At 41.9% G+C, this 57,671-nt stretch carries 52 protein-coding genes, 1 other RNA gene, 1 pseudogene and 1 other annotated feature (2 of these 55 running past the window's edge); of the genes and pseudogenes, 52 read left to right on the plus strand and 2 right to left on the minus strand.

Annotated elements, in window-relative coordinates; translation table 11 throughout:
- The 9 genes and pseudogenes from NQ508_RS03700 to NQ508_RS14225 form a co-directional block, all read left to right on the plus strand.
- Positions 1–283, plus strand: the end of a protein-coding gene (locus NQ508_RS03700) for a sensor histidine kinase (RefSeq protein ID WP_006426336.1). It extends 983 nt beyond the left edge of the window; only the last 283 of its 1,266 coding nucleotides appear in the window; its start codon lies off the left edge, out of view; its stop codon occupies positions 281–283.
- Positions 284–419: 136 nt separating this feature from the next.
- Entirely contained in the window at positions 420–1,094 is a 675-nt protein-coding gene (locus NQ508_RS03705) for an ABC transporter ATP-binding protein (RefSeq protein WP_006426335.1), read from the plus strand.
- Complete coding sequence (locus tag NQ508_RS03710; RefSeq protein ID WP_006426334.1) at positions 1,091–3,535, plus strand: ABC transporter permease; 2,445 nt, start codon at positions 1,091–1,093, stop codon at positions 3,533–3,535. Before NQ508_RS03705 ends, NQ508_RS03710 begins: the two co-directional genes overlap by 4 nt.
- Positions 3,536–3,836: 301 nt before the next feature.
- On the plus strand, positions 3,837–4,262 hold the full coding sequence (locus tag NQ508_RS03715; RefSeq protein WP_006426333.1) for a GNAT family N-acetyltransferase: 426 nt from the start codon (positions 3,837–3,839) through the stop codon (positions 4,260–4,262).
- A gap of 112 nt (positions 4,263–4,374) precedes the next feature.
- Positions 4,375–6,627, plus strand: a complete 2,253-nt coding sequence (locus NQ508_RS03720) for an ATP-binding cassette domain-containing protein (RefSeq protein ID WP_022416195.1) — start codon at positions 4,375–4,377, stop codon at positions 6,625–6,627.
- Positions 6,628–6,638: 11 nt separating this feature from the next.
- The gene (locus tag NQ508_RS03725) at positions 6,639–6,818 is read left to right on the plus strand and encodes a GNAT family protein (RefSeq protein ID WP_006426331.1); all 180 of its coding nucleotides are present in this window, start codon (positions 6,639–6,641) and stop codon (positions 6,816–6,818) included.
- Between the two features lie 92 nt (positions 6,819–6,910).
- Positions 6,911–7,276 (plus strand): DUF4186 domain-containing protein, encoded by a 366-nt coding sequence (locus NQ508_RS03730; protein ID WP_044919428.1) that lies wholly within the window; start codon positions 6,911–6,913, stop codon positions 7,274–7,276.
- Positions 7,273–7,962 carry a Uma2 family endonuclease gene (locus NQ508_RS03735; RefSeq protein ID WP_006426329.1) on the plus strand — a complete coding sequence of 230 codons (690 nt, stop codon included), beginning with the start codon at positions 7,273–7,275 and terminating at the stop codon, positions 7,960–7,962. Before NQ508_RS03730 ends, NQ508_RS03735 begins: the two co-directional genes overlap by 4 nt.
- Before the next feature lie 78 nt (positions 7,963–8,040).
- A pseudogene (locus NQ508_RS14225) lies at positions 8,041–8,154 on the plus strand (LysR family transcriptional regulator); the annotation flags it as partial.
- Between the two features lie 222 nt (positions 8,155–8,376).
- Here the strand turns inward: NQ508_RS14225 and NQ508_RS03745 are convergent.
- Positions 8,377–8,610 (minus strand): aldo/keto reductase, encoded by a 234-nt coding sequence (locus tag NQ508_RS03745; protein WP_055213719.1) that lies wholly within the window; start codon positions 8,608–8,610, stop codon positions 8,377–8,379.
- Positions 8,611–8,828: 218 nt separating this feature from the next.
- On the opposite strand from NQ508_RS03745, the gene NQ508_RS03750 reads away from it, so the two are divergent.
- From NQ508_RS03750 to NQ508_RS03810, 14 genes are all read left to right on the plus strand, one after another.
- Positions 8,829–9,701, plus strand: a complete 873-nt coding sequence (locus NQ508_RS03750; RefSeq protein WP_006426325.1) for a DMT family transporter — start codon at positions 8,829–8,831, stop codon at positions 9,699–9,701.
- Positions 9,702–9,794: 93 nt separating this feature from the next.
- Positions 9,795–10,517, plus strand: coding sequence for a response regulator transcription factor (locus tag NQ508_RS03755; protein ID WP_006426324.1), 723 nt, complete (start codon positions 9,795–9,797; stop codon positions 10,515–10,517).
- A complete protein-coding gene (locus NQ508_RS03760; protein WP_044919422.1) occupies positions 10,480–11,760 on the plus strand; it encodes a sensor histidine kinase in 1,281 nt (426 codons plus the stop codon). The genes NQ508_RS03755 and NQ508_RS03760 overlap by 38 nt, the downstream gene beginning before the upstream one ends.
- 235 nt (positions 11,761–11,995) lie before the next feature.
- Positions 11,996–12,694, plus strand: coding sequence for an ABC transporter ATP-binding protein (locus NQ508_RS03765; protein ID WP_006426322.1), 699 nt, complete (start codon positions 11,996–11,998; stop codon positions 12,692–12,694).
- Positions 12,695–12,708: 14 nt separating this feature from the next.
- Positions 12,709–15,021 (plus strand): ABC transporter permease, encoded by a 2,313-nt coding sequence (locus tag NQ508_RS03770; protein ID WP_006426321.1) that lies wholly within the window; start codon positions 12,709–12,711, stop codon positions 15,019–15,021.
- Between the two features lie 412 nt (positions 15,022–15,433).
- Complete coding sequence (locus NQ508_RS03775) at positions 15,434–16,279, plus strand: PRD domain-containing protein (RefSeq protein WP_022416203.1); 846 nt, start codon at positions 15,434–15,436, stop codon at positions 16,277–16,279.
- A 137-nt stretch (positions 16,280–16,416) separates the two neighbouring features.
- Positions 16,417–18,312: a beta-glucoside-specific PTS transporter subunit IIABC gene (locus tag NQ508_RS03780; protein WP_044919419.1), complete on the plus strand. Its 1,896-nt coding sequence runs from the start codon at positions 16,417–16,419 to the stop codon at positions 18,310–18,312.
- Positions 18,313–18,329: 17 nt separating this feature from the next.
- Positions 18,330–19,784, plus strand: a complete 1,455-nt coding sequence (locus NQ508_RS03785; RefSeq protein WP_044919496.1) for a glycoside hydrolase family 1 protein — start codon at positions 18,330–18,332, stop codon at positions 19,782–19,784.
- A gap of 101 nt (positions 19,785–19,885) precedes the next feature.
- Entirely contained in the window at positions 19,886–20,068 is a 183-nt protein-coding gene (locus tag NQ508_RS14370) for a hypothetical protein (protein WP_167528840.1), read from the plus strand.
- A 60-nt stretch (positions 20,069–20,128) separates the two neighbouring features.
- Positions 20,129–20,326, plus strand: a complete 198-nt coding sequence (locus tag NQ508_RS14375) for a hypothetical protein (protein WP_044919413.1) — start codon at positions 20,129–20,131, stop codon at positions 20,324–20,326.
- Between the two features lie 96 nt (positions 20,327–20,422).
- Complete coding sequence (locus tag NQ508_RS03795) at positions 20,423–21,616, plus strand: L-aspartate oxidase (RefSeq protein WP_006426315.1); 1,194 nt, start codon at positions 20,423–20,425, stop codon at positions 21,614–21,616.
- Between the two features lie 106 nt (positions 21,617–21,722).
- A complete protein-coding gene (nadC, locus tag NQ508_RS03800; protein WP_044919410.1) occupies positions 21,723–22,574 on the plus strand; it encodes a carboxylating nicotinate-nucleotide diphosphorylase in 852 nt (283 codons plus the stop codon).
- A gap of 82 nt (positions 22,575–22,656) precedes the next feature.
- Entirely contained in the window at positions 22,657–23,181 is a 525-nt protein-coding gene (locus NQ508_RS03805; protein ID WP_006426313.1) for a transcription repressor NadR, read from the plus strand.
- A 103-nt stretch (positions 23,182–23,284) separates the two neighbouring features.
- The gene (locus tag NQ508_RS03810) at positions 23,285–23,902 is read left to right on the plus strand and encodes a cytidylate kinase-like family protein (protein WP_022416209.1); all 618 of its coding nucleotides are present in this window, start codon (positions 23,285–23,287) and stop codon (positions 23,900–23,902) included.
- A gap of 85 nt (positions 23,903–23,987) precedes the next feature.
- On the opposite strand, the gene NQ508_RS03815 is transcribed toward NQ508_RS03810, so the two are convergent.
- Positions 23,988–26,567 carry a PEP/pyruvate-binding domain-containing protein gene (locus tag NQ508_RS03815; protein ID WP_006426311.1) on the minus strand — a complete coding sequence of 860 codons (2,580 nt, stop codon included), beginning with the start codon at positions 26,565–26,567 and terminating at the stop codon, positions 23,988–23,990.
- Between the two features lie 184 nt (positions 26,568–26,751).
- Between NQ508_RS03815 and NQ508_RS03820 the strand changes: the two genes are divergently transcribed.
- The 29 genes from NQ508_RS03820 to cbiB all read left to right on the plus strand — a co-directional run.
- Positions 26,752–27,603: a putative manganese transporter gene (locus NQ508_RS03820; RefSeq protein WP_006426310.1), complete on the plus strand. Its 852-nt coding sequence runs from the start codon at positions 26,752–26,754 to the stop codon at positions 27,601–27,603.
- Between the two features lie 98 nt (positions 27,604–27,701).
- Positions 27,702–28,301, plus strand: a complete 600-nt coding sequence (locus tag NQ508_RS03825; protein WP_006426309.1) for a DUF6465 family protein — start codon at positions 27,702–27,704, stop codon at positions 28,299–28,301.
- Positions 28,302–28,422: 121 nt separating this feature from the next.
- Entirely contained in the window at positions 28,423–29,376 is a 954-nt protein-coding gene (locus NQ508_RS03830) for an ABC-2 transporter permease (protein ID WP_155115952.1), read from the plus strand.
- Positions 29,377–29,645: 269 nt separating this feature from the next.
- Entirely contained in the window at positions 29,646–30,479 is an 834-nt protein-coding gene (locus NQ508_RS03835; protein WP_006426307.1) for a PHP domain-containing protein, read from the plus strand.
- A 99-nt stretch (positions 30,480–30,578) separates the two neighbouring features.
- Positions 30,579–31,853, plus strand: a complete 1,275-nt coding sequence (gene leuC / locus NQ508_RS03840) for a 3-isopropylmalate dehydratase large subunit (protein WP_006426306.1) — start codon at positions 30,579–30,581, stop codon at positions 31,851–31,853.
- A complete protein-coding gene (locus NQ508_RS03845; protein ID WP_006426302.1) occupies positions 31,853–32,344 on the plus strand; it encodes a 3-isopropylmalate dehydratase small subunit in 492 nt (163 codons plus the stop codon). Before leuC ends, NQ508_RS03845 begins: the two co-directional genes overlap by 1 nt.
- Positions 32,345–32,365: 21 nt before the next feature.
- Entirely contained in the window at positions 32,366–33,853 is a 1,488-nt protein-coding gene (thrC, locus tag NQ508_RS03850; protein WP_006426301.1) for a threonine synthase, read from the plus strand.
- 284 nt (positions 33,854–34,137) lie between these two features.
- Positions 34,138–35,742 carry a phosphoenolpyruvate carboxykinase (ATP) gene (pckA, locus tag NQ508_RS03855; protein WP_022416218.1) on the plus strand — a complete coding sequence of 535 codons (1,605 nt, stop codon included), beginning with the start codon at positions 34,138–34,140 and terminating at the stop codon, positions 35,740–35,742.
- Positions 35,743–35,823: 81 nt separating this feature from the next.
- Positions 35,824–36,005, plus strand: a non-coding RNA gene (gene ssrS, locus NQ508_RS03860) — 6S RNA.
- Between the two features lie 74 nt (positions 36,006–36,079).
- A complete protein-coding gene (locus NQ508_RS03865; RefSeq protein WP_049940494.1) occupies positions 36,080–37,453 on the plus strand; it encodes a SpoIID/LytB domain-containing protein in 1,374 nt (457 codons plus the stop codon).
- Positions 37,454–37,568: 115 nt separating this feature from the next.
- Entirely contained in the window at positions 37,569–38,393 is an 825-nt protein-coding gene (locus tag NQ508_RS03870; RefSeq protein ID WP_006426298.1) for a YihY/virulence factor BrkB family protein, read from the plus strand.
- A gap of 54 nt (positions 38,394–38,447) precedes the next feature.
- Positions 38,448–38,676: a binding site (T-box leader), on the plus strand.
- A gap of 115 nt (positions 38,677–38,791) precedes the next feature.
- Positions 38,792–39,811: a phenylalanine--tRNA ligase subunit alpha gene (gene pheS / locus NQ508_RS03875; protein WP_044919403.1), complete on the plus strand. Its 1,020-nt coding sequence runs from the start codon at positions 38,792–38,794 to the stop codon at positions 39,809–39,811.
- Positions 39,812–39,847: 36 nt separating this feature from the next.
- Positions 39,848–42,268: a phenylalanine--tRNA ligase subunit beta gene (pheT, locus tag NQ508_RS03880; RefSeq protein WP_006426296.1), complete on the plus strand. Its 2,421-nt coding sequence runs from the start codon at positions 39,848–39,850 to the stop codon at positions 42,266–42,268.
- Positions 42,269–42,323: 55 nt separating this feature from the next.
- Positions 42,324–43,307: a signal peptide peptidase SppA gene (sppA, locus tag NQ508_RS03885; RefSeq protein WP_006426295.1), complete on the plus strand. Its 984-nt coding sequence runs from the start codon at positions 42,324–42,326 to the stop codon at positions 43,305–43,307.
- Positions 43,288–44,082 (plus strand): RDD family protein, encoded by a 795-nt coding sequence (locus tag NQ508_RS03890; protein ID WP_006426294.1) that lies wholly within the window; start codon positions 43,288–43,290, stop codon positions 44,080–44,082. Before sppA ends, NQ508_RS03890 begins: the two co-directional genes overlap by 20 nt.
- Positions 44,083–44,110: 28 nt before the next feature.
- Positions 44,111–45,136 carry a tRNA preQ1(34) S-adenosylmethionine ribosyltransferase-isomerase QueA gene (queA, locus tag NQ508_RS03895; protein ID WP_055303723.1) on the plus strand — a complete coding sequence of 342 codons (1,026 nt, stop codon included), beginning with the start codon at positions 44,111–44,113 and terminating at the stop codon, positions 45,134–45,136.
- A 138-nt stretch (positions 45,137–45,274) separates the two neighbouring features.
- Complete coding sequence (locus NQ508_RS03900; RefSeq protein WP_006426291.1) at positions 45,275–45,778, plus strand: superoxide dismutase family protein; 504 nt, start codon at positions 45,275–45,277, stop codon at positions 45,776–45,778.
- Between the two features lie 147 nt (positions 45,779–45,925).
- The gene (cbiD, locus tag NQ508_RS03905; RefSeq protein ID WP_006426290.1) at positions 45,926–47,065 is read left to right on the plus strand and encodes a cobalt-precorrin-5B (C(1))-methyltransferase CbiD; all 1,140 of its coding nucleotides are present in this window, start codon (positions 45,926–45,928) and stop codon (positions 47,063–47,065) included.
- A gap of 65 nt (positions 47,066–47,130) precedes the next feature.
- Positions 47,131–47,889, plus strand: a complete 759-nt coding sequence (cobM, locus tag NQ508_RS03910; protein ID WP_006426289.1) for a precorrin-4 C(11)-methyltransferase — start codon at positions 47,131–47,133, stop codon at positions 47,887–47,889.
- A gap of 1 nt (position 47,890) precedes the next feature.
- Positions 47,891–48,934: a cobalt-precorrin 5A hydrolase gene (locus tag NQ508_RS03915; RefSeq protein WP_006426287.1), complete on the plus strand. Its 1,044-nt coding sequence runs from the start codon at positions 47,891–47,893 to the stop codon at positions 48,932–48,934.
- A complete protein-coding gene (cobJ, locus tag NQ508_RS03920) occupies positions 48,927–49,655 on the plus strand; it encodes a precorrin-3B C(17)-methyltransferase (RefSeq protein WP_044919399.1) in 729 nt (242 codons plus the stop codon). The genes NQ508_RS03915 and cobJ overlap by 8 nt, the downstream gene beginning before the upstream one ends.
- Entirely contained in the window at positions 49,652–51,805 is a 2,154-nt protein-coding gene (cobK, locus tag NQ508_RS03925) for a precorrin-6A reductase (protein WP_006426285.1), read from the plus strand. The genes cobJ and cobK overlap by 4 nt, the downstream gene beginning before the upstream one ends.
- A complete protein-coding gene (locus NQ508_RS03930) occupies positions 51,805–53,247 on the plus strand; it encodes a cobyrinate a,c-diamide synthase (protein WP_006426284.1) in 1,443 nt (480 codons plus the stop codon). Before cobK ends, NQ508_RS03930 begins: the two co-directional genes overlap by 1 nt.
- Positions 53,248–53,267: 20 nt before the next feature.
- The gene (gene cobT, locus NQ508_RS03935; protein ID WP_006426283.1) at positions 53,268–54,356 is read left to right on the plus strand and encodes a nicotinate-nucleotide--dimethylbenzimidazole phosphoribosyltransferase; all 1,089 of its coding nucleotides are present in this window, start codon (positions 53,268–53,270) and stop codon (positions 54,354–54,356) included.
- A complete protein-coding gene (locus NQ508_RS03940; protein ID WP_006426282.1) occupies positions 54,353–54,922 on the plus strand; it encodes a bifunctional adenosylcobinamide kinase/adenosylcobinamide-phosphate guanylyltransferase in 570 nt (189 codons plus the stop codon). Before cobT ends, NQ508_RS03940 begins: the two co-directional genes overlap by 4 nt.
- Positions 54,894–55,700: an adenosylcobinamide-GDP ribazoletransferase gene (locus NQ508_RS03945; RefSeq protein ID WP_006426281.1), complete on the plus strand. Its 807-nt coding sequence runs from the start codon at positions 54,894–54,896 to the stop codon at positions 55,698–55,700. The genes NQ508_RS03940 and NQ508_RS03945 overlap by 29 nt, the downstream gene beginning before the upstream one ends.
- A 123-nt stretch (positions 55,701–55,823) precedes the next feature.
- Positions 55,824–56,204, plus strand: a complete 381-nt coding sequence (locus NQ508_RS03950) for a bifunctional adenosylcobinamide kinase/adenosylcobinamide-phosphate guanylyltransferase (RefSeq protein WP_006426280.1) — start codon at positions 55,824–55,826, stop codon at positions 56,202–56,204.
- Entirely contained in the window at positions 56,201–56,920 is a 720-nt protein-coding gene (locus NQ508_RS03955) for a histidine phosphatase family protein (protein ID WP_006426279.1), read from the plus strand. The genes NQ508_RS03950 and NQ508_RS03955 overlap by 4 nt, the downstream gene beginning before the upstream one ends.
- A protein-coding gene (cbiB, locus tag NQ508_RS03960; RefSeq protein ID WP_259829098.1) for an adenosylcobinamide-phosphate synthase CbiB crosses the window boundary here: on the plus strand, positions 56,820–57,671 show its 5' portion. It continues 60 nt past the right edge of the window; the window shows 852 of its 912 coding nt (coding positions 1–852); the start codon lies at positions 56,820–56,822; its stop codon lies beyond the right edge, outside the window. Before NQ508_RS03955 ends, cbiB begins: the two co-directional genes overlap by 101 nt.

A 57,671-nucleotide genomic window follows, 5' to 3' on the forward strand; every position in this document is an offset into this window, starting at 1 on the left:
CCCGGATGGTTCAAAAATATTTATCCGGTTACAAAAAAGAAACGATCTTGTAAGAATGGAAATTGAGGATCAGGGAATTGGTATTCCGCAGAATGAGTATCACAAAATTTTTCAACGATTTTACAGAGGAAGTTCTAGGAAGGTCATGGAAAAGAGTGGTACAGGAATCGGACTTTTTCTATCGAGAGAAATTATCGAAAAACACGGAGGTACAATCATGGTAACCTCCGGCAAAAAGAAAAAAGGAAGCACGTTTGTGATTCAATTACCATATGTTGGTTAAATTTTAAGTGGGCAGAAATCTTACAATTCTGTAAGACTTCTGCTCGTTTTTTGAAAGTGAAATGAAAGATTATCCTGATACAATTTGGATGTAGGGTGAAAAGGTACACTTTACAGAATTAAAAAGGAGGCAACACATGAGTGTGATATTAGAAACCAAGCAGCTTTGTAAGTTTTATGGCGCGGGTGAGAATCAGGTCAAAGCGGTCAATCAGGTGGACATTCAGATTGAGCAGGGAGAATTTGTCGCAATTGTTGGAAAGTCAGGTTCCGGTAAAAGTACATTACTTCATATGCTTGGAGGGCTAGATACCCCGACAAAAGGCAGTGTTACTTTAGCAGGGAAAGATTTATACAGGATGAAGGAAGATGCCCTTGCTGTTTTCCGCAGAAGAAAAATCGGATTTGTTTTTCAGGCATTTAATCTGGTTTCATCTGTTAATGTCTGGGAAAATATTGTACTGCCACTGGGGCTGGATGGAAGAAAAGTGGATGAAGCGTATGTAAATGATATCATTGCAACTCTGGGGATTGAAAACCGGATTTATAATCTGCCAAATCAGTTATCCGGAGGACAGCAGCAGAGAGTAGCAATTGCAAGAGCACTGGTGAATCGTCCGGAAATTATATTTGCAGATGAGCCGACAGGAAATCTTGATTCTAAGACCAGTGATGAGGTAATCGCTCTGCTTAAGATGACAGCAAAAAAATATGGACAGACAATTGTAATGATTACCCATGATGACGAAATTGCACAGGTCGCTGACCGTATTCTGGTGATTGAGGACGGACAGGTGGTGGATTTCAGATGAAGACAATAAGCAGGATTGCATATAGCAATGACAAAAGGAACAGGACAAGAAGTATACTGATCATGATGGCAATCTGTCTGACCACGATGCTGCTTGTTATCATCAGTACTGTGGGAAATGGGGCAATTCATTTACAGAAAGGTCAGGCGGCAGGATCATATGGAAGCAATTATGGTCTGTTTGTTTCCGCAGACGGATCGCAGTTAAAAGAAGTAAACCGCCGTGCGGAAATAGATGCTACAGGCACTATGCGCACCGAAGGTATCATAAAAGGCAATGAAAAAGGCGGGTTTGTCTGCATGGATGAGACTGCAAGAAAAATGCTTCCTTATAATAAAGAATATGAGTTGAAGGAAGGAAAGTATCCGGAAAAAATGCAGGAAATTGCCGCAGGAAGAGCATTTTTTCGTGCAATGGGGTATGGTGATGTAAAGATCGGAGATACGGTTACACTGGATTACCGCGCAGGGATGCAGTCAGAATATAAGCCGGAAGAATTTGTTGTCAGCGGAATCCTATATGATCGGGATGAATATACCATCGAGGCATCTTATGTTGCTTTTGGGTCACAGGAGTTTTATGATGAGCACGTCGCAGAGAATGACAGACAGTATAATATTTATTTTACTTTAAATGATTCTGCAAATGTATCTATGAATAATATTGATTCGGTTATAAAGCAGATTGCAGCAGCTTGTGGGATCGAAGAAAAAAACGTTATAGTCAATGATCTCTATTTGCAATGGGTCTTGCAGCCGAGTTATGAAACGATTGCGGTAGGCGGGGTTTTGATTCTTGCAATTGTACTTTTCTCTGTTGTGGTCATTTATAATATTTTTCAGGTCGGTATTGCCAACAAGATACAGGAGTATGGAAAAATCAAGGCTCTGGGAGCAACAAAAAAGCAGATGAAACAACTGATCTTCAGAGAGGGTATGTTTTTGACATTTTTTTCAATACCAGTTGGATTGCTTTTTGGCTTTCTGATTGCAAAATGCGGTTTTAACTGGCTGGTAGAACAGGGGAATCTTGTATCAACCGGAACTGACTCTATGGGAGTCCAAAATCAGCAGGTGTCACTGTTTTCCCTGCCTGTTATGCTTCTATGTATTTTCGTATCATTTCTTACCGTTGCTTTGGCACTGCGTAAACCAATGAAAATTGTTTCACGGATTTCACCTATCGAAGCAACACGGTATTTAGAAAATGCAGAAACACAAAAAAAAGGAAAACGAAATGGCAGAAAAAATGTCACCGTGTTTTCTATGGCAATGGCAAATATAACGGGTAATCCAAAAAGAACCATTGGTACCATCCTCACACTGGGGCTTTCCTGCGCATTGTTTGTGATTATCTCTAATTATGTGGGAAATATTGACACGGAGCATGAAGCACGTCTTTCCGTTAATCATGGACAATTTGAACTGCAGCTTGACTATTCTTCTGAGTATGATGAAAGATATCCGGAGAATAATCTGGATACGATTCTGACGGATAATCCATTGAATGATTCGCTGATTGAAGAAATCAAAAGCATTCCGGGAGTGACAGATGTCATGACGAGAGAGATTGTCTCTGTAAATCTGAACGGAACAAGATTTCCGGCTGCTGTTGTGAGTAAAAAGGATTTTGATTTTATGCGCCAAGATGGGGATATTGGTTCTATGGACTATGATCAGGCGGTAAAGAATGGTGATATTTTCTTTGGCTGGTCGGCGTGGATGGAACAAGATGGATATACTCCGGGTGAATCTATTGTATTTGACTTTGAGAATGGAAGTGGAACCTATACCTATCAGGGAAAGATTGCAGGATCTTTTGTAAGTGCGGACACTTATCTTGTCATTCCAGAAGATGTATACCGTTCCATGAATCCGAGAGGAACAGCCTATGGATATCTGTGGGTGGACTGTGATAAAAAAGATGTGGCATCTGTGGAACAGAGTCTGAATACTTTGATTTCTAATACTTCGCATATAAAAATGAATACCTATCATGCACAGTTAGAATCTGCAGAATCAGTAACCCGCATGATGAAGCTTGGCTGTTATCTGTTTATGGCGGTTGTAGGACTCATCGGTTTTATGAATATGGCAAACACCATGATCATGAATATTACGACAAAAAAGCAGGAATATGGTGTATTACAGGCTGTGGGCATGACAAATAAACAATTAAATTTATGCCTGCAGTTACAGGGACTGATTTTTACGGTTGGCACCATATGCGTAGCTTTGATTATTGGTTTGCCGCTCGGTTATGCACTTTTTTCCTATGCAAAGCATAATGGAATATTTGGAATGAATATTTATCATGTTCCAATCGTACCAATTTTTATTATGATTTTTTTTGTCGGTCTGTTGCAGATTGTACTTTCCTGCGTTTTAAGCAGTAATCTGAAAAAGGAAACGCTGGTAGAAAGAATAAGGTATCAGGGATAGCAAGTAACCAAGCTGTCACTCGGGCAATGAGTGGCAGCTTGGTTTGCGAGTATACGTCAAAAGATTCTGTGCCCCTTTGACATTATCATAATTCAAAAAACTCTTCTGCATCTCCCCGCCGCTTTCAAAAATACACATTTTTTTATTTCTTGAAAGTGGAAACTATGTAAAGGCAATCCGATTCTTTACTTAATTTCAGGAAAAAGAAAAAATATCAAAAAATTGATGATTAATGGTGAGCTTGTGATAGAATGAAAAAAAGAGAAAAGCATAAAGGATGTAGTTGGGGAGAATATTTGTTATGATTAGAAAGTTGCTGAACGGAGATGTAGATAGAGTTGCTGATATATGGTTAAAGACAAATCTGAAAGCACACTATTTTATTTCCAATCGATACTGGACAAGTAATTATGAATTAGTGAAAGAAATGGTGTCACAATCCGAAGTCTATGTGTTTGAAGCGGATAAAATGATACAAGGATTTGTAGGACTAAATGATGAATATATCGAAGGTATTTTTGTCGCTGAAGAAATGCAGTCATGTGGCATAGGTAAGCTTTTATTGGATTATATTGAGGATAAAAAAGTTAGATTACAATTAAATGTATACCAGAAGAATACCAGAGCAATTTCTTTTTACCAAAGAGAAGGGTTCATTATTCAATGCGAAGGTTTGGATGAAGCTACTGGTGAAAAAGAGTACACTATGCTATGGAAACAAAAATAAAAATCGAAATTTAACTATATAAAAAAGATGAAACGAAGGAGGCGGATTACTTAGAAAAGGCATGGACAGTACACGAATCCAAATGCCTTTTATGAGCGAAAGAAACAGAAAAATGGAAAATAACGAACAGGATTTTATAAATATTATCAATGCGACAGAAAATAATTTAAAACACGTTTCTTTAAAAATTCCCAAGAAACAAATCACAGTTTTTACCGGAGTATCCGGTTCGGGAAAGTCTTCTCTTTGTCTGGATACGATTGCGGCAGAATCGAGAAGGGAACTGAATGTAACATTTCCAAGTTTTGTGCAGCAGTTTTTGCCCAAATATGGCCGCCCGGAAGTAGACCGCATGGAAAATCTTCCGGTCACGATCGTAATCGATCAGAAAAAACCGGCTGCTAATTCGAGGTCTACGGTTGGTACTTACACCGATATTTATGCGTTGCTGCGCCTGCTTTTTTCTCGTGTCGGAAAACCTTTTGTCGGATATTCGGATAGTTTTTCCTTCAATCATCCAAGCGGAAAATGTGAGCGCTGCGAAGGTCTTGGAGTTGTGACAGAATTAGATATACACAAGCTTGTAGATTTTGATAAATGTTTAAACGATGAAGGGGTTATTAAATGGCCCGCATTTACAACCGGAGCCTGGAGATGGAAACGATATGCTTACAGCGGTCTGTTTGATCTGAATAAGAAGATTAAAGATTATTCAAAAGAAGAGATGGATCTGTTCCTTTATTCTCCGCAGATCCGTCTTAAAAATCCACCGGATAACTGGCCGAAATCTGCGAAATATGAAGGAATTTATCCGCGTATGTACCGCAGTATCATCACATCCAAAGAAGGGCAGCTTCATAAGAAAGAACTGGATCGGATTGTCAGCACATTTACATGTCCGGTCTGCCATGGAGCCAGACTGAATGCAAAGATCCGCAGCTGCCTGATCAATGGCAAGAATATCTGTGAAGTTTCCGATATGCCGATTCCTGAGGCAGCAGAATTTATCCGTCAGATTGAAGATCCGCTGGCACGTGACATAAAAACGGAGATCTTAAAACGGATGAATGCGCTTACTGAGATTGGTCTGGGTTATCTTTCGCTCAGCCGGGGAACGGATACACTTTCCGGCGGCGAGGCACAGCGGATTAAAATTGCCAGATATATCAATTCACCGCTTACAGATATGATGTATGTACTGGATGAGCCAAGTGTAGGACTGCATTCAAGAGATATCCAGAAGCTGAAAAATTCCCTGATCAAATTAAAAGAACATGGAAATACAGTTCTGATCGTGGAACATCACCGGGAAATTATTGCATTGGCGGATCATATTGTGGATATGGGACCGGAAGCCGGTATAAACGGTGGACAGATTATGTACCAGGGCAGTTACGAAGGACTTTTAAAGGCTGATACGGTGACAGGGCGTATGCTGCGGACAAAAACGCCGGTAAAAATGGAATATAGAAAGCCGACAGGCTGGTATCAGCTCGAGCATGCCAATCTTCATAATCTAAAGAATGTAAATGTGAAACTTCCACTTGGCGTTATGACAGTCATTGCCGGCGTGGCCGGTTCCGGAAAAAGTTCGCTGATGGAATATTTTACCAGCCAGTATCCGGGAGAGGTTATTTCAATCAGACAGAAAGATATAGGGATCAATTTAAGATCGACCCCGGCTACCTATCTGGACATTGCAGATAAGATCAGGGCTCTGTTTGCTAAGGAAAATCATATTGCACGGTCATATTTCAGCTTTAATTCCAAAGGGGCATGTCCTGTATGCCAGGGAAAAGGGGTTATTATATCGGATATGGCCTATATGGATTCTATTGAGACGGTTTGTGAGGTATGTCATGGAACCAGGTATTCGGAAGAAGTGCTGAAGTATCAGTATAAGGGAAAAAACATTGCTGAAGTTATGAATATGACTGTACGTCAGGCAATTCGGTTTTTTGAAAACACTGATTTCGTCAATAAACTCGATATGCTGGAGCAGGTTGGACTGGGATATCTGCATCTGAATCAGTCTATGACGACACTTTCGGGTGGAGAACTGCAGCGTGTAAAGCTGGCGGACAAGCTTGAAGAGCGCGGACAGATCTTCATTCTGGATGAACCGACAGACGGACTGCATCTGGATGACATCAGACGGCTGATGAAACTTTTCAACAAGATGACGGACCAGGGCAATACGCTGTTTATTATCGAACATAGTCTTGACGTTATGAAGGATGCGGACTATATTGTTGAACTTGGACCGGAAGGAGGTCAGGCTGGCGGCGAGATTCTCTTTACAGGGACGCCGAAAGAAATGTTAGAATCTTCCGGTAGTGTGACTCGTGAGTATTTATCAGATTGAGGAAGCAACTTATGTCAAATACGAAGCCATTCTGGAAAATCACATCAAACCAGGAAGTAACGGTCAATGAACAGAATCCACAGGCTGTTGGATTCTATGAACATCTGGGATTTCAGACATATAAGAGAACGGAGTGTGATGAGGAAGGTAATCCGTATCCGCTTATATATATGAAACGTAATATATGTTAGATCTATAAAGTGGAAAAATCATCTAGTATATGTTAATATAGTATCTAAGATAGGTTGAAACACATTTACAAATGAAAAGAGGCATGAAAAAGATGACAAAGGAAGAATGGTATCAGCAATTATTTTCCCGTCTGGAACAGTCCAAATTCAGAAGCAGTTTTCATCTGAAAGAAAAGGACAAGGCATATATACGTGAAAAGGGTATGGATACCATCCGGCGTCACGCCGAAGATTTTATTGCAAAGAGAGAAGCACCTGCAGTGATCCCCAATGACGGAAAGCAGACGCCGATGCGGGGACACCCGGTATTCATAGCACAACATGCAACCGCGACATGCTGCAGGGGATGCATATATAAATGGCATAAGATGCGTCCGGGCAAAGAGTTAAGTAAGGTGCAGCAGGAATATCTGGTGGATGTCATCATGACGTGGATCGAGGGTGAGATGAAGCGATGAAACAAGATGATATGGAAAAAGAAAAGAAAAAATGTTCTGGAACATATCTGGAGGACAGCCATCCGGATATCTATCCGGAGAGTGTAAAAGAAGAAAGCGGTTATTATGTGGCAACAAAGAAGAAACAAGGCGAATATACAATAGAGGATTATCGGAAACTTCCGGAAGATGAAAGAGCCGAACTGATCGATGGAACGATATATGACATGGCAGCACCGCTTAGTGTACATCAGCTGCTGGCATCCAAGATATATAGTTCGCTTGCCGGATACATTGAAAAGAACCAAGGCGCTTGTATTCCAATGTTTGCGCCGGTGGATGTACAACTGGATCAGGACGATAAAACGATGGTACAGCCGGATCTTATGATCGTCTGTGACAGAAAAAAGCTTACCAGACAGGGGGTTTTCGGTGCGCCGGATTTTATTATTGAGATCCTGTCTGAAAGTACAAGGAAGAAGGACAGTTATCTGAAGCTTATGAAGTATCAGAAAGCGGGGGTAAGAGAATACTGGCTGGTGGATCCGGATAAGAAAAAAGTGATTGTGTATGATCTGGAGAAAGTCGAGATACCAGTGATATATGGATTTACAGATCAGGTACCTGTGCGGATATTCGATGGAAAATGTGTGGTCGATTTTTCACTGATCTATGAAAATATCAAATTTATATATGAACAATCATGACAATTGCTTTTCGTACGAACAAAAATAAGCTACAATGAGCATATGAAAAGAAAAACGGATAAACAGGAGCAAAAAAGTATGGAACTTCGGGTGTTGAAATACTTTCTGATGGCAGCGCGTGAAGAGAATATTACAAGAACAGCAAAGCTTCTTCATATTACACAGCCGACACTGTCAAGACAGCTGATGCGTCCTGATCTGGCGCAAAAACGAAGCACTGTCAGAGACCGTAAAAAAATTCCTGGATGTATTCTCCGAAAAAAGAACATGATTTAAAAATCACAAAAAACTACGCAGCCCCGTAGGAAAAATATAATAGGATGCAGGTGACTTTGAACGAAGTGAACGGAACCAGCATCCTATTATATTTTTCCTACGGGGCTACATAGCTTTTAAGGCACACAATTTTTGAATCTAAACAATACTCATAAACCACTCCACCGTAGCCGGATCGTGATGTGAGAAGAACAGACTCTCTCCGCCATCCAGAGCTTCCAGTGTCTTCATATCTTCCTCAGAAAGTGTAAAATCAAATACATTAAAGTTCTCTTCCATACGTTCTTTATGAACGGACTTTGGAATTACAACAACGCCACTCTGGATCAGGAAGCGAAGAGCAACCTGTGCAGGTGTCTTTTGTTTTACCACGAATTTTGCAACGGATGTGAACCATCTTCTGAAGGGAAGAAAGGTCATTCCGCTGACGGATCCGGAGGCGGATGTGACGTATCATCTGATCTGCCGGAAAGAGAAGGAAGAACTTGTGAAGAATTATAAATAGACAGAGCGGAGACTGGTGAGAATGTGTTATACTGGTCGGGAATGAAAATAAATAAAAATACACAAGAGATACATGGGAGAAAGATATGAGTGAGAAATCAATGAGCAAAGATACAAGAAAGAATGTGATACTGCTGCATATTGCGGTTATGTGTTTTAGCTGCTCCGGTGTGATCGGTCAGTATGTACAGGTTCCGGCGGTACAGGTGGCAATGGGAAGAGTCATCTGTTCGTCGTTACTTTTACTGGCAATATCGCTGGTGTGTAAAGACAAGTTGACACTGGATTCGAAGAAAGATTACGGACTTATGATTTTGACAGGTGTTGTGATGGCAATCCACTGGTCTAGTTTCTTTCAATCGATCCAGACATCGTCCGTGGCAATCGGGACCATTACATTTTCAACTTTCCCACTGTTTCTGACATTTCTGGAACCTTTATTATTCCATGAGAAGATATGCGGTAAGAATATTTTGAATGCTTTGATCCTTTTGATGGGAGTATTGATCACGATTCCGGAATTTTCAGTGGAGAATAAAGTGACGATTGGAATTCTCTGGGGAATGCTGGCAAGTTTTACTTATGCAGTAATGACGTTATCAAACCGGTATTTTTCCAGCAGATACAAAGGACGTACCATCTGTTTGTATGAACAGGGAACAGCAGCAATTGCATTGCTTCCGGCGTTGGTACTGGTGAAAGCAGAATGGCGTCCGGTGGATTTCGCAGGTGTTGCAACAATTGGTTTTTTATGTACGGCGATTGCCTATTCTTTATATGTAACGGCGCAGAAAGGTGTAAAAGCGCAGACTGCGGGAATCATTTCCGGTATGGAGACGGTATACGGGATCGTATTTGCACTGATCTTCTTAAGAGAAATCCCTACGGTCAGAGAACTGGTCGGAGGTGCAGTGATACTTGGAATCGCATTTTATTCGTCCTTGCATAGCGAAGATTAATCATAAGAAATTTTTAAGAATTGTATCGGGAAATATTTAAATCATGAACGATATAGTAAGCATGCAAAGAAAAAGAGGGGAGAGACGAAAGAAATGGAGGCAGAAAAAATATTAGTAGTAGATGATAACAAAGAAATCGTCTACTCCATCAGTGAACTGTTAAAGTATGAAGGGTATGAGACTTTGAAAGCATATGACGGTATGGAAGCACTGGATATTATGGAGCGGGAGAATGTAGACCTGATCCTTCTGGATGTGATGATGCCAAGACTCAACGGTCTGTCGGCACTGATGAAGCTGCGTGAGAAAAGCAGGATTCCGGTAATCATCCTGTCGGCCAAGACGGAAGAAAGTGATAAGGTGTCGGGACTTACGCTCGGAGCAGATGACTATATTGAGAAGCCGTATAATCCTGCGGAGCTGATCGCCAGAGTGAAAGCGCATTTACGCAGATACCGCGCATGGAGCGGTGGAGAAACGGAGAAAAAGAAAGATCCGGATCAGATCGTGAATGGCGGTCTGGTACTGGATAAAAAGCAGAGAGTCATCTTTGTTGAAGGAGAAGAAGTGCATCTGACGGCAACGGAGTATAAGATCCTGGAGCTATTGATGGCGCATCCCGGGCAGGTATTTCCGGCAGAGCAGATCTATGAGAATGTATGGCAGGAAACAGCAGATTATACTGTAGAGAATACTGTAATGGTACATATCCGTCATATCAGGGAAAAAGTGGAGATTGATGCGAAGAAGCCAAGATATGTAAAGGTGGTGTGGGGAATTGGATACAAAATGGAAAAATACGGTAAAAGTAATTAAAAAGTTTATAAAAGAATATTATGATTGCGTATTTGGATTTCTGCTGTTTATAATTGGAAGCTTCCTGTTCTTTGTGGTGTTAGTGAACAGATATTATTTCAGTACATGGGGCGTATGGAGAATCTGCCTGATCGGCAATATCCTGGTGCAGCCGGGAATCTGGCTGCTCGTACGCAGGTATATGAAACTGAGATATCGGAACTGGAGTCAGAAAGGGAGTGCAGAGACCTATCTGCAGGATACAGAAGACAGTATCTATTATCAGACCTGGAAGGCGAAAGAAAAACAGTCGGAAAAAAGATTTCGGAATATACTGGCGGTAGAACTGTCGGCAGCAGCGGCATATCTTTTCTTTATCAGTTACAGCAGCGGATGGGGATGGAATTATGCAGCCGGATATATGATGGTAGCAACGGTGTTTATAGAATATATCTGCTGCCGGGAAGTGATCCAGAGATACTGGAGAAATGAGCTGGATCAGATCATGGAGCAGACGGAGAGCTTCTTTCAGAAGCGTCTGGAACAGGCGCTGGAGATTGAACGGAAGAGTCTGGAAAAGGTATCGAGAAGTGACCAGTTAAGAGTAGACTTGATCACAAATGTATCGCATGATCTGAAGACGCCGCTGACTTCCATCGTCGGATATCTGGAACTGATCAAAAAAGAAGAATTAAGTGATGTAGTGAGGGACTATGTAGACGTGATATCGACAAGAGCAGGAAAGCTTGGTGAGATGATCAACAGCCTGTTTTCGCTGGCAAAAGCGAGCAGTGGGAATGTAGAACTTCACAAAGAAACTTTTGAGCTTAATCGTCTGATGGAACAGATATTTGCAGATATGGATGACCGGATAAAAGAAAGCGGGCTGAAATTTGTAACTCAGCTTACGGAAGAAGATACGGCAATTTATTCTGATAATTCATATTTTTATCGGATCTGCCAGAATTTGGTGGAAAATGCGCTGAAGTATTCGGCGAAAGGAACCAGGGTATTTGTCAAGACGTATAAAAAGGAAGCGGGAACAGATCAGAAAATAGTATTGGAGATTACGAATACATCCGGCTATGAGATGGATTTTGAAAAAGAAGATATCATCGAACGGTTTTCAAGAGGTGACAAGGCAAGAACCAGTGAGGGGAACGGACTGGGACTTGCAATCGTAAGTACCTATGCGAAAGCACTGGGAGGAGAATTTGATATTAAGATCGACTGTGATCAGTTCAAAGCGATTGTTTCGATATAAGAAAATGTAATAAGAAAAAGAATCAGGATAGGTTCAGATAAGTTGAGAATGAAAAGGATGACATAAGTAGAGAGTCATCCTTTTTTTAATACCAAATATGCAAAAATATAAAGATAAATTAGGAAAAATCTGACGAAAATTCCGGATGAAGACATTCTAAAAAAGGATTTCGTTGACAAATAAATAAGTTTAAACTAACATTGGTTATAGGAAGGTAACTGAAGGGAGGAGAATTATGTTTCTGGAAATAAGAGGAATTAAAAAGTCATTCGGGACAGGCGACAGCCGTGTGAACGTGTTGAAAGGTCTGGATCTGGATATTGAAAAAGGAGAATTTTGTGTCTTGCTTGGACCATCCGGTTCGGGTAAATCAACACTTCTGAATATCATAGGGGGAATTGATGGTGCTGATGAGGGCAGTATCACGATTGAAGGCGAACGTCTGGAGGATATGACGGAGAAGAAACTTTCACTGTATAGAAGAAAGCATCTGGGATATATTTTTCAGATGTATAACCTGATACCGAATCTGACGGTACGGGAGAATATTGAAGTAGGGGCATATTTGAGTGATCACCCGTTAGATGTGGATGAATTGTTACATACGCTTGGTCTTTATGAACATCAGAAAAAACTGCCGAATCAGTTATCAGGAGGACAGCAGCAGAGAACTGCGATCGGACGTGCAATTGTCAAGAATCCGGATATCCTGTTGTGCGATGAGCCGACCGGTGCGCTGGATTATCATACGTCCAAGGAAATCCTGAAACTGATCGAGACGGTAAATCAGAGATATGGCAATACGATTATCATGGTTACACATAATGATGCGATCAAAGACATGGCCGACCGGGTAGTGAAGTTAAGAGACGGAATGATTCGGAAGAATTACAGAAATGAAGTAAAGATTCCGGCGATCAATCTGGAATGGTAAGGAGGACATAACAGATGAAAAGTCCTTTAAGAAAAAGATTGCCGAGAGAATTAAAAAGTGAATTTGGAAAGTATTTAGTTGTCTTTATCATGATGGCAATAACGATTGGTTTCGTATCAGGATTCCTGGTAGCTGATGGAAGTATGCTCCGGGCATATGATGACAGCTTTCAAAAATACAATATCGAAGACGGATATTTCCAGACGAAGAAGAAGCTGACTCCGGCACAGAAAGAAGATATTGAAAAATCGGATGTAAAGGTATATGAGAATTTTTATATAGAGCAAAAGCTTACGAACGGAAGTACCATACGATTTTTCAAGAACCGGAAAGAGGTAGATAAGGTCTGCCTGATGAATGGGAAGATGCCGAAAAAGTCCGGTGAGATCGCTGTGGACCGTATGTATGCAGATAATAATGAGCTGAAAGTCGGGGATACGGTGAAAAATCGAAAGAAGACATTCCGGATTACAGGTCTTGTGGCACTTTCCGATTACAGTGCATTATTTCAGAATAATAATGATACGATGTTTGATGCTGTAAAGTTCGGAGTGGCAATTGTTACAGCCAAAGATTTTGAAGCATTGAATCAGGTAAAGGTACAGTATAATTATGCCTGGATCTATGATAAAAAACCTGCAACAGAGAAAAAAGAAAAGAAGATGGCCGAAGACCTGATGGAAGACATGGCAGATGTCGTGACGATAGAAAGTTTTGTACCACAATACCAGAATCAGTCGATCCATTTTACAGGGGATGATATGGGAAGCGACCGTGCGATGATCGTTATGCTGCTTTATATTGTAATGGCGATTCTTGCATTTGTATTCGGTATTACGATCAGCAATACGATCAGGAAAGAAGCGGGCGTGATCGGAACACTGCGTGCATCCGGGTATACAAGGCGCGAATTGATCTTACATTATATGGCACTTCCGGTTGTGATCACACTGATCGGGGCACTGGTCGGAAATATTCTCGGATATACAGTATTAAAGCAAGTATGTGCGGGGATGTACTATGGAAGTTACAGCCTTCCGACATATGTAACGGTCTGGAATGCAGAAGCATTCTGGATGACAACGGTTGTACCGGTTATTATCATGCTGGTGATCAACTATGGAATTTTACATTACAAATTAAGACTGTCGCCGCTTAAGTTCATAAGAAGAGATCTTTCTTCCAGAAAACAAAAAAGGGCAGTTCATTTAAGTACAAAACTCGGTATCTTCCGCAGATTCCGTCTGAGAGTTATTTTTCAGAATATCAGTAATTATTTGGTGCTGTTTGTAGGAATTATATTTGCAAATCTGCTGTTATTCTTCGGATTGCTGCTCCCGTCGGTACTGAACCATTATCAGGAAGAAATACAGGAAAATATGCTGGCAAAGTACCAGTATATGCTGGAGGTTCCGACGGATGCAATCAGTGGAAGTAAACTGGAAAGTTTACTATCGCTGATGCAGTATTCGAACGGCACGAAGACGGATAACAAGACAGCAGAAAAATTCAGTGCATACGCATTAAATACAATTCCGGGAGAGGCCAAGAGCGAAGAGGTAGTATTGTACGGAGTAGAACCGGACAGTAAGTATATTAAGGCAGATCTGGGAGATGGCGTATATATATCGACGGCATATGCAGATAAGTATCAAGTAGAACCGGGAGATAAGATTACATTAAAAGAAAAATACGAACGCAAACGCTACACATTCAAAGTAAAAGGAGTCTATGATTACAGCGGGGCAATCAGTGTATTTATGAGCCGTGACAAATTAAACGAGACATTTGATCTTGGAAGTGATTATTATGCGGGATATTTTGCAAATACAAAGATTAAAGACATTGATGAGAAATACATAGGGTCTGTAGTTGATCTGGAAGCACTGACGAAGGTATCAAGACAGCTGGATGTATCCATGGGAAATATGATGGGACTGGTCAATGGATTTGCGATCATGATCTATATGATTGTCATTTATCTGTTGTCAAAGATCATTATCGAGAAAAATGCGCAGTCCATTTCCATGACGAAGATCCTTGGATATACGAACGGAGAGATCAGCAGGCTGTATATTATGTCAACCATGGTTGTGGTTGTAATAGAACTGCTCTTAAGTCTTCCGATTGAAACGGTGGTTATGAATGTAATCTTCCGTGTAATGATGATGGAAAGTCTGACCGGATGGATCACACTGTGGATCGATCCAAAGATATATGTGGAAATGTTCCTGGTTGGATTTATTACCTATGTGGCGGTAGCACTTCTGGAATATCGGAAGATCAAAAAGGTTCCGATGGATGAAGCGTTGAAGAATGTGGAATAATCAAAAGAACGCATAGAAACGTATGACAGAAGGAATTGAATATAAAAAGAGGAGGAGAGAGAAGAGAAAAGTAGTTGCCCTAATGCTTTCTGGAATGATGATATCAGAGCTTCACTAGAATAAAAGAAAGGCAGAAAGGTGAAGTGAAGTTCATTATTGAGAAGAAAGGAATAAAATACTTGTGAAAATACACAAAAAGAAAATGGTAAATTTATTAGTTATGACGAAAAATAAAAAGAATATAGACAAAGACAGGTATTATTGGTAATATAATAACAAGTTTGTTATTACGTAATGGTAAGCAAGACTGTTTATAGTGCAAGAGATCAAGAGATCAAGAGATTTTGTATTATGGACAGTCTTTTTTTATCATATTGTATCAATGGTTGTTAAGATTGAATTAGAGGTGAGAATGGCTGTGAAAATAGTCAGAGTTCTGAATACGAATGCAGTTGTCAGTAGTGATCAGGAGGGAAGAGAACTGATCATAACAGGAGCAGGAATCGGGTTCAAGAAAAAGAAGGGTGAAAATCTGGATGAAGCACTGGCGGATAAAACTTATTATCTGGAGAGTGTCGATGACAGCAGGAGACTGCAGGAAGTAGTAAAAGAAATATCAGAAGAATATTTGGAGATTGTAAGCCGTATCGTAAAGACAGCGAGGGAGGAAGGATTGAAAGTCAGGGATTCCCTGTATGTGACACTTACAGATCATATCAATTCCGCAGTTGACAGATATCGTGAGAATATAGCATTAAAAAATATGATGAAACTTGAGATCCGTAAATTTTATCCAAAAGAATATGAAATCGGATTAAGGGCAGTACAATGGATACAGGAACAAAATGATGAGAATCTAGGGGAAGACGAAGCTGCATTTATAGCGATGCACATCGTTTCGGCCGAACTTGGCAGCGGAAGTAATGTAGATGTTAATAAGATTACGAAATTGATTAATGCAGTTCTTCAGATTGTCAGAATCCATTTTAAGATAGAATTTAACGAGAAATCGATATCGTATGAACGGTTTCTAACTCATTTGAAATTTTTTGCGACCAGAGTATTTGATAATACCATTTATCAAGACAGCATGCAGGAAATATACAAAGTATTGATAGAAGAGAATGAATATGCTTATTCAGGAGTCAGAAAAATTGTGGAATATATTGAAAAACAGTATTCCTACAAATTGACAATAGATGAAAGATTATATTTATTAATACACATTAAAAGAATATTAGATGAACAATCAGAATAGATTGCAGGTTTGTTATTATTCAGTTAAGCAAGACCTGACTTAAAAGAAAGCAGCGGTCCCGGGAATCGTATGCTCTTTTAAGTCGGGTCTTTGTTATATATATGAAAAAATAAAAAAGAAAATTGAGGTAAATGAAAATGGATTACGAAAGTATAGCAAAAAAAATCCTCCAAAGAGTCGGGGGAAAGGAAAATGTAATCAGCCTGGTACATTGTATGACGAGACTGCGTTTTACATTAAAAGATGAATCAATTGTAGACGATGAAGCAGTGAAAAATACCAAAGGCGTTATGGGAATCATGAAAAAAGCCGGTCAGTATCAGATTATCATCGGTAATGATGTGGCAAATGTCTATGCAGAGCTTAATAAGCTTGGGAATTTTTCAAACGAAGTACCGAAAAAAGCACCACAGAATAAGGAAAAACAGAATGTATTTTCTATGCTGATGGATACAATCTCCGGTATCATGGCACCGGTTATTCCGGCAATCATCGGAGCTGCAATGATCAAAGTACTTCTTACATTACTTCCAATGATCGGTGTTCTGAGTACAAAAGGTGATACTTATAATCTGTTAAGTGTTATGGGTGACGGCGCATTTTTCTTTATGCCGGTATTGATTGCGATATCTGCATCTAAAAAATTTGGAACGAATATGTATTATGCGGCAAGTATAGCGTTGATTATGTTGCATCCAAATTTTATTTCATTCATGAATAGTGCAAATGATGCAAAAGAAACTGTAAAATTTCTTAAATTTATTCCGGTAACATATGCATCTTATGCTTATTCTGTTATTCCGATTATTCTGGCAGTATGGTCGCTGAAATATGTCGAGCGTCTGGTAGATAAGATTACACCGGTAGTAACCAAGAACTTCTTAAAACCGATGTTGGTAGTGCTGATCGAAGCACCTATTGCATTGATTATTCTTGGACCTTTAGGTGCAATCTGTGGTAACGTATTATCAACAGTTGTTTATACAATTCATGATAAACTTGGATTTATTGCGATCGGTCTTGTGGCGGGTGTATATCCTTTCGTTGTTATGGCAGGTATGCATCATGCATTTACACCAATCAAACTGGGAATGATTGCTTCCACAGGATTTGAAAACTTTATCTGTATCGGAGAACTTTGCTCTAACATGGCACAGGGTGCTGCATCGCTTGCAGTAGCAGTAAAGAGTAAGAACAAAGATTTTAAACAGATTGCCGGATCTTCTGCATTTTCGGCATTATTTGCAGGAATTACAGAGCCAGCTCTGTATGGTGTAACATTACGTTTGAAACGTCCGATGTTAGGAGCATGTATCGGTGCTGCTGCAGGTGGATTATTTGGTGGATTTTTCCAGATGAAATGTTTTGGTATTGCGACACCTGCGATCGTAACAATCGTTCAGTATGTAGAAAAAGGGAAACCGCAGAGTCTGTTATTTGCAGCACTTACGATTCTCCTTACAATAGTGGTTGCATTCATTGCGACAATGATCATTGGATTTGAAGATGTAGTAGATGAAAATGATGATGAATTAGACATGCTGGAAACAGAAAGCAAAGAAGAAGTAAAAGTAATGGAGAATGCGATTGATATTGCAAGTCCGGCAGAAGGAAAAGCAATTTCACTGTCAGAAGTTGCAGATGCAACATTTGCACAGGAAATTCTTGGAAAAGGTGCGGCAATCGTTCCGGAAAAAGGAGTGATCTATGCACCATTTGATGGAAAAGTAGATGTGATGTTTGAAACGGGACATGCAGTAGGTCTTGTAGGAGAGAATGGGGTAGAACTTCTGGTACACATCGGAATCGATACTGTAAATCTGGAAGGAAAATATTTCTCACCGAAGAAAGCAGCAGGAGATGTTGTGAAAAAGGGTGATGTGTTGATCGAATTTGATATTGAAAAAATAAAAGAGGCTGGATATGATGTAACAACGCCGGTGATCGTTTCAAACACAGATCAGTATGCAATAGTTGAAAAAACAGCAACAGGAGAAGTAACAAAAGAAAGTAACCTTATCAAAGTTCAGTAAAGGAAAGGAATATGGATATGGAAGAAATGAAAGTGACAAGATTTCCAAAAGACTTTCTATGGGGAAGCGCTTCAGCGGCTTATCAGATTGAAGGTGGATGGAAAGAAGATGGAAAAGGTGTGACAAACTGGGATACATTTGTACGTATCCCAGGGAAAACATATAAAGCAACGACCGGTGATGTAGCGGTAGATCATTATCACCACTATAAAGAGGATATTGCATTAATGGCAGAGATGGGATTAAAAACATACCGGTTTTCTATCTCCTGGGCCCGTATTTATCCGGAAGGAAGAGGTACGGTCAATGAAAAAGGACTTGCATTTTATCAGGATATTATTGATGAATGCTTGAAATATGGAATTGAGCCGATGGTGACAATTTTCCACTGGGATCTTCCGCAGGCACTGGTGGATCTGTATGGTGGATGGGAAAGCCCGGAGATCATTCAGGATTATGTGACTTATGCAAAGACTCTCTTCGAAAACTTTGGCGATAAAGTGAAATACTGGATTACATTAAACGAACAGAATATATTTACTTCTCTTGGTTGGTTGACAGCACAGCATCCGCCTGGAAAATTTGATGACCAGAAGACTTTTTATCAGGTTAATCATTATGCTTTTATGGCACATGCCAGGGCAGTACTTGCTTATCGTGAAATGGGTGGAAAAGGAGAGATTGGTGCAAGCTTTGCGTATGTACCATCCTATGCGTTGGACTGCAAACCGGTAAATGCAATGGCAAAACGTGATTATGATGAATTGAAAAATTTCTGGTGGATGGATATATATGCATATGGGCGTTATCCAAAAGCTGCGATGGCTTATCTGAAGAAAAAAGGTTATGCTCCGGAAATTTTAGATGAAGATATGGAGATATTGAAAAAAGCTGCCGGAGAGATTACATTCATGGGTGTAAATTATTATCAGAGTTGTGTGTGTGAGTATAATCCAATGGATGGAGTTACGCCGTATGGTACGATGAATACAACAGGTGTAAAGGGATCTGCCCAAGAACTGGGAATGCAGGGAATATATAAGAATCCAGTAAATCCATATCTTATGACAACAGATTGGGATTGGACGATAGATCCGATGGGGCTTCGCTTTTGCTGCCGTGAAATTACAAGCCGTTATGGTCTGCCAATTGTGATTTCTGAAAATGGATTGGGAGCATTTGATAAAAAGACAGAAGATGATCAGATTCATGATGAATATAGAATCCATTATCTGGAAGAACATTTGAAAGAACTGGGAAAAGCAATTGAAGAAGGCTGTGAAGTTCTGGCATACTGTACATGGTCATTCACAGATCTTTTAAGCTGGTTAAATGGTTATCAGAAACGTTATGGTTTCGTATATGTAGACCGTGAAGAGGAAGAAGGCGGTACATTAAACCGCTATAAAAAAGATAGCTTTTACTGGTATCAGGGTGTTATCAAATCTGATGGGGAGAATTTGTATAAATAGGTATAAATGAAAAAGATTATTGTGATACAGAAATGAAATTCCGGCACAATAATCTTTTTTGTTTACAAATTCAGGAATATACGACCATGCATGCGCTGGTCATGGAATACATCGAAGGACCTGCAATTGATGACAAAGAAAAAATTCTTGCAGACGGCTATGATATGGTAGAAATTGACGTTATGGAAGTGAAGATGGATTTGATGGAAGTCATGAAGGGGAATAAAACCAGCATGCCGCAGGGGCTTACGATGCTGGAAAGACATGTGGTAATAGGACTCTAGGTGATAGCTGCTTCTGATCAGCTCAAGCATTATCTGCACGACCGATATGAAGGCAGAGATATGGGAATATCGGCGGTTGGTACGTTTGGGTATTGGTTTGCATTTACGATTGTGTTGTATCTGCTGATTAAGCATATCTTTTATTCTAACCTTCTGGTTACATACAAAGGTTCGATCGATGACAGCCGTCATGATGCATTAAATAGAAAATCATGTGTAAAGAATAAATACAACAATTGTCTTGTCACATGTAAATAACAGTGGTATAATGTGAAAAGTTTAAGCGGTCAGAAGAATATATGTGGAGGGACTGTCCGTAAACGGAAAGCAGTATAGAAAAGAGGATGTTGTATTATGAAACTGAATGCAGATACAGTAATCGTAGGAAGTGGAGTCGCAGGACTTTTCAGCGCGTTGAATTTACCAAGAGAACAGGATATTATATTAATTACCAAGTCAGATCTGGAAAGCAGTGATTCGTTCCTTGCACAGGGGGGAATCTGTGTATTAAGAGACGAAAGCGACTACGACAGTTATTTTGAAGACACGATGAAAGCCGGTCATTATGAGAACCGGAAAGAATCTGTAGATATCATGATCCGTAATTCCAGAGATATCATCAATGATCTGGTAAAGTATGGCGTAGAGTTTGAAAAGAAGGACGGCGAATTTGCCTATACAAGAGAGGGAGCGCACTCCAGACCGAGAATCCTGTTTCATGAAGATGTGACAGGAAAAGAAATCACCAGCAAGCTGCTGGCACAGGTAAAGAAGCTTGAAAATGTGAAAATGTATGAATATACAGAGATGACAGATGTGATCATCGAAGATGATAAATGTGTAGGAATCAAGGCAAAGAATGAAAAGGGAACGTATGAAATTTATGCAGAAAATACGATCCTTGCAAGTGGCGGTATCGGCGGAACCTATCAGCATTCCACGAATTTTCCACATCTGACAGGGGATGCGATTGAGATTGCAAAGAAGCATGGAATCCGTCTGGAACATCTGGACTATGTACAGATCCATCCGACAACTTTATATTCCAAGAAACCGGGAAGACGTTTCCTGATCTCAGAATCGGTACGTGGTGAAGGAGCGGTCCTTTATAATAAGAACAAAGAACGTTTTGTAGACGAACTGCTTCCAAGAGATGTTGTGACAAAAGCAATCAGAGAAGAGATGGAAAAAGAAGGAACTGATCATGTATGGCTTTCTATGGAACATATACCAAAAGAAACGATTTTAAAGCATTTCCCAAATATCTATGAACATTGTCTGGAAGAAGGATATGACGTAACGAAAGAATGCATCCCGGTTGTACCGGCACAGCATTATTTTATGGGTGGAATCTGGGTAGATTCAGACAGCAGAACTTCTATGGAACACCTGTATGCAGTCGGGGAGACAAGCTGTAATGGTGTACATGGTGCTAACCGTCTGGCAAGTAATTCCCTGTTGGAGAGTCTGGTGTTTGCAAAACGTGCAGCCGCTAAGATCAAAAAAGAAGAAGCAAAAGAAAATTTGTCTGAACGCAAAGTAGTATAAATGATATAATAAGTGCAGTGTGTGGATCGCCATGCGTTCGAAAAGAGCTGCCAGTGGCAGGTTCTGTAGATGCGCGGATAGAAAAAGAACGATAAAGGAGCAGAACATGAATAACATAACAATGACCTTACAGGTAGACCACCTGATCATGGAAGCATTAAGAGAAGATATTTCAAGTGAGGACGTAACGACCAATGCGGTTATGCATGAAGCCGTAACCGGAGAAGTAGATCTGATCTGCAAACAGGACGGAGTGATCGCAGGACTTCAGATATTCCAGAGAGTTTTCGAATTATTAGATAAAGATACGAAAGTAGAATTCTTCTGCAAAGACGGTGACGAAGTGAAGAACGGACAGTTAATGGGAAAAGTAACCGGAGACATCCGTGTCCTTCTTTCGGGAGAACGTGTGGCACTTAATTATTTGCAGAGAATGAGTGGAATCGCAAGTTATACACATTCGGTGGCTTCCCTTCTGGAAGGAAGCAGGACGAAACTTCTGGATACCAGGAAGACAACTCCGAATATGAGAATTTTCGAAAAATATGCAGTCAGAGTGGGCGGAGGATACAATCACCGCTACAATCTCTCTGATGGGGTTCTTTTAAAGGACAATCATATCGGAGCAGCAGGAAGTGTGGCAAAAGCTGTTCAGATGGCAAAAGAATATGCACCATTTGTACGTAAGATAGAAGTAGAAGTTGAAAATCTGGATATGGTGAAAGAAGCAGTAGAAGCAGGGGCAGACATTATCATGCTCGATAATATGTCCACGGAAGAGATGCAGGAAGCAATCCGCATCATTGACGGACGTGCCGAGACCGAGTGTTCCGGTAATGTAACGAAAGAGAATATCAGCAGACTGACTTCTCTCGGCGTAGATTATATTTCCAGCGGAGCACTGACACATTCCGCACCGATTTTAGATATTTCCTTAAAGCACCTTCATGCGGTATAATAGATGTGATTACCGTGTGTGGAGAAAAATACATGGATAAATAGATCATTTGGAAAAATAACATGGGAGGTGGCAACAGGAAATGCATGGATCTGAAAGAAGAGAACAGATAATCAGACAGATTCAGGAAAGCAAAGCTCCGGTATCCGGAACAAAGCTTGCTTCCCTTTATAGTGTCAGCCGTCAGGTGATCGTGCAGGATATTGCACTGATCCGGGCAGCAGGATATGAGATCATATCTACAAACCGCGGCTATATATTGAATCAGCCGAAGACAGTGTGCCGTATATTTAAAGTACAGCACACAGATGAACAGCTGGAAGAAGAGCTGAATACGATCGTTGACCTGGGAGGATGTGTAGACAATGTCATGATCCATCACAGAGTCTATGGAAAGATGGAGGCGGAACTGGCCTTAAGTTCCCGGAGAAAGGTCGGCGCATTTATGGAAGATATCCGAAGTGGCAAGTCCAGTCCGCTTAAGAACATCACATCCAACTATCATTATCATAAGGTCAGTGCCGACAGCGAAGAGACGCTGGATCTGATTGAGCAGGAGCTGAGGGAAAAAGGATTTCTGGTAGAGGAAAGGCGACAGGCAGTATAAAAATTGACAGAATAATTGAATGAAATATATGGTATTTTCTGACGGAAACAGGTATAATAGGGACAAAGAAATCGTGATACTTTCATCCGAAGGAGGGATACCTATGACGACACATAAGATCATAACAATAGGCAGACAGTTTGGAAGCGGCGGCCATGAGATCGGCAACCTTCTTGCAACAAGACTGGATATTCCGTTATATGATAACAATCTTGTCAGAATGGCAGCAGAGAAGATGGATATCAGAGAAGAGACGGCAAAGGCAATTGATGAGACTTCTCTTAACAGTTTTGTATCCAGTTATCTGATCACACCGATGGGATATTCTTCCTATATTAATTCGGAAGAATATGTACAGCCGTTATCTGAACAGATGTATGAATTACAGACGGAAATTATCAAAAAGCTTGCAGAACGCGGACCATGTGTAATCGTTGGAAGATGTGCGGACTATATCTTGAAGGATAATCCGAACTGTATCAATGTATTTATCTGTGCTGACAGGGCTGACCGTATCAAACGTATTGCAGAAAGATACGATGTGTCTGAGAAGAAGGCTCTCGACCGCATTAAACGAATGGACAGAGAACGGAAATACTATTACGAAACCCATACGGGGCAGGAATGGGGAAGCATCAGTTCTCATGAGATATTGTTGAATGCAAGCCTTCTTGGAATTGAAGGGACCGTAGATATACTGGAGGGAATCTATAAAAGATAACTGACAATGAATATAATCTAATAATGTATAAAACAGAAATGAGCAGTGTACGCTGCTCATTTCTTGTGTGTTGTGATGTATTTGATTATGATTCGAATCCCAGTACGGTTTCACTGTTCTGAATATCTGAGTATAACTTCAAATGCATGCCTTCCGTATGGCATACTTTTACAATGTCTTCATACTCTTTACAATCCGGCAGTATTTCCGTGAGAATGTTAGGCATATCGTGAAAAACAGTACGATTAAAAATCCGTGTCTTTGGAGTGTCAAATAACGCGGTGTAAAAAATCTCTGCCTCTACCAGATCCTGGAACATATGGCTTCCGTAAGAAAGCTCCGGCATGTATCCAACTTCACTGTCCGACATTTCGCAGATTGCACAGAAGTGATTGATCGCGGCAAAGCTTACAGGAACCCCAAGTTCCGGTGAGGAGGTTCCGATACGTCCAGGTACGAACAAAAGTAGGTTCTGATTGCTTTTGCGGAAATGATGATTGATATCTCCGATAATATGAGCGATATCTGGTTTTCGTTTATACGGGAATTCATAATAAGCTCTGGAGTCGACGAAGACTACATAGTCAATATCTTCTGCCCGGGACCCGCCCATGGAAGAACCGGTAACGGAGAATACTGTTTTATCTTCCGGGAGCGAAGGAACGGTTACGGCATCTCTTCTTGTGCCGACCTGAAGCGGTCTGCACTGTAACAGGTTAAATACAAATTCACCGGTATCAGTTCCATTGATGGTGAATTCGATGTCGACAGGATATTGGTAAGCCTGCTGCAATGTATGAAGAAGAGATTTCATACAGCCGGTAAATTCTGTATTCCGGACAAGTCCTTCGCAGTTGGCAAAGAGAATCTCACGCCGCTGTCCGCGCTCACGGAACGTCCGCTCGGCATCGCTGTCGTGTTCCAGTACCAGTTTTTTATACCAAGAATCCATATATGGTGTGACGTCTTTGAGTGGTCTGGATGACAGAGATTTTGTTGTATAATCCATAAGATCTACGTAACGCTGTGAATACTGATGTTTTGCCCAGCTTTCGGTAAGGGTGGAACGTTCCGGGGCAGAGAGATTCACAATACGTGGATAATCTCCTTCTGTACGGTCAACAGCTCTTGTGCCAAGTCCCATTACCAGGCGCAGCATACCGTCGGAAGCATCGATAGAATCATCCCATTTATAAGCGCTGTAAGAGTAGCCGACACCTGCAGCATTTGGCATGAGAAAATCTTCGTACATAGATCCGGATACACGCTGGATCAGAAGCGCCATCTGTTCATCTTTGAATCCAAGTCCGCGCTGCCTGCGGTATTCCAGAGCGGAAGTATTCATAGTGCTGGCATATACGGTGCGGACCGCATTTTCCAGTTCCGTAAGCCGCTCGTCCATGGTACCGGTGTTGATGCAGAAGACGGATTCGTATTTTCCGGCAAATGCATTACCGAAAGCATCTTCCTGAAGACTGCTGGAACGGACGATGATCGGACGCTGTCCAAAGTATTCCAGCATACGGATGAATTGAAGCCGTATGGCTTCCGGGAAAGAACCGGAAAGAAAGGCCTGTTCCAGCTGCGGAGCCAGTTTGAAGTATCCCTGTTTTGTCTTCTGATGGATATGAAGACGCCAGAATTTGTTATGTACAATATAAGTATAGAATACATCGGAACCAAGATAATAGGAATCGTGCGGTTCCATATGGGAAAATGCTTCGGGGTTATCTTTTTGAATGATCTTTCTTGCGAGAAGCATACCGCATGCCTTGCCGCCGATACAGCCGGTGCCGATCATGCGTTTATATACAAGAAAATAATCATCCGGTTCAAAATAGGTCTTTAAAAGCGAAAGGATTTTCTCATCGTTTGACATCATAGTATGGGAAATGATATCTTCGACCGCCGGGGTAAAGATACCTTCTCTGCGGTAAGTGCGCCGGGTATCCGTGATGAAGCGTTCCCAGCTGTCCAGGTTCTGGTTCTCAGAAGTGTTGGTAAGTGCATCCACCAATGTATAAAAACGACTAATCTCATATCCTCCTTTCAATGGAAGAAATGAACCATTTTCTTCCATATATTTATGCGGAAGAAACATATTCGGAGAATAGCGGTTCCAGACTTTTAAAGGATTGATATAGAGGCTTTCACTATCGGTGTATACATCCAGAAGTAGCTGTGTAGTTTCCTGAATACGGGCAACGGCGTCGAAAGAATGCTGCCCGCGCAGAAGTGGAAAATATGCAACTGTATTTAACTCAAACAGATAAGGGCAGGTAACTTTAAAGAAATTCCCCATCATAAGATCGGTAGCCCATGCAGCCTGCAGGTCGGAAAGGCAGTCAAATACATAGAAGGCGTCACGTCCTTCTGCTTTGATCCGGCGCCGGACATTCATTGTAAAAGCTTCGAATCCTTCCGAAGGATCGAATTCATAGACACGAATTCCGTTACCGGTCTGAAGAAGAGCAGGGTGTCCGGAAAAATGCATGTATAAAAGTTCCTTTCCTTCTTCATGAAGCTGGTTACAGAGTGGAGTTACAAAGTGCATATAGTCATCCATGCTGGATACCTGCCAGACGACATTATCGCCCATACGGATGGAATCAAGCATAGAGTCAAGACCCGGAAGACCGGACCGGATTCGTTCAAAAGTACTCATATGATCACGTCCCTTCTGTGAAAATAGTCTATATATAATGTATTATACAGAAAAAAGACTGAAAATTACAGAATAACTGAGAAAAAATATGTAATGCCGAATGGCATGTTTTGCTTGAAAAATACGGACATACAAACTAGAATAAAAATGTTATGAAAAAATAGATAAAGGAGAGATAGAAATTATGGAAATGCTGATTGATGTATTTACTGATGCGGCGATTGACTGTATTAAGATGCTCCCGTTTCTGTTTCTGGCCTTTCTGCTGATAGAGGCACTGGAACACTATTCCAGTGATTTTACAAAAAAGCTTATGATAAAAGTAGATAAGGCCGGACCGGTAGTAGGAGCAGTAGTAGGATGTGTTCCACAGTGTGGATTTTCAGTTATGGCAGCCAATCTATATTCTGGAGGGATTATTACGATCGGAACATTGATTGCTGTATTTCTGGCAACATCGGACGAAGCAATTCTTATTATTATGGGAAATCCGGAGCATGCCGGCAAGATTGGTATATTGCTTCTGGCGAAAGTGATCATTGCGATCGTTGCAGGATATCTGGTGGATATTTTCTTTAAAAAGGAAATTGCAGTTCCACATCATGAAGGAGAACTCTGTCATGACTGTGGATGTCACAATCATTCATCCGGAATTGTAAAGCCGGCACTTCGTCATACCGGAAAGATATTCTTATATTTATTTGTATTTACATTTATTTTAAATCTGTGTATTGAAGTACTGGGAATTGACAGGATTTCTGCTATGATGCTGGGGGATACAGTATTCCAGCCGGTGATCGCAGCGTTGATCGGATTGCTCCCTAACTGTGCGGCATCTGTGATTCTGACACAGCTATATTTAAGTGGAGCAATTTCATTTGCATCGGTTATTGCGGGATTGTGTACAGGGGCCGGAATTGGTCTGGTCGTTTTGTTTAAGGTAAATCCGGATAAGAAAGAAAACGTAAAGATTATTGCAGTATTATATGGAATTGCTGTGGCAGCAGGGCTGATTTTAGAGATGTTTGGTGTGTAATGTGCATGCAATATGGCGTGGAATTGCATTTTTGGAAGAATGTGTTATAATATTGACAACTAGGTAATAGGGCTTAGAGAGATTTAGGAGGAAATAAAATGGCTACAAAAAAAGTAACAACAGCAACCACAAAAGATGTAACTGCTAAAGTAACTGCACCAGAAACTAAGACATCAGAAAAAGCAGAGACAGTAAAAAAAGCAGAGACAGTGAAGGTAGTGGCAGCAGCAGAGCCGAAGAAGATAGAGAAGGAGACTGAGAAGAAAGTCGCAGCTCCAAAGGCAGAGCCAGTAAACTCAATTGTAAAAGAAGAAAAAGCTAAGCCGGAAGAAAAAAAGGCTGAGAAGAAAGCAGAAGAGAAGAAAACCGAGCCTAAGGCAGCAGAAAAGAAAACAGCAGAGAAAAAAGTAACTGCCAAAAAAGCACCTGCTAAAAAGACGACAGCTAAGAAGACAACGACAAAGAAAACAACAGCTAAGAAATCTACAGCAAAGAAAGAGATTAAAGTAAGTGCTTTTGTTGAATACTATGGAAAACAGGTGGAAGAAAAAGAAATCATTGCAAGAGTAAAAAAAGCATGGACATCTTCTGGAAACAAAATCGGAGATATCAAGACAATGGATTTATACATAAAGCCAGAAGAGTCAGCCGTTTATTATGTAATTAACGGAACATCAACGGGAGCAGTAGCATTCTAAAGGCAGATATGGAACCAGAGGCTGTGAATCTTCGGAAACACGGCCTTTTATACTTTTGAGAATACAAAACCGGCAGCGGTGATTATGTATAATGAGGGGTATAAGAGAAAGGAGTATGGATATGGAGAACGTAACATCAGTTTTGAAATCGGCAGACGGACCCACGAGTATCTTTGTTGCAGGAAAGACGCCGGAAATTATGGGGGCTTTGATCGCAACAGTTGTGGTAGGAGTAATCATAGCTTTGTTTGGACTGAAAATTGTAAGGGTGTTATCGGCACTTGTAGGACTGGCTGTGGGAGCAGTTATTGGAGCAACGGTAGGAGTGATTGCCGGCTTTGATATGACAAAAATGCTTGTGGCGGTTGCAGTGTGTGCGGTAATATTATGCGTTATGTGTGCGGCACTTCGCAAATTTGGAATCTTTATTATGACATTTTTCGGATCCTTCGGCACATTTGTTACGCTGCTTGAAACAAAGTCAGTGATAGTACTTGCTATTTGTGCGGTTATCGCTCTGATCGTTGCGATACTTACGGTAATTTTTGCTGAGTTTTTTGTTATATTTGTGACTGGCATCATGGGCGGTGTAGAGGCTGGAATGGCATTACCGTTTGTGTGTGGAATGACGAAGATTGGCTGGATCGGATATGTGATGAGTGCAGCAATCGCAGTGATCGGAATTGTAGTTCAGACGATGATGCAGTCCAGAAAGATTGGAAAGAAAGAAAAGATATTCTCAAAGAAGATCAAAGAACAGGTATCTATGGAGTCTGAGGTTGAAAAAGCAAGAATGCTTTTAGATGATGGAGAGCCGGAAGAAAGTATGGAAGCAGCCGGGGATAAAGAAAAAACGGATAATGCTGAAGATACAGATAAGGAAGAGACTGTGACAGAAATATTTGATCTGGATGATACGAAGCCAGATGAAGATAATCTGGACGACGATGAAGATGTTGTGACAGTTGAAAAAACGGATGAGCCGGAAGACGGATTTCTAGATGAAGATGATGTGGAGATTTTTGAAACAGATGATTCAGATGTTGTAGTTTTTCATCCTGACGATATTGATTAATGAAGAAAATCCGACACAGACGGTAATTTCTATATACGAATGTGATAAGAAAAACACCTGGTGCAGAAAATTAAAAACTGCATCAGGTATTTTTTATACCGAAATATGCAATAGAAACTGTTACCTACAGGCAGGATGTATTATTTTGACAGATCAGATTAAGAAAGATCAGATTAAGAAAGATATAAGAAAGCCGGGAAGCAGTTTCGTTGTAATTTAAGAGGGATGTGATATAATACTATTAAGAATAAAGTTAAGGAGGCTTACTTATGAAGATAGATATGCATTGCCATGTGCGGGAAGGCTCAGTGGACAGCCGGGTAAGCTTGGATGAATACATCACAACCTTGAAAGAAAAAGGATTTGACGGAATGCTGATCACGGATCATGACACTTATCATGGCTATCGTCACTGGAAATATCACATGAAAGGAAAGGTACATGAAGACTTCGTAGTTCTGAAGGGAATCGAATATGATACACTGGATGCAGGTCATATTATCTGTATCATGCCGGAAGGTGTTAAGATGCGTCTCCTGGAAGTGAAGGGACTTCCGGTGTCTGTGCTGATCGACTTTGTGCACAGACATGGTGGAATCTTAGGACCTGCACATCCATGCGGAGAAAAGTACCTGAGCTTTACGAATACCAGCAGATTCTATAAGTCACCGGAACTGATCAAGCGATTTGACTTTATAGAGGCTTTTAATGCATGTGAATCTGCAGAATCGAACGAAGGTGCAAGAAAGCTTGCGGAAAAATATAAAAAGCCGGGAATAGGGGGAAGCGATGCACACAGACCGGACTGCATCGGGACAGGCTATACGATTCTTCCGGAAAGAGTTACCTGTGAGACAGAGCTGATCGCATTGATACGGAGTAAAGCTGCGATTGAAGCAGGCGGAGTGCTCTATGGAAAGACGGCAAAAGACAAGATGGGACCGGCCCATAAAATTCTGACATATTCTTTCTGGTTCTATAACAAAGGTGGTGCGCTCCTTAAGAAACACAAAAGAACTCTGAAGGGGAAAATTGAAAATCCGGCTACTCCGATCGATCCGATTGAGATCCCATACCTGCATAATATCAAGAAACAGAAGTGAAAAATTATGCACTAAAATTTATAATTTCTTGCATGCCCTTTTTTACTGTGCTAAAATACAGTATAAAACTATGAGAAATCAAGGAGGTACAGGTTCGTTATGGGAATGACGATGACACAGAAGATACTGGCAGCTCATGCAGGTCTTGACAGCGTGACAGCCGGTCAGTTAATAGAAGCAAAGTTAGATGTAGTTATGGCAAATGACATCACAGGTCCTATGGCTCTGCCAATCTTCAGACAGATGGCAGACAAAGTATTTGACAAAGACAAGGTGGTACTGGTACCAGATCACTTTACACCGAATAAAGATATCAAATCAGCAGAGAACTCAAAATCGATCCGTGAATTTGCAAAGAATCAGGGACTTAGCTGGTATTTTGAACAGGGAAAATCAGGAGTAGAACATGCAATCCTTCCGGAGGCCGGAGTTGTTGCAGCAGGGGAATGTATCATTGGCGCAGATTCCCATACCTGTACATATGGTGCGCTGGGTGCATTCTCAACAGGTGTCGGAACAACCGATATTGCAACAGGTATGGCAATGGGAGAACTGTGGTTCAAAGTTCCAAGTGCGATCAAGTTCGTACTGACAGGAAAGCCTGGCAAATATGTAAGTGGTAAAGATATCATCATCCATATCATCGGTAAGATCGGTGTGGACGGAGCTCTTTACAAATCCATGGAATTTACCGGAGACGGAATCAAGAATCTTTCTATGGCAGACAGATTCACAATGGCAAACATGGCAATCGAAGCCGGAGCCAAGAACGGAATATTCCCGGTAGATGAAAAGACAGAAGAATACTTAAAAGAACATACAAAGAAAGAATATAAAGTGTACGAAGCAGATGGGGACGCAGAATATGAAAGTGTTGTAGAGATCGATCTTTCCGAAGTCCGTCCAACAGTAGCATTCCCGCATCTTCCGGGCAATGCGAAGACGATTGACGAGATCGAAGCAATGGAACCAATCAAGATCGATCAGGTCGTGATCGGATCCTGTACAAACGGAAGAATGGAAGATATGAGAAAAGCAGCTGCCATTCTTCAGGGACATACTGTTCATCCGGATGTACGTGTTATGGTCGTTCCGGCAACACAGAAGATCTACAAACAGTGTATCAGAGAAGGCCTTCTGGAAATCTTCGTAGACGCAGGATGTGCAGTCAACACACCAAGCTGTGGACCTTGTATGGGTGGACATATGGGTGTTATGGCAGCAGGAGAAAAATGTGTATCTACAACAAACCGTAATTTCGTAGGAAGAATGGGGCATGTAGATTCCCTGATTTATCTGGCATCACCGGAAGTAGCAGCAGCAAGTGCAATCGCAGGATATATCGCTAACCCAGAGAAAGTAGGTGACAAATAATGAAAGCTTTAGGACATGTTTTTAAATACGGAGATAACGTAGATACAGACGTAATCATTCCTGCAAGATATCTGAATTCATTCGATGCACAGGAACTTGCAAGCCATGCAATGGCAGATATCGACCCTGAATTTGTAAATAAAGTACAGCCTGGAGATATTATTGTTGCCAACAAGAACTTTGGATGCGGTTCTTCAAGAGAACATGCACCATTATGTCTTAAGACAGCAGGTGTCAGCTGCGTTATCGCAGAGACGTTTGCAAGAATCTTCTATCGTAATGCGATCAATATCGGACTTCCGATCATTGAGTGCCCGGAAGCGGCAAAAGCAATCGAAGCAGGTGATGAAGTAGAGATCGACTTTGACAGCGGTAAGATTTGCGACAGAACAAAAGGTACGGAATTCCAGGGACAGCCTTTCCCTGAATTCATGCAGAAACTGATCGCTGCAGGTGGACTTGTAAAATATACAAACAGCAAGAGAAAGTAATCATATAAGGAGAGCATTGGCATGGGTTTATATTACAAAAGTACAAGAAATTCGAATCTGAAAGTAACAGCATCTGAAGCAATTCTGCAGGGACTTGCCCCGGACGGTGGACTTTTTGTACCATCAGAACTTCCGAAACTGGATGTATCAATGTCGGATCTGAAAGGAAAGACATATCAGGAGATCGCATATCTTGTAATGAAACAGTTCCTGACAGATTTTACGGAAGAAGAACTGAAAAGCTGTATCGATAAAGCTTATGACAGCAAATTTGACACAGAAGAGATCGCACCGCTTGTAAAAGTAGATGATACTTATTATATGGAATTATTCCATGGTGCAACGATCGCGTTCAAAGATATGGCGTTATCTATTCTGCCACATCTGATGACGACTTCAGCAAAGAAGAATGATGTAAAGAATGAAATCGTAATCCTGACTGCCACATCCGGAGATACAGGAAAAGCTGCACTTGCCGGATTTGCAGATGTGGAAGGAACAAGGATCATCGTATTCTATCCTAAGAACGGAGTCAGCAAAGTGCAGGAACTTCAGATGGTGACACAGAGAGGCGAAAATGTAAATGTAGTAGCGATCCATGGCAATTTCGATAATGCCCAGAGTGGTGTAAAAGCCATGTTCGAGGATAAAGAACTTGCAGAAGAACTTGCGAAGAAAGGCTATCAGTTCTCATCAGCCAACTCGATCAATATCGGACGTCTGGTTCCACAGGTGGTATATTATGTCAATGCATATGCCAAACTTCTGGAAAATGAAGAGATTGAAGACGGTGAGAAGATCAATGTAGTAGTTCCGACCGGTAACTTTGGTAATATTCTGGCTGCATACTATGCAAAACAGATGGGAGTCCCAATCGATAAACTGGTATGTGCATCGAATGACAATAAAGTGTTATTTGACTTCTTCCAGACAGGTGATTATGACAGAAACCGTGAGTTTATCCTCACAACATCACCATCTATGGATATCCTGATTTCAAGCAACCTGGAACGTCTGCTTTATCGGATCAGCGGAGATGATGACCAGAAGACAAAAGATATGATGGAAGCATTAAAATCCACAGGAAAATATACAATTACAGAAGATATGAAGGCATGTCTTGATGATTTCGCAGCTGGATATGCGACAGAAGAAGAGTGTGCGCAGAATATCAAGAAAGTATATGATAAGACAGGGTATGTGATGGATACACATACAAGTGTAGCATCTTATGTGTGTGAATGTTATCAGAAGAACAGTGGAGACAATAAGAAATGCGTGATTGCATCAACAGCAAGTCCATATAAATTCGTGAAGAGTGTCATGAGTGCAATTGATCCGAAGTATGCAGATCAGGATGAGTTCAGTCTTCTGAAGGTTCTGGAAGAAACATCAGGACGTGAGATGCCGCAGGCGATCAAAGATATCCTGAATGCAAATATTCTGCATGATCTGGAATGTGATGCTGATAAGATGAAAGATACAGTGAAGAATATTCTGGAAGTATAGAACGTTTACAAAATGATAAATATATTTTCTGTATTGATAAAAATACATAAAATGCAAGATTTCGTGTGAAATCTTGCATTTTGTGCTTTTAAAACAAAAAATAGAATAAAAAATAAAAGTTTTAGAGAAAGAACTTGCAAAAACACATTGTGAAAAGATTGTTAAAGTATTGACTTTTGCGTAGAAAAATGCAATAATAAAACAAATGCTGTTGTGGGAGAATATAACAAGACTAGAATTTATAAATATACAGCAGCAAATAAAAGAAAAGAGGTTAAATGAAGATGGCTAAAATCGATTTAAGCAAGTATGGCATTTCAGGAACGACAGAAATCGTACACAATCCTTCTTATGAATTATTATTTGAGGAAGAGACAAAACCAGAACTCGAAGGTTTTGAAAAAGGACAGGAAAGTGAACTTGGTGCAGTCAATGTAATGACAGGTATCTACACTGGACGTTCTCCAAAAGATAAGTTCATCGTAGTTGATGAGAATTCAAAAGATACTGTATGGTGGACATCTGATGAATATAAGAATGATAACCATCCTGCAACACAGGAAGCTTGGAAAGCAGTAAAAGATATTGCGATCAAAGAACTTTCTGACAAAAAACTTTATGTTGTAGATGCATTCTGCGGAGCAAACAAAGATACACGTATGGCAATCCGTTTCATCGTAGAAGTTGCATGGCAGGCTCATTTCGTAACAAATATGTTCATCAAACCTTCAGAAGAAGAGCTTGAAAACTTTGAGCCAGACTTCGTAGTATACAATGCTTCTAAAGCAAAAGTTGAAAATTACAAAGAATTAGGACTGAACTCAGAGACAGCAGTAATGTTCAACATCACAAGCAAAGAGCAGGTTATCGTGAATACATGGTACGGCGGAGAGATGAAGAAAGGTATGTTCTCTATGATGAACTACTTCCTCCCACTTAAGGGAATGGCTTCTATGCACTGCTCAGCTAACACAGACCTGAACGGAGAGAATACAGCAATCTTCTTCGGACTTTCAGGAACAGGAAAGACAACACTTTCTACAGATCCTAAGCGTCTCCTGATCGGTGATGATGAGCACGGATGGGATGATAACGGAGTATTCAACTTTGAAGGTGGATGCTACGCTAAGGTTATCAACCTTGACAAAGAATCTGAGCCAGATATCTACAACGCAATCAAACGTAACGCTCTTCTTGAGAACGTAACACTTGATGAGAATGGAAAGATTGATTTTGCAGATAAGAGTGTAACAGAGAATACACGTGTATCTTACCCAATCAATCATATTGAAAATATTGTACGTCCGGTATCTTCAGCACCTGCAGCTAAGAATGTAATCTTCCTTTCTGCTGATGCATTCGGAGTACTTCCTCCGGTATCTGTACTGACACCAGAACAGACACAGTACTACTTCCTGTCAGGATTTACAGCAAAACTTGCTGGTACAGAGCGTGGAATCACAGAACCTACACCAACATTCTCAGCTTGCTTCGGACAGGCATTCCTGGAACTGCATCCTACAAAATATGCAGAGGAACTTGTTAAGAAGATGGAGAAGAGCGGTGCAAAAGCTTATCTTGTTAACACAGGATGGAACGGAACAGGAAAACGTATCTCTATCAAAGATACTCGTGGAATCATCGATGCTATCCTGAACGGAGATATCAAGAATGCTCCAACAAAGACAATCCCATACTTCAACTTTGAAGTACCTACAGAACTTACAGGTGTTGATACAGGAATCCTTGATCCTCGTGACACATATGCAGATGCATCTGAGTGGGAAGAAAAGGCAAAAGATCTTGCTGCAAGATTCATCAAGAACTTTGCTAAATATGAAGGAAATGAAGCAGGTAAAGCTTTGGTTTCAGCAGGACCACAGTTATAAGATCCACTAATGAATCTGATTAAAATCGGATAATGTTATAGGGTTGTAAAATCCATGTAAATGGGTTATAATAAGTGCAGTGGAAACCTGGAATGTTCGACACTCCTGTAGTTTTGAACCTACAATACTTTAAACGGGAGTCTTACATCTCTGTAATATGTCAGGCCATCGATTTTGCAGTGGAAGGCAGAAAAGCAGATGCGGATACCCACCTAGCTGGGTGCTAGGAGTCAGAATACAGGAACCGGCATTTTGGGGAATATACAAAAGATAAAAGACAGTCGTTTTTACGGCTGTCTTTTTTCGGGTATAAAGGGCGGAAAGAAAGGAAAGAAAATTGCGGAGACGGAATAAAAAGCATTACAGTATCTATATAGCATGGATTTTACTGTTATTGTGTGTGATCGGAGGCTTGAAAGCAGGCATAGAAGAAAGTGCTGTGGGAAAAGAGCAAACGCATTCTGAAATATCTATTCAGAGCAGATGGGAAGAATTACTGAAATCTGTATCTGAAAAGAAAAATGATAAAAAGAAAGACCAGAAAAAATCAGAGAGTACGGAGGCAGCACAGAAAAATATCAGGATATTGCTCATGACCGATGGATATAAACAGATTGTACATAAAGAATTAAAGGTCAGTGCAACGGGAGGTCTTATAATAGAAAAAACTGGTACCAGGGAAGAGACTGCAGAAAATGAGAAAATAACGATCACAAAGGAAGATGTCGGATTTCAGAATGGAAAAATCAGAGTAACAGCAAAAGATGGGGGAGAGATGGTTGTCAGCAGCATCAGGAGAGGATATGGAAATCCTTCTTATGCCGGAATACTGGATCTTTATGCAACATCAGAAGGAATAGTAATTATTAATGAACTTCCGGTGGAAAGTTATCTATGCAAAGTTGTTCCCAGTGAAATGCCGGCATCCTATCAGAAAGAAGCCTTAAAGGCACAGGCAGTCTGCGCAAGAAATTACGCGGAACGCCAGATGGAAGACTATGCTTATCCGGAATATCAGGCGCATGTCAATGACAGCACAGATTATCAGGTATATAATAATTCGGCACAGCAGGATGCATCCACAGAAGCGGTAAGGGAAACTGCCGGCGAGGTGTTAAAATATAAAGGTAATATTGTAACAACGTATTATTATTCAACATCTTGCGGAAAGACAACAACCATGAAAGCCTGGGGAACGAGTGAAAATGAAAGTAATGGATATCTTCAGTCGGTAGAAGTAAAAGATAAGAATGGAGATTATGAAAAATCACTTCCATGGTACCGGTGGAAAGCTGATATAGATCAGGATATATTGAGTACACTTTTGGCGGAGAATGTAAAAAAGAATATCGGGACGGTACAGTCATTAGAAGTAACGAAAACAGGACCGGGAGGTGTTGCGCTGCAGATAAAAGCTGTCGGTGATAAGGGAAGTATTACAGTTGATACAGAGAATAAGATACGAAAGGCGCTGGGGGGAAATGGATATGAAATAAAGAAACAGGATGGTACGGTTGCCCAAAGTGGTACGCTGCTTCCAAGCGCATTTTTTAAAGTGAAAAAGGCTGGTAATATATTCAAAATCATAGGCGGTGGATACGGTCATGGCATTGGTATGAGCCAGAATGGAGCAAATGAAATGGCGAAAACAGGGAAGAATTATCAGGAAATATTACAAATGTTCTATCCAGGAACAACAATTGAAAAATAAGTATAATCAATGGAAGAATAGTTGAGAAAAACACACCTGGAAACGGAATGATTTCTAATAGACAAACGAAAGAAAATCGGGTAGAATATAGAGACGAATATTTTGGGAGAAAAAGATGAAAAAAGTTAAGTTTCTATATGATAAAGTAATGGAAATAACCGGACAAGTCGGGAAAGATCATGTAGGTGCCTATGCTGCACAGGCAGCGTATTTCTTCATGCTCAGTCTGATTCCGATCATATTACTGTTGATCACACTGGTACAGTATACGCCGGTTACGAAGGCAGACGTTATGACGGCTGTCCTTCAGGTGTTTCCAAAATCAGTAGACAGCCTGATCACATCCATTGTGAATCAGGTATATAATCAGTCCGGCGGTATCATTTCACTGACCATTATCGTTGCACTCTGGTCGGCCGGGAAAGGTGTACTGGCACTGACGACAGGTCTGAATTGCGTTTACGACTGTAAGGAGACACGTAATTATATTATTTTAAGAATACGCGCAACGTTTTATACAGTTGCGTTTATTATTGTAATTATCTTTCTGCTGGTGTTATCAGTATTTGGTAATACATTGAATCTGTTTGTAACGGAACATTATCCGCTTATGGAACGCTTTGTGGATCAGATTATGCAGATACGTGGAATCATTACACCGGTATTGCTGTTTGTGTTTACAATGATGATCTATAAATTTTTGCCGAACCACATTGTACAGTTGAAAGTTCAGTTGATGGGTGCGGCATTTTCAGCAGTCGGATGGATGATCGTATCATGGATCTTCTCGGTCTATCTGAATATTTTTAAGGGATTTTCATCTATGTATGGAAGTTTGACGACAATTGTACTGATCATGTTGTGGCTGTACTTCTGTATGTATATTTTGCTGCTTGGCGGGGAAGTGAATGTGATCCTGCGGGATATGGAGCAGGAGTAGAATTTCTGACTTGACAACTTCTGTTCATGTGATACAATAATTAAGTATTATGAGATAAAGGCAATGACCGTGTAAGTAGTGAGCCATTTTCCGCTAGAGAGAGGGAATCGACAGGCTGAAAGTTCCCTTGGGTTCAGATGGTGAATGAATTTCCCGCGCGAGCTGTGTTCTTGAAATAAAAGTAGAGAATGCCGTATGATGCACGTTACGCAGTAATGAGTGTCCGCAAAAATATTTTGCGGGAATCAGGGTGGTACCACGGGTTATATGTCTCGTCCCTTTTGGGGCGGGGCTTTTTTTATGCCAAAGCATGCAAGAGAAGCTGCCAGTGGCAGGTTCTCTTGCATACCCAAAAGCATACGCTGACATAAAAGATATGCGAAGAAAGGAAGAAAATGATGAAAGAAAAACTGCAGAACATCAAAGAGGAAGCATTGAAAGCAATTGAAGCTGCCGATATGCCTGAAAAACTGAATGATGTGCGTGTAAAGTTCCTTGGTAAAAAAGGTGAACTTACCGCTGTATTAAAAGGTATGAAAGACGTTGCACCGGAGGACAGACCGAAGGTTGGACAGATGGTAAATGAGACAAGAGCAGCGATCGAAGCTGTTCTGGAAGAAAATAAAGAAAAGATGGAAAAAGCAATCCGTGCAGAAAAGCTGAAAAAAGAAGTGATCGATGTAACACTTCCGGCTAAGAAAAACTGCGTCGGACACCGTCATCCGAATACAATCGCACTGGAAGAAGTAGAGCGTGTATTTACAGGTATGGGATACGAAGTCGTAGAAGGACCTGAGATCGAGTATGATGAGTACAACTTCCGTAAACTGAACATCCCGGACGGACATCCGGCAAAGGATGAGCAGGACACATTCTATATTAATAAAGACATCGTGCTCAGGACACAGACATCTCCTGTACAGGCACGTATTATGGAGCAGGGCAAGCTTCCAATCTGTATCCTGTCACCGGGACGTGTATTCCGTTCAGACGAAGTAGATGCAACACATTCACCTTCTTTCCATCAGATCGAAGGACTGATCATCGACAAGAATATTTCATTTGCTGACTTAAAGGGAACACTGGAAGTATTTGCAAAAGAATTATTCGGAGAAGACACAAAGACAAAATTCAGACCACATCATTTCCCATTCACAGAGCCAAGTGCCGAGATGGATGTAAGCTGCTTCAAATGCGGTGGAAAAGGATGCCGTTTCTGTAAAGGATCCGGATGGATCGAGATCCTCGGATGTGGTATGGTACATCCACACGTACTGGAAATGTGCGGAATTGATCCGGAAGAATATACAGGATTCGCATTCGGTGTAGGACTGGAACGTATCGCACTTCTGAAGTACGAGATCGATGATATGAGACTGTTATACGAAAATGATATCAGATTCTTAAAACAGTTCTAGCGAGCACAAGTAATAATACGAAAAGGAGATTTATAAATGAATACTTCATTATCATGGATAAAAGCGTATGTTCCGGATCTTGATGTAACAGCTCAGGAATATACAGATGCAATGACTTTGTCTGGTACAAAAGTCGAAGGTTATGAGAAATTAGATGCAGATCTTGATAAGATCGTGATCGGACAGATCGACAAGATTGAGAAACACCCGGATGCAGATAAACTGATCATCTGCCAGGTAAATGTCGGAACAGAGACGATTCAGATCGTAACAGGCGCTCCGAATGTAAAAGAGGGAGACAAGGTACCGGTTGTATTAGCAGGCGGACGTGTAGCAGGCGGACATGAGCCTGGACAGCGTGTAGAAGGCGGAATCAAGATCAAAAAGGGAAAACTCCGTGGTGTTGAAAGTGATGGTATGATGTGTTCCATCGAAGAACTTGGCTCTAACAGAGATATGTATCCGGAGGCTCCGGAATACGGAATCTATATTTTTGATGATGATGCCGTTGTAGGAGAGAGTGCGATCAAATCACTTGGCCTAGATGATGTCGTTGTAGAATATGAGATCACATCTAACCGTGTAGATTGCTTCAGTGTTGTAGGTATTGCAAGAGAGGCAGCAGCTACATTTAATAAAGCGTTCTATCCACCTGTTGTCACACCAACAGGAAATGATGAGAATGCAGCAGATTATATCAAAGTAACCGTTAAGAATCCGGAACTTTGCCCAAGATATTGTGCAAGAATCGTAAAGAACATTAAGATCGGACCATCTCCAAAATGGATGCAGAGACGTCTGGCTTCTGTAGGAATCCGCCCGATCAACAACCTGGTTGATATTACAAACTATGTAATGGAAGAATACGGACAGCCAATGCATGCATATGACCTTGATACGATCGAAGGAAAAGAAATTGTAGTGCGTACTGCAGAAAAAGGTGAGAAATTCACAACTCTTGACGGACAGGAAAGAGAGATGGATGAATCTGTACTGATGATCTGTGACGGTAAGAAATCCATCGGTATCGCAGGTATCATGGGTGGAGAAAACTCTATGATCACAGACGATGTTCAGACAATGTTATTCGAAGCAGCTTGCTTTGATGGAACCAACATCCGTAAATCAAGCAAGAAGATCGGACTTCGTACCGATGCATCCGGTAAATTTGAGAAGGGTCTGGATCCAAATAATGCAGAGGCAGCCATTGACCGTGCATGCCAGCTGATCGAAGAGATGGGAGCCGGTGAAGTTGTCGGAGGAATGGTTGATGTATACAGCAAGAAGAAAGAGCCTGTAAGAGTACCATTTGATGCGGAAAAGATCAACAAGCTGCTTGGAACAGACATTTCTAAAGAAGAAATGATCGGATACTTCAAGAAGATCGATCTGGAATTCGATGAAGAGACAAGCGAAGTCATCGCACCTACTTTCCGTCATGACTTATTCCGCATCGCTGACCTTGCGGAAGAGGTTGCAAGATTCTACGGATATGATAACATTCCGACCACACTTCCAAGTGGAGAAGCTACAACAGGAAAATTATCATTCAAGTTAAGGGTAGAGCAGGTTGCACGTGATATCGCTGAGTTCTGCGGATTCAGCCAGGGAATGACATATTCATTCGAAAGCCCGAAGGTATTTGACAAGCTTCTGATTCCGGAAGATTCTGATCTTCGTAAGGCTATTCCGATCATGAATCCACTGGGAGAAGATTATAGTATCATGCGTACATCTTCTTTGAATGGTATGCTGACATCACTTGCAACAAACTATAACAGAAGAAATAAAGACGTAAAATTATACGAACTGGCTAACATTTATCTTCCAAAGGCACTTCCACTTACAGAACTGCCGGATGAAAGAGTACAGTTCACACTTGGTATGTATGGCGAAGGCGACTTCTTCACTATGAAGGGTGTCGTAGAAGAATTCTTCGATAAAGTAGGACTTCATAAGAAAGAAAAGTACGATCCGAATGCAGGAAAATCATTCCTTCATCCGGGACGTCAGGCAAACATCATTTATGATGGTGTAGTAGTCGGATATCTTGGAGAAGTACATCCGGAAGTTGCAGATAACTATGGAATCGGAACAAGAGCCTACATTGCAGTAATCGATATGCCAGAGATCGTAGCAAGAGCAACATTTGATCGTAAATATACAGGAATTGCAAAATTCCCTGCAGTGACACGTGACATCAGTATGGTAATGCCAAAAGAGATTCTGGTAGGACAGATTGAAGATGTGATCGAAAGCAAGGGCGGTGAATATCTGGAAAGCTATTCACTGTTCGATATTTACGAAGGTGCTCAGATTAAAACAGGATTCAAATCTGTTGCATATTCTATCGTATTCCGTGCGAAGGATAAGACTCTGGAAGATGCAGATGTATCTGCAGCTATGGACCGTATCTTAAAGGCACTCGAGGGTATGGGAATCGAACTTCGTAAATAAAAAACATTCATTCATATCAGATAAAAGCTCGGTAAAAAGAGCAAGAGGATTACGTATGAAGAAAAAACAGATCATAGGTCTGGTAGTAGCGGCAGCACTGTTCGTTGGAGTCAGTGCTGCCAGCGTATTTACCAATACAATTTCAAAAAATCTGCTTCAGAGCAGTGCAGATGATATAATTAATCTCGGAGGTTCGTATCAGTTTAATCCACCGTCTGAAGATTATATTGCAATCGTAAGAGTAGAAGGTACGATCCAGGAACAGAGTGGAAGCAGTATACTAGAGGCATCCAGCGGATATCAGCATGATTCAACGATGAATTATATCGATGAATTGATGGATGATTCTAACAATAAAGGAATTCTTCTGTATGTAGATTCTCCGGGAGGAACTGTCTATGAATCCGAAGAACTGTATCAGAAACTGAAAGAATATAAAGAGACAACAAAACGTCCGATCTGGGATTATATGGCACATTATGCGGCATCCGGTGGATATATGGTGTCTATGGCATCGGATAAAATCTATGCAAATTCGAATACAACGACCGGTTCCATCGGTGTGATCATGTCAGGATATGATATGTCCGGGCTGTATAAAAAGCTTGGAATCCGTTATGTAAGTATCACGAGCGGAAAGAATAAGGACAGCAGCAAATTTACGGACGAGCAGATTGCTATTTATCAGGATCAGATCAATGAAGCTTATGAGGAATTCGTGAATATCGTGGCAGACGGCCGTGATATGTCAGTGGAGGATGTAAAGAAACTGGCAGACGGAAGAACTTATACTGCAAAGCAGGCGAAGAACAACGGTCTGATCGATGAGATCAGTCTGTATCCGGATATGAAAGATGCGATGAGCAAAAAACTTGGAACATCTACATTTTATGAGATGGAATCAGATGAAGGACTTTTGCAGTCGCTGTTTTCCAAAGCAGAATCATTAGTTCCGAAGTCAGAAGCGCAGGTTCTGACGGAAACCGCCAAAAGTGTAGAAAGCGGGGTGCCGATGTACTATGCAGAACAGTTACGATAATCAGGAGAAGTTAGCCAGACAGAACAGTTGCTGTGCCAGTGGGAATCTGGAGTATGCCGGGTTCTGGGTGCGGATGGCGGCTTATATGATCGACAGTGTGGTAGTATTTGCAGGCCTCCTGATCGTGCGGCTGATATTTGCAGGTATCTCACTGGCTGGCGGCGGTGCGATAACGGGAACGGATATCCTGTTTCATTATTCGTTGAAAGATATCGTACTGTATGCTCTGAAAGTGTTATATTTTATTGCATTTACCTATCTGACAGGAACGACACTTGGAAAGAAAGCGATGAATCTCCGGGTAGTTTCAAAAAATCCGGAAGAGAAGCTGACACTGTTCAATGTGGTGTACCGCGAGACGGTTGGAAGATTCTTATGTAGCCTTCCGGTGAATATCGGTTATATTGTTGCAGGAATTGATTCGGAAAAACGTGGATTTCATGACTTGCTTTGTGATACCAGAGTGGTCTATCAGAAGAAGATAAAAGCATGGATGGCGCAACCGGGAACAGTTGTACCAGAATGTGAAAAGCTAAATGTAGAAGAGCAGAAACCGCAGACATCAGAGGGTGAGCTGTCAAAAACGCAGAAAAATGTCCAAATGAAAGAGTCTGGGATACGGGAATTGAAAAAAACAGAAAATACACAGAGTTCTGTAGTTGAGAAACTGGGAAAACCAGTGTATAATGGCTATCGTCTGGTAGAAAATAAATCAGAAAAAGAAATAGCTTCAAATGCAACTGTAAATGAAAACATATCAGAAAAAGATACGTAAAGAATAAAAGGGAAAGGAATTCATAATTATGAAACGTCAGGATTTTTATTATGAATTGCCGGAAGAACTGATTGCACAGGATCCGCTTGAGGATCGTTCGAGCTCCAGACTTCTTGTCCTTGACAAGGAGACCGGGGCTTTTTCCCATCATGTATTTAAAGAAATCACAGAGTATCTGCATGAGGGAGACTGTCTGGTAATCAATGATACAAAGGTTATTCCGGCAAGATTGATTGGTTCCAAAGTAGAGACCAATGCCAAAATCGAAGTATTATTATTGAAGAGAAAAGAAAACAACGTATGGGAGACGCTGGTAAAACCAGGTAAGAAAGCAAAAGTCGGAGCAAAGATCAGTTTCGGTGATGGCCTTCTGATGGGAGAAGTCATTGATGTGGTAGAAGAAGGAAACCGTCTGATCAAATTCGATTTCGACGGAATTTTTGAAGAAATCTTAGACCAGCTTGGCCAGATGCCGCTGCCTCCATATATCACACACCAGCTGGAGGATAAGAACCGTTACCAGACGGTATATGCAACTCACACAGGTTCGGCAGCAGCACCGACGGCAGGACTGCATTTTACACCGGAACTTCTGGAAGAGATTAAGGAAAAAGGTGTGGATATTGCGAGAGTTACACTTCATGTGGGGCTTGGAACATTCCGTCCGGTAAAAGTGGATGAGATTACCGAGCATCATATGCATTCGGAATTCTTCATGATCGATGAAGAAGCGGCTGAGAAGATCAATCGTGCAAAAGAGACGGGACACCGTGTTATCTGCGTCGGAACGACAAGCTGCAGAACGGTAGAATCGGCAGCAGATGAGAATGGACATCTGGAAGCGAAGAGTGGATGGACACAGATATTCATCTATCCGGGCTATAAATTCAAAGTACTGGATTGTCTGATCACGAACTTCCATCTTCCAGAATCTACATTAATCATGCTGGTATCTGCGCTTGCAGGACGGGAGCACGTGCTTGCGGCTTATGAAGAGGCTGTGAAGGAGAGGTACCGGTTCTTTTCATTTGGGGATGCGATGTTTATTCAGTAGAGTTGCTATTTAATGCATTAAGCGGTTGATACCCGGCCGGAAGAAAAGGAAGAGAGTCCGCGATAATTAATTAAATAGAAAAAAGCCGCACATATTTATACTCCTTTGCATACCATAAATGCGAAGGAGCGTGATAATATGATCTATAAAGCAATCCAGGGACTTCCGCAGGCCCATGCCAGGATAAAAGGGAGCAAAGAATACCCTGATATTCGTGGAAATGTATATCTCTATGAAGTGTATAATGGCACAGTTCTTTTAGGAGAACTGACGGGAATCCCGGAGGAACTGGAGAAGAAATACGGAGGATTTTTTGGATTCCATATTCATGAAGGAAATGCGTGTACGGGAGATTCACAGGATCCATTTGCAGATACAAAAGGACACTATAATCCGGAAAAAGAAGAACATCCCAGACATGCAGGAGATCTGCCGCCGGTATTAAGTAATGATGGAACTGCATGGATGGAGATTTATACCGGAAGATTCTATCCAATGGATGTTGTCGGCAGGACGATCGTACTTCATGAGATGCCGGATGACTTCAAGACCCAGCCGTCCGGAGATTCGGGAATGAAGATTGCATGCGGTGAAATCAAAGCATGGGAACAAGAATGTAAGAACAAAAATGGTAACGAATAAGTGGAGAACCGTCATACAGATAATTTGACATGTAAGTATGAAAACGTTAAAATTGTTGGAGGAATGTAGAAAACTGCAGTCCTCCATTTTTGCGTCAGGGGATATTAAAAAAGCCAAAACCTCGCTCCCTGATGGAAAGGAGTCCATATGCCGAAAAAAGAATTAGCAAAAGGGTATACAACCGGAACCTGTGCACAGGCTGCAACGAGGGCAGCAATGCAGATGCTTTTTACAGGTGAAAAAGTAGAGCAGGTGTCGGTAGAACTGCCGCAGGGAGAAAAGCTGCAGCTGGATATCACGGATATACAGAGAAAATATACAGACAGGGAATTGCCGGATATGGTATCCTGTGCGGTCAAAAAAAACAGCGGAGATGATCCGGATATCACGAATGGAGTACTGGTTTACAGTCAGGTAGGGCTTTCTGAAACAGGACAGATTCATATTGATGGCGGGATCGGGGTAGGAAGAGTGACCAGGCCCGGACTGAATCAGCCGGTGGGAGAAGCCGCAATTAACCGTGTGCCAAGGCAGATGATAGGAAAAGAAGTAGAAGAAGCCTGTGAAGAGGTTGGCTATACCGGTGGAATTGATGTAGAGATTTCGATTCCGGAAGGGGCAAGACTGGCAAAAGAAACATTTAATCCAAGACTTGGAATAGAAGGAGGACTTTCAATACTTGGGACAACCGGTATTGTGAATCCGATGAGTGAACAGGCGCTGATCGATACCATTGAAGTAGAGATGAAGGTATGCCTTGCGGAAAAGTACAGGTATCTGATCATTGCACCGGGTAATTACGGATTGGATTTTCTGAAAGAACAGTATAGTATAGAAGAAAATGATGTGGTAAAATGTAGTAACTATATTGGTCAGACCATAGATATGGCGGTAGAACAGGATTGTAAAGGTGTCCTGCTGGTCGGACATATCGGGAAACTGATCAAGGTATCCGGCGGAATCATGAATACCCATTCCAGATGGGCAGACTGTCGGATGGATTTATTCGCCACGGCCGCATTGAGAGCGGGAATTGCCGGAGGGAAGGCAGTCGAATTTCTTGACTGTGTGACGACGGATGATGCATTGGAGAAATGCAGCGAGGAAGAACGAACACGCATTATGGAAAAAATCATGATGCGTATGGAGGAATATCTGAACTACCGGGGGAAAGGAGAGATACAGGTGGGAGCGGTCACGTTTTCCAATGTATACGGAATCCTTGGAAAGACAGAAAAAGCAGAAGAACTGATAGAAAGATTCAGAAAAGAACGAAATATACAATAGATACCAGAGTATGCAGGAGAAGTTGCTGGTGGCAGGTTCTTTGCAGGACAGGAAGGAGTCGGAAAATGATACATTTTGTGGGAGCAGGTCCGGGAGCCGAAGATCTGATCACGGTCCGTGGACAGCGTTATCTGGAGCAGGCTGATGTGGTGATCTATGCGGGATCACTGGTGAATCCGGGGCTGTTAAAGAGTACAAAGGAGACATGCGAGATATATAACAGTGCGAAGATGACACTGGAAGAAGTTCTGGAAGTGATGGAACAGGCAGAACGGGAACAGAAGATGACGGTTCGGCTGCATACAGGTGATCCGTGTCTGTACGGTGCAATACGGGAACAGATGGATCATCTGGATGAACTGGGAATTGCGTATGATTCCTGCCCGGGTGTCAGTTCCTTCTGCGGGGCAGCAGCGGCACTGAATCTGGAATATACACTTCCGGAGGTGTCACAGAGTGTTGTCATCACACGTATGGAAGGAAGAACACCGGTTCCGGCGAAGGAAAAGGTTGCAACGTTTGCAAGTCATAATGCGACGATGGTACTTTTCTTAAGTACAGGACTTCTGGAAAAGCTGGAAGGCCAGTTGATAGAAGGCGGTTATAAAGAAGACACGCCGGCAGCAATTGTATACAAGGCAACATGGCCGGAGGAAGAAAGTTACATCTGTACTGTCAGTACACTGGCAGAGACTGCGAAAGCACATGGAATTACAAAGACAGCATTGATCATCGTTGGAGATGTGGTGACACATCATACGTATGAACGTTCGAAACTGTATGATCCGGAATTCACCACCGAGTTCCGTCAGGGAGTAAAATAAGATGAAGATTGCAATGATCAGTTTTACCGGAAATGGAAGAAGACTGGAGAGATCTTTAGCACATGAACTGGAAAAAGAAGGACACCAGGTGCTGCAGGCGGTAAAATGCAAAGAACTGGAATCGGACAAGGATGCGGTAAAATGCAGTGCCGGAGAATGGACAGGTGAACAGTTCCGGACGCGGGATGTACTGATCTTTATTGGAGCAGTACAGATTGCCGTGCGCTTGATCGCATCTTTTATAGGATCAAAGACAACAGATCCGGCGGTACTGGTACTGGATGAGAAAGGACAATATTGTATCCCAATCCTGTCCGGGCACATTGGCGGAGCAAATGAGATGGCTGAAAGAATTGCAGAGATGGCAGGAGCACTGCCTGTGATCACAACAGCTACAGATATCCGGGGAAAATGGGCAATAGATGTATTTGCCAGAAAGAATCATCTTTATATAGAAGATATGCAGAAGGCAAAGCAAATTTCGGCAAAGATTCTGGAAGGAAAGACAGTCGTGGCCGCGATTGAGAGCGGAAGAGATTCGATAGAGGGTACTGTGCCGGAAGAAGTGAAGATCGTACCGGAAACCTATGAGAATCCAGATATCTATATCGGGATATATGAACGAAAATTAAGCAGTCATGTATTAAGGCTGATACCACAACGGATCACGGTGGGAATCGGCTGCAGACGGGGGACATCCGCAGAGCAGATAGAACAGCTGGTGGATAAGATACTGAAAGAATCACATATTAATAAGAAAAGTATTGGCAGGATCGCAAGCATTGATCTAAAAAAAGACGAAGAGGGATTGCTTACATTTTGCAACAAATATAACATAGAGCCGGAATTTTATCCGGCAGAAGAATTAAAAAAAGTAGAAGGAGAATTCAGTGTTTCTACATTTGTAAAAAAGGTTACCGGAGTGGATAATGTATGTGAAAGAAGTGCTGTATATACAGGTGGTACACTGCGGATCAGAAAACAGGCAGAAAATGGTGTGACAGCAGCATTTGCCTGGGATAATTGGAGGGTGAAGTTTGAATAAGGTATATGTGATAGGAATGGGACCGGGGGCATATGAACAGATGACGTTGAAAGCAGTCCGGACGCTGGAAAAATGTGATGTGATCGTCGGATATACCGTATATATCGAATTATTAAAAGAATATTTTCCGGATAAGAGATATTTGACAACGTCCATGAGACAGGAGGCAGCACGGTGCAGGATGGCATTCGAAGAGGCAGCAAAAGGAGCTGTAACGGCAATGGTATGCAGCGGAGATGCCGGGATATACGGAATGGCAGGACTGATGTATGAAATCGGTGAGGAATATCCGGAAGTCGTGATCGAAGTAATCCCGGGAGTGACAGCGGCACTGGGAGGTTCTGCGGTACTTGGAGCAGCAGTCGGACATGATGTCAGTCTGATCAGTTTAAGTGATCTTTTGACACCGTGGGAATTGATCGAAGAAAGGCTTCGCTGTGCGGCAAAAGCTGATTTTGTGATCTGCCTTTATAATCCGTCCAGCAGGAAACGCAGTACCTATCTTGCAAAAGCATGTGAGATCATGCTGGAATATAAGGCGGAAGATACCGTCTGCGGAATAGTGAAAAACATTGCCCGCGAGGGAGAAACAATGCAGACACTGACACTGAAAGAATTAAAAGAGACAACAGTAGATATGTTCTCTACTGTATTTATCGGAAATAAACAGACAAAAGTAATTCGGGAAAAAATGGTTACACCAAGGGGATATCGTATATGAAAGACAAAAAGATTCTATTATATGCAGGGACAACAGAAGGAAGAAAATTAGCATCTTATCTCGGAAGAAGAGGCGTAAGACTGCACGTCTGTGTGGCAACCGCTTATGGGGAGAGTCTGCTTCCGGAAGAGAAGAATATAACGGTGACACACGACCGGATGGACAGTGGGCAGATGGGCGAGTTTATGAGGGTGTTTGAGCCGGATTATGTGATCGATGCAACACATCCATATGCCAAAGAAGTGACCAAAAACTTGAAAAGTGCCTGCGAGGTTATGCAGGTTCCGTATTTAAGACTGGTCAGGGGAAGTGAAGAGACCAAAGAAAGCATCTGTGTGGAAAATATGGATGAAGCGATAAAGTATCTGGAAAAAACAGAAGGAAATATTCTGGTAACAACAGGAAGCAAGGAGCTGGAATCCTATACAAGACTGACGGATTACGAAAGCCGGGTATATGCGCGCGTTCTGTCTATTGGCCAGGTGGCAGTTAATTGTGAAGAACTTGGATTCTCCGGACGTCATCTCATCTGTATGCAGGGACCGTTTTCTACGGAAATGAATCGTGCCATGTTAAAGGAATATGATATTGCTTATATGGTAACGAAAGAATCAGGACTTGCAGGTGGATACCCGCAGAAATGTCAGGCTGCACTAGAAGCCGGTGTGAAAATGGTTGTGATCGGAAGACCGGAAGAAGAAGAGGGAATGAATTTTGAAGAAATGTCCAAATTCCTTCAGAAAGAACTGGAACTGGATAATCACTGGAAAGTTACACTGGTGGGAATCGGTGCAGGTGCCAGAGACCAGGTTACACTGGAAGCAAAAAGATGCTGTCAGGAAGCAGAACTTCTGATCGGAGCAGGCAGGATGATCGAGGCAGTGGCAGAAGTCGGACAGACCATATATGAAGCATACCGCCCGGATGAGATCATTTCTTATATCAAAGAAAATCCGGAATATGAAAATGTAACGATTGCGTTGTCCGGTGATACAGGATTTTACAGCGGTGCGAAGAAGATTCTGGAATTGACGAAAGATGACCCACAGATTGAGACAAAAGTGGTGCCTGGAGTGTCATCCATCATATATTTTGCATCAAAGCTTGGCGTAACATGGGAGGATGCGGCACTAGTAAGCCTGCATGGAAGAAAAGAAAATCTGATGGCGGTCATTAAGGAGAATAAAAAGGTATTCGCCCTTGTAAGTAATGCAGAAGAGATCCGTCAGATCCTGACAAAAATGACGGAATATGGAATGGGCGAAGTAACAGTCAGGATCGGGACAGAACTTTCTTATAAGAATGAAGAGATTCAGACAGGAACAGCAAGATCACTGCTTCATTACAAAGGAGAGAATCTGGCGGTCCTTTATATTGAAAATGAATCCGGCGGCGAAAGCCCGGTGATTCCGGCAATTCCGGATGATACATTTGTACGTGGCGATGTACCGATGACCAAGGAAGAAGTAAGAAGCATTTCGATTGCTAAACTTAAGATTAAGAAGGATGCAGTTGTATATGATGTCGGAGCAGGAACAGGCTCTATTTCCGTAGAGGCCGCCATGGTTGCAACGCAAGGTAACGTCTATGCAATCGAACAGAAAGTGGAGGCGCAGGAACTGATCCGTGAAAATGCAAGGCGGATGCACGTGGATAATCTGCATGTGATAGAAGGTATGGCGCCGGAGGCACTGGAAGAACTGCCGGCACCTGATTGCGTATTTATCGGGGGCAGTAAAGGAAAGTTGTATGAAATCCTGGATGCTATCCGGAAGAAGAACCCATTTGTACGGGTGGTGCTCAATGCAATCTCACTCGAGACGATGATGCAGGTGTTAAAATATACGGAAGAGAATGAGATAGAAGAGGCAGAAGTCATTCAGGTAGCGGTAAGCCGTGCGAAAAAAGTGGGCAGTTATCATATGATGAATGGACAGAATCCGATCTATGTGATCAGCTTTACGAGCAGACCGGCAAAAAAGGAAGCAGATCCGGAAAATGAAGACGATTTCGTTCTGGAAGAAATCAATCTGGACGAGGTGGAACCGGAAGATATGACCGGAGATATTGTGGAGGATATTACGAAAGTGATCTCTGTAGGGGATCTGACACCGGAGAAAATCCGGGAAGAAATGGAGGAATCTGAGTAATGAAACTTCCTAGAATTCTGATTACTGCGATGAGAAGTGGCGCAGGTAAAACCATGCTGACCTGCGGAATATTGAAAGCAATGAAGATGCAGGAGATAAATCCTGCGTCTTTTAAGTGCGGGCCGGATTACATTGATCCAATGTTCCACAAGACTGTGATTGGCATCAGCAGCTATAATCTGGATTCCTTTTTGTGTGGAGAAAATGGAGTCAGAGAGATCCTGAAAAAAAATGGTGCCGGAGCAGATATTTCCGTAATGGAAGGTGTTATGGGATACTATGATGGGATCGCAGGGATTTCTTCAGAGGCGAGTGCTTATGATATTGCCAGAATTACCGATACCCCGGCTGTGATGATCCTGGACTGTAAAGGACTAAGCGTGTCTGCAGTGCCGTGTATCCAGGGGTTTTTGCATTATAAAGAAGACAGCCGTATCAAAGGCGTAATTCTGAACCGTTTGTCTCCGATGATGTATGGAAGAATGAAAGAGATGATCGAGGTGCAGACAGGAATCAAGGTCTACGGCTATGTTCCGGTTATGAAAGATTGTGCACTGGAGAGCCGTTATCTGGGACTGAAGCTTCCAAAAGAACGAAAAGATACGGAAGACAAACTCACAAGACTGGGAGAACAGATTCTGAAAAGTGTAGATATCGCAGGCCTTCTGGAACTGGCAGAAAATGCACCGGAGCTGCAGGAAAAGAAAACGCAAGGATATACATCAGAAATGGTAGAAAATTTGGCAGAAAATGCACAGTATAGTACAGAATCGGTTAGAACAAAAGATACGGTACGGATCGGGCTTGCAAGTGACGATGCATTCTGTTTTTTCTATCAGGATAATCTGGAACTGCTGCAGGAGATGGGAGCGGAACTGATTCCTTTTTCTCCTCTTTACGATAAGCAGATTCCGGAAAATCTGTCGGGACTTTTGTTCTATGGCGGTTATCCGGAACTATATGCAGAAGAACTAAGTAAAAATGAGTCAATGAAGACGAGTATTAAAAAAGCATTGAACGGCGGAATGCCATGTATCGCGGAGTGTGGAGGATTCATGTACCTGCAGGAATATATCAGAGATGAAAGCGGCACAGAATTTCCAATGGTTGGATTTTTAGAAGGGAAAAGTTATCCGACAGGTTCCTTAAAGCGATTCGGCTATGTTACCCTGACAGGGGGAAGAATATTCGGTAAAGAAGCAGGAGGTATCCCGGCACATGAATTTCATTATTATGATTCAGAAGTATGCGGGGAAGCATTTCTGGCGGAAAAACCAATGTCAAACCGTTCGTGGAAATGCATGATCAGTACCGATACGGTACTGGCAGGATATCCGCATATTCATTATTATGGAAATGAAAAGATTCCGGAGAACTTTCTGGAACAATGCAGAAGATGCAGGGAACAAGAGAAAAGAGCTAGGGAAAGAGATAGAACATAGAGAACAGAGAGGATAAAAGCATGGCAGAGCAAAGTTTAGAACAACTGGAACAGGAATTCCATCAGATCGTATCGGGCATTCATCCGGCAGATGTAGTAACGAAAGGAAATGCGCAGAAAAAGTGGAACTCCATTGCGAAACCGTTACACAGTCTGGGAAAACTAGAAGATCATATTATGCAGATTGCGGCACTGACCGGCGATACAGACGTGAATCTGAACCGGAAGGCGCTGATCGTGATGTGTGCGGATAACGGAGTGGTAGAAGAAGGTGTAACGCAGACAGGACAGGAAGTAACTGCAATTGTTGCAGAGAATTTTCTGACATGTAATACCAGTGCGGCGATCATGTGTAAAAAAGCCGGTGTAGACATCTTTCCCATCGATATCGGTATGGCAGCGGATACAAAAGTCCCAAGATATAAAACGGCAAATGGAACCGCAAATATGACCAAAGGTCCGGCTATGACAAGAATGCAGGCGTTACAGGCAATCTTAACCGGGATCCATCAGGTGAAGGAAAAGAAGGAAGCCGGATATAAGATCATTGCTACCGGAGAGATGGGAATCGGAAATACGACGACCAGCAGTGCTGTGGCTTCCGTACTTCTGGGAGACGAACCGGCAGAGATAACGGGACGGGGAGCAGGACTGACGAACGAAGGATTGGAAAGAAAAATACACGCGATCGAGAAGGCGATAGCGGTCAATCGTCCGAAATGGGATGATCCGGTGGATGTACTGGCAAAAGTAGGCGGATTCGATCTGGCGGGAATCACCGGACTCTATCTGGGAGGTGCTGTATATCGAATCCCGATTGTAGTTGATGGATTTATCTCAGCGGTTGCGGCACTTGCGGCCGTCAGAATCTGTGAGTGGGTCAAAGATGCGATGATTGTGTCACATGTCTCGAAAGAACCTGGAATGCAAAAGATCCTGAAAGAGTTACACATGGATGCACCATTGCATGCAGATATGTGCCTGGGTGAGGGAACCGGAGCTGTGGCATATCTTCCGGTGCTGGATCTTGCGGCAGAAGTGTATGGACGGATGAGTACATTTTCAGAAAATGACATCGAAGATTATAAAGAATTAGGTGAGAAAGAATGATACATCTGGTGACAGGCGGAAGCGGAAGCGGTAAATCTGAGTATGCGGAGAACTGGCTGACAGGCAGAAATAAGAAGGATGGTACTTACATATATATTGCAACCATGCAGCCATACACAGAAGAAACGATGAAAAAGATTGAAAGACATCACAGGCTGAGAGCCGGAAAAGGATTCCGGACATTGGAAAAATATACAGATCTATCAGAACTTGAGATACCAAAGAATCAGGGAATCCTTCTGGAGTGCATATCGAATCTGGTGGCCAATGAGCTTTACAGAGAAGATGGGACATTGAATGATTTAAAAGAAACAAAAGAAAAAGTATTGGCAGGAGTACGCAGACTGAGCAATTCTACGACACGTCTTGTAATTGTTACAAATGAAGTGAACGCAGATATAAACAGCTATAGCGAAGAGACGGAAAAATATCGGGAATGCATCGGAATGGTGAATCAAAGTCTTGCAGAGCTTGCAGATATAGTAACGGAAGTTGTGTATGGAATTCCGGTATGCATTCGTAAGGAGCAAAAGAAGTATGAAGAGTATAAAAAGAATATGGAATAGTTTCAAAATTGCGTTTTCTATGTACAGCAGGATTCCGATGCCGCGCAGCGAATGGACAGATGAAAATAAATCGTATGCAATGTGTTTTTTTCCATGGATCGGTGCAGTGATCGGACTTTTGTCTTATGGAGTGTTTCGGTTTTCAAAATGGTTTGATGGGAATGGAGGAGGAAATTATTCCTTATTTTTTGTAATATTTCTGATCCTGATCCCGGTATTTATTACGGGAGGAATTCATCTGGACGGATTTCTGGATACACAGGATGCGCTGAGTTCCTGGCAGACGAAAGAGCGTCGTCTGGAAATACTGAAAGATTCCCACGCAGGAGCATTTGCTATCATTTCATGTACCATCTATTTTCTGATGTATATTGGCGTGTATTCTTGTCTGAGTGTACGGAGTATGGAAGTGATCGCATATAGCTTCATGCTATCAAGAACATTGAGTGGACTGTCTGTAGTTACATTTCCACAGGCAAGGAAGAAAGGTATGGTGGCAGATTTTTCGGAAAGTGCATCGACCAGAATTACAAGAATGGTATTGGGCATTTATCTGATTGTACTGTGTTTCCTGATTCCACTGACCGGAGGGATCTGCGGAATCGGATGTGTGATCTCGGCAGGCGTGGTATTTGGATATTATTACCGGATGGCGATGAAGAATTTCGGCGGTGTGACCGGGGATCTGTGTGGATATTTCCTGCAGGTATGTGAACTTGTGATGGCGCTTGTCGTGGTAGTAGTGGATATCATAGTAAAAAGCGGAATCATCAAATGATGAACAGGCTGGATAAAAGTGTGGAAAGAATGAAGAAAACAAGTGGCAGAAAGAAAACAGCAGAGAAATAGTAGAAAATAACAGAAAGATGAAAATACAGGATTGGAGGAAGGAAAAGAAGTCATGATCATGATAATAGGCGGCGCATATCAGGGAAAACTTGCATTCGCAAAGAAAATCTACCCAGATGTCACATGGGCAGACGGTGCGGTATGTACGGAAGAAGAACTATATAGCTGCGAAGGAATATATCATTTCCATCAGTATATCGAAAGAAAGATAAAGGAAGGAGAACCGATAGATGATCTTGCAGAAGAACTGATTCGGAAGAATCCGGAACTGATCCTGATCACAGATGAGATCGGATACGGAATCGTGCCGGTTGACCGGATGGAACGGGAATACAGAGAGCAGACCGGAAGAGTGTGCACGCGCCTTGCGGCATATTCGGAGAAAGTATACCGTGTGATGTGCGGAATCGGACAGGTGATAAAGGAAGTATGAGGATTTATCTGATACGTCATTCGATGACGAAAGGAAATAAAGAAAAACGCTATATCGGAACGACGGATGAATCTTTATGTCTGGAAGGAATACAGCTTTTGGAAGAGAGAAAAGGAATGTATCCTGAGGTTACATATGTCTATGTAAGTCCGATGAAGCGGTGCGTGCAGACGGCAGAGATCATTTATCCGGAGATGATGAAAGCAGGAGCATATAGCTGTAATGAAAAGTTACGGGAGTGTGATTTTGGCCTGTTTGAAAATCATAATTATATCGAACTTTCCGGCAGCCCGGAGTATCAGGCATGGATAGACAGTGGTGGAAAGCTGCCATTTCCGGAAGGGGAAAGCAGGGAAGCGTTCATCCGGCGGACACTGGAAGGGTTCCGGGAAGTCGTACGGGATGCGCAGGCACATGACCGGGAGACGATTGCGGTTGTGGCACATGGCGGAACGATCATGAGTATCATGGAACGGTATGCAGTAAAGGAAGACGGGACGCCAGCAGGAAGTTATTATGATTATCAGATAAAGAATGGAGAAGGATATGAACTTAGAATTTCAGAGAATGACATATATGACGATCGCGATCGTGGCGGGCTTTGTTCTGGATCTGATCTTCGGGGATCCAAGATGGCTGTATCATCCGGTGAGGCTGATCGGGCATCTGATATCGGGAACCGAAAGAATTATCAGAAACTGTCTGCCGGCGAATAAGACAGGGGAACGCATCGGTGGAGGGATTCTGGTGCTGGTGGTTGTGACGGTCAGTACAGGAGTTCCGGCGGTGATCTTATCGGTTGCATATAAGTATTTCTGGCAGCTTGGACTTGCACTGGAAAGCTTCTGGTGTTATCAGATCCTTGCAACGAAATCCCTGAAAGTAGAAAGTGACAGGGTCTACATAGCACTGAAAGACAAGGGCCTGGAGGCCGGGAGAAAGGCCGTGTCCATGATCGTCGGAAGAGATACACAGAATCTGACGGAAGAAGGTGTGACCAAGGCGGCCGTAGAGACGGTGGCAGAGAATACATCGGATGGTGTGATCGCACCGTTATTTTATATGCTGATCGGCGGAGCTGTTCTGGGATTTGCTTATAAGGCAATTAATACGATGGATTCGATGGTCGGTTATAAGAACGACCGGTATCAATGGTTTGGAACGGCTGCCGCGAAGCTGGATGATGTGGTGAATTTTATTCCGGCGAGGGTATCGGCAGTACTGATGATCGCGGCGTCATATCTGACCGGAATGGATGGAAAGAATGCAGCACGTATCTTCCGAAGAGACCGCTTTAATCATAAAAGTCCGAACTCGGCACAGACAGAAGCAGTCATGGCGGGGGCGCTGGATGTGCAGCTTGCAGGAGATGCATGGTATTTTGGAAAGCTGCATAAGAAGCCGACGATCGGAGATCCGGTCCGGGAGATGGAACTATTGGATATCCGGAGATCGCATAAGCTGTTA

It is taken from the genome of Dorea longicatena (assembly GCF_025150085.1).
Classification (GTDB): domain Bacteria; phylum Bacillota; class Clostridia; order Lachnospirales; family Lachnospiraceae; genus Dorea_A; species Dorea_A longicatena.

Bases quoted from the DNA above. Each gene is read 5' to 3' on its own strand.
- NQ508_RS03815 (WP_006426311.1), bottom strand. From the start codon at position 26,567: ATGAGTACTTTTGAACGAATCCGGTCCGGTCTTCCGGGTCTTGACTCT.
- NQ508_RS03810 (WP_022416209.1), top strand. From the start codon at position 23,285: ATGACGACACATAAGATCATAACAATAGGCAGACAGTTTGGAAGCGGC.
- NQ508_RS03735 (WP_006426329.1), top strand. From the start codon at position 7,273: ATGAAACAAGATGATATGGAAAAAGAAAAGAAAAAATGTTCTGGAACA.
- NQ508_RS03770 (WP_006426321.1), top strand. From the start codon at position 12,709: ATGAAAAGTCCTTTAAGAAAAAGATTGCCGAGAGAATTAAAAAGTGAA.
- NQ508_RS03955 (WP_006426279.1), top strand. From the start codon at position 56,201: ATGAGGATTTATCTGATACGTCATTCGATGACGAAAGGAAATAAAGAA.
- pckA (WP_022416218.1), top strand. From the start codon at position 34,138: ATGGCTAAAATCGATTTAAGCAAGTATGGCATTTCAGGAACGACAGAA.
- NQ508_RS14375 (WP_044919413.1), top strand. From the start codon at position 20,129: ATGGGAATATCGGCGGTTGGTACGTTTGGGTATTGGTTTGCATTTACG.
- queA (WP_055303723.1), top strand. From the start codon at position 44,111: ATGAAACGTCAGGATTTTTATTATGAATTGCCGGAAGAACTGATTGCA.
- pheT (WP_006426296.1), top strand. From the start codon at position 39,848: ATGAATACTTCATTATCATGGATAAAAGCGTATGTTCCGGATCTTGAT.
- NQ508_RS03835 (WP_006426307.1), top strand. From the start codon at position 29,646: ATGAAGATAGATATGCATTGCCATGTGCGGGAAGGCTCAGTGGACAGC.
- NQ508_RS03870 (WP_006426298.1), top strand. From the start codon at position 37,569: ATGAAAAAAGTTAAGTTTCTATATGATAAAGTAATGGAAATAACCGGA.
- NQ508_RS03775 (WP_022416203.1), top strand. From the start codon at position 15,434: ATGGCTGTGAAAATAGTCAGAGTTCTGAATACGAATGCAGTTGTCAGT.
- NQ508_RS03915 (WP_006426287.1), top strand. From the start codon at position 47,891: ATGAAGATTGCAATGATCAGTTTTACCGGAAATGGAAGAAGACTGGAG.
- thrC (WP_006426301.1), top strand. From the start codon at position 32,366: ATGGGTTTATATTACAAAAGTACAAGAAATTCGAATCTGAAAGTAACA.
- NQ508_RS03825 (WP_006426309.1), top strand. From the start codon at position 27,702: ATGGCTACAAAAAAAGTAACAACAGCAACCACAAAAGATGTAACTGCT.
- NQ508_RS03820 (WP_006426310.1), top strand. From the start codon at position 26,752: ATGGAAATGCTGATTGATGTATTTACTGATGCGGCGATTGACTGTATT.
- cobT (WP_006426283.1), top strand. From the start codon at position 53,268: ATGGCAGAGCAAAGTTTAGAACAACTGGAACAGGAATTCCATCAGATC.
- NQ508_RS03755 (WP_006426324.1), top strand. From the start codon at position 9,795: ATGGAGGCAGAAAAAATATTAGTAGTAGATGATAACAAAGAAATCGTC.
- cobM (WP_006426289.1), top strand. From the start codon at position 47,131: ATGATACATTTTGTGGGAGCAGGTCCGGGAGCCGAAGATCTGATCACG.
- NQ508_RS03715 (WP_006426333.1), top strand. From the start codon at position 3,837: ATGATTAGAAAGTTGCTGAACGGAGATGTAGATAGAGTTGCTGATATA.
- NQ508_RS03940 (WP_006426282.1), top strand. From the start codon at position 54,353: ATGATACATCTGGTGACAGGCGGAAGCGGAAGCGGTAAATCTGAGTAT.
- NQ508_RS03845 (WP_006426302.1), top strand. From the start codon at position 31,853: ATGAAAGCTTTAGGACATGTTTTTAAATACGGAGATAACGTAGATACA.
- NQ508_RS03720 (WP_022416195.1), top strand. From the start codon at position 4,375: ATGGAAAATAACGAACAGGATTTTATAAATATTATCAATGCGACAGAA.
- pheS (WP_044919403.1), top strand. From the start codon at position 38,792: ATGAAAGAAAAACTGCAGAACATCAAAGAGGAAGCATTGAAAGCAATT.
- NQ508_RS03710 (WP_006426334.1), top strand. From the start codon at position 1,091: ATGAAGACAATAAGCAGGATTGCATATAGCAATGACAAAAGGAACAGG.
- cobK (WP_006426285.1), top strand. From the start codon at position 49,652: ATGAAAGACAAAAAGATTCTATTATATGCAGGGACAACAGAAGGAAGA.
- nadC (WP_044919410.1), top strand. From the start codon at position 21,723: ATGAATAACATAACAATGACCTTACAGGTAGACCACCTGATCATGGAA.
- cbiD (WP_006426290.1), top strand. From the start codon at position 45,926: ATGCCGAAAAAAGAATTAGCAAAAGGGTATACAACCGGAACCTGTGCA.
- NQ508_RS03750 (WP_006426325.1), top strand. From the start codon at position 8,829: ATGAGTGAGAAATCAATGAGCAAAGATACAAGAAAGAATGTGATACTG.
- NQ508_RS03805 (WP_006426313.1), top strand. From the start codon at position 22,657: ATGCATGGATCTGAAAGAAGAGAACAGATAATCAGACAGATTCAGGAA.
- NQ508_RS03830 (WP_155115952.1), top strand. From the start codon at position 28,423: ATGGAGAACGTAACATCAGTTTTGAAATCGGCAGACGGACCCACGAGT.
- NQ508_RS14370 (WP_167528840.1), top strand. From the start codon at position 19,886: ATGGAATACATCGAAGGACCTGCAATTGATGACAAAGAAAAAATTCTT.
- NQ508_RS03765 (WP_006426322.1), top strand. From the start codon at position 11,996: ATGTTTCTGGAAATAAGAGGAATTAAAAAGTCATTCGGGACAGGCGAC.
- NQ508_RS03795 (WP_006426315.1), top strand. From the start codon at position 20,423: ATGAAACTGAATGCAGATACAGTAATCGTAGGAAGTGGAGTCGCAGGA.
- NQ508_RS03900 (WP_006426291.1), top strand. From the start codon at position 45,275: ATGATCTATAAAGCAATCCAGGGACTTCCGCAGGCCCATGCCAGGATA.
- NQ508_RS03780 (WP_044919419.1), top strand. From the start codon at position 16,417: ATGGATTACGAAAGTATAGCAAAAAAAATCCTCCAAAGAGTCGGGGGA.
- NQ508_RS03945 (WP_006426281.1), top strand. From the start codon at position 54,894: ATGAAGAGTATAAAAAGAATATGGAATAGTTTCAAAATTGCGTTTTCT.
- NQ508_RS03705 (WP_006426335.1), top strand. From the start codon at position 420: ATGAGTGTGATATTAGAAACCAAGCAGCTTTGTAAGTTTTATGGCGCG.
- leuC (WP_006426306.1), top strand. From the start codon at position 30,579: ATGGGAATGACGATGACACAGAAGATACTGGCAGCTCATGCAGGTCTT.
- NQ508_RS03725 (WP_006426331.1), top strand. From the start codon at position 6,639: ATGTCAAATACGAAGCCATTCTGGAAAATCACATCAAACCAGGAAGTA.
- NQ508_RS03730 (WP_044919428.1), top strand. From the start codon at position 6,911: ATGACAAAGGAAGAATGGTATCAGCAATTATTTTCCCGTCTGGAACAG.
- NQ508_RS03785 (WP_044919496.1), top strand. From the start codon at position 18,330: ATGGAAGAAATGAAAGTGACAAGATTTCCAAAAGACTTTCTATGGGGA.
- NQ508_RS03930 (WP_006426284.1), top strand. From the start codon at position 51,805: ATGAAACTTCCTAGAATTCTGATTACTGCGATGAGAAGTGGCGCAGGT.
- sppA (WP_006426295.1), top strand. From the start codon at position 42,324: ATGAAGAAAAAACAGATCATAGGTCTGGTAGTAGCGGCAGCACTGTTC.
- NQ508_RS03890 (WP_006426294.1), top strand. From the start codon at position 43,288: ATGCAGAACAGTTACGATAATCAGGAGAAGTTAGCCAGACAGAACAGT.
- NQ508_RS03950 (WP_006426280.1), top strand. From the start codon at position 55,824: ATGATCATGATAATAGGCGGCGCATATCAGGGAAAACTTGCATTCGCA.